48 protein-coding genes, 1 tRNA gene, 2 rRNA genes and 3 pseudogenes (2 of these 54 running past the window's edge) are annotated in these 57,671 nt (G+C 59.1%); 39 read left to right on the forward strand and 15 right to left on the reverse strand.

The window, feature by feature from the left end; translation table 11 throughout:
- The 4 genes from OU993_RS14020 to OU993_RS14035 form a co-directional block, all read left to right on the forward strand.
- Positions 1 to 1,023, forward strand: a 23S ribosomal RNA gene (locus tag OU993_RS14020) (it extends 1,864 nt beyond the left edge of the window).
- A gap of 271 nt (positions 1,024 to 1,294) precedes the next feature.
- Positions 1,295 to 1,409: ribosomal RNA gene (gene rrf / locus OU993_RS14025) — 5S ribosomal RNA — on the forward strand.
- A gap of 83 nt (positions 1,410 to 1,492) precedes the next feature.
- A tRNA-Met gene (locus tag OU993_RS14030) sits at positions 1,493 to 1,569 on the forward strand.
- Positions 1,570 to 1,942: 373 nt separating this feature from the next.
- On the forward strand, positions 1,943 to 2,515 hold the full coding sequence (locus tag OU993_RS14035; RefSeq protein ID WP_268158356.1) for a hypothetical protein: 573 nt from the start codon (positions 1,943 to 1,945) through the stop codon (positions 2,513 to 2,515).
- A 36-nt stretch (positions 2,516 to 2,551) separates the two neighbouring features.
- Here the strand turns inward: OU993_RS14035 and OU993_RS14040 are convergent.
- The 4 genes and pseudogenes from OU993_RS14040 to OU993_RS14055 all read right to left on the reverse strand — a co-directional run.
- A pseudogene (locus OU993_RS14040) lies at positions 2,552 to 3,364 on the reverse strand (recombinase family protein); the annotation flags it as partial.
- 216 nt (positions 3,365 to 3,580) lie between these two features.
- Entirely contained in the window at positions 3,581 to 3,919 is a 339-nt protein-coding gene (locus OU993_RS14045; protein WP_268158357.1) for a hypothetical protein, read from the reverse strand.
- A 407-nt stretch (positions 3,920 to 4,326) separates the two neighbouring features.
- On the reverse strand, positions 4,327 to 5,109 hold the full coding sequence (locus tag OU993_RS14050; protein WP_268158359.1) for a PAS domain-containing protein: 783 nt from the start codon (positions 5,107 to 5,109) through the stop codon (positions 4,327 to 4,329).
- Between the two features lie 13 nt (positions 5,110 to 5,122).
- Positions 5,123 to 5,491, reverse strand: a complete 369-nt coding sequence (locus OU993_RS14055) for a response regulator transcription factor (RefSeq protein ID WP_268158361.1) — start codon at positions 5,489 to 5,491, stop codon at positions 5,123 to 5,125.
- 73 nt (positions 5,492 to 5,564) lie between these two features.
- Between OU993_RS14055 and OU993_RS14060 the strand changes: the two are divergent.
- Positions 5,565 to 5,764 (forward strand): annotated as a pseudogene (locus tag OU993_RS14060) (IS3 family transposase); the annotation flags it as partial.
- Positions 5,765 to 5,848: 84 nt separating this feature from the next.
- On the opposite strand, the gene OU993_RS14065 reads toward OU993_RS14060, so the two are convergent.
- Genes OU993_RS14065 through istA form a run of 3 tightly spaced genes read right to left on the reverse strand, consistent with a single transcriptional unit; the run spans position 5,849 to position 8,308 of the window.
- Complete coding sequence (locus OU993_RS14065) at positions 5,849 to 6,046, reverse strand: hypothetical protein (protein WP_268155107.1); 198 nt, start codon at positions 6,044 to 6,046, stop codon at positions 5,849 to 5,851.
- The gene (istB, locus tag OU993_RS14070; protein ID WP_268154921.1) at positions 6,043 to 6,816 is read right to left on the reverse strand and encodes an IS21-like element helper ATPase IstB; all 774 of its coding nucleotides are present in this window, start codon (positions 6,814 to 6,816) and stop codon (positions 6,043 to 6,045) included. Before istB ends, OU993_RS14065 begins: the two co-directional genes overlap by 4 nt.
- Complete coding sequence (gene istA / locus OU993_RS14075) at positions 6,809 to 8,308, reverse strand: IS21 family transposase (protein WP_268154920.1); 1,500 nt, start codon at positions 8,306 to 8,308, stop codon at positions 6,809 to 6,811. Before istA ends, istB begins: the two co-directional genes overlap by 8 nt.
- Before the next feature lie 774 nt (positions 8,309 to 9,082).
- Here istA and OU993_RS14080 point away from each other — a divergent pair.
- Positions 9,083 to 9,628, forward strand: a pseudogene (locus OU993_RS14080) (IS3 family transposase); the annotation flags it as partial.
- 386 nt (positions 9,629 to 10,014) lie between these two features.
- Here the strand turns inward: OU993_RS14080 and OU993_RS14085 are convergent.
- Entirely contained in the window at positions 10,015 to 10,680 is a 666-nt protein-coding gene (locus OU993_RS14085) for a hypothetical protein (RefSeq protein WP_268158363.1), read from the reverse strand.
- Positions 10,681 to 10,834: 154 nt separating this feature from the next.
- Between OU993_RS14085 and OU993_RS14090 the strand changes: the two genes are divergently transcribed.
- Positions 10,835 to 13,114 (forward strand): glycosyltransferase, encoded by a 2,280-nt coding sequence (locus tag OU993_RS14090; RefSeq protein ID WP_268158364.1) that lies wholly within the window; start codon positions 10,835 to 10,837, stop codon positions 13,112 to 13,114.
- Positions 13,115 to 13,169: 55 nt separating this feature from the next.
- Entirely contained in the window at positions 13,170 to 14,102 is a 933-nt protein-coding gene (locus OU993_RS14095) for a UDP-glucuronic acid decarboxylase family protein (RefSeq protein ID WP_268158366.1), read from the forward strand.
- Between the two features lie 137 nt (positions 14,103 to 14,239).
- Here the strand turns inward: OU993_RS14095 and OU993_RS14100 are convergent, their stop codons facing one another.
- On the reverse strand, positions 14,240 to 15,331 hold the full coding sequence (locus OU993_RS14100) for an IS5 family transposase (RefSeq protein ID WP_268158368.1): 1,092 nt from the start codon (positions 15,329 to 15,331) through the stop codon (positions 14,240 to 14,242).
- Between the two features lie 278 nt (positions 15,332 to 15,609).
- Here OU993_RS14100 and OU993_RS14105 point away from each other — a divergent pair, with 278 nt between their 5' ends.
- From OU993_RS14105 to OU993_RS14115, 3 genes are all read left to right on the forward strand, one after another.
- Complete coding sequence (locus tag OU993_RS14105; protein ID WP_268158369.1) at positions 15,610 to 18,555, forward strand: ATP-binding protein; 2,946 nt, start codon at positions 15,610 to 15,612, stop codon at positions 18,553 to 18,555.
- A 376-nt stretch (positions 18,556 to 18,931) separates the two neighbouring features.
- On the forward strand, positions 18,932 to 19,432 hold the full coding sequence (locus OU993_RS14110; protein ID WP_268158370.1) for a cupin domain-containing protein: 501 nt from the start codon (positions 18,932 to 18,934) through the stop codon (positions 19,430 to 19,432).
- Between the two features lie 629 nt (positions 19,433 to 20,061).
- Positions 20,062 to 20,700 (forward strand): phosphatase PAP2 family protein, encoded by a 639-nt coding sequence (locus tag OU993_RS14115; RefSeq protein ID WP_268158372.1) that lies wholly within the window; start codon positions 20,062 to 20,064, stop codon positions 20,698 to 20,700.
- A gap of 127 nt (positions 20,701 to 20,827) precedes the next feature.
- On the opposite strand, the gene OU993_RS14120 is transcribed toward OU993_RS14115, so the two are convergent.
- Both OU993_RS14120 and OU993_RS14125 read right to left on the reverse strand, forming a co-directional pair.
- Positions 20,828 to 21,445, reverse strand: a complete 618-nt coding sequence (locus OU993_RS14120; RefSeq protein ID WP_268158374.1) for a YceI family protein — start codon at positions 21,443 to 21,445, stop codon at positions 20,828 to 20,830.
- 279 nt (positions 21,446 to 21,724) lie between these two features.
- Positions 21,725 to 22,936: an IS256 family transposase gene (locus OU993_RS14125; protein WP_268158375.1), complete on the reverse strand. Its 1,212-nt coding sequence runs from the start codon at positions 22,934 to 22,936 to the stop codon at positions 21,725 to 21,727.
- 278 nt (positions 22,937 to 23,214) lie between these two features.
- Between OU993_RS14125 and OU993_RS14130 the strand changes: the two genes are divergently transcribed.
- Positions 23,215 to 24,255: a glutamine synthetase beta-grasp domain-containing protein gene (locus OU993_RS14130; protein WP_268158376.1), complete on the forward strand. Its 1,041-nt coding sequence runs from the start codon at positions 23,215 to 23,217 to the stop codon at positions 24,253 to 24,255.
- Positions 24,256 to 24,703: 448 nt separating this feature from the next.
- Positions 24,704 to 25,474, forward strand: a complete 771-nt coding sequence (locus tag OU993_RS14135; protein ID WP_268158378.1) for a GNAT family N-acetyltransferase — start codon at positions 24,704 to 24,706, stop codon at positions 25,472 to 25,474.
- Positions 25,475 to 25,740: 266 nt separating this feature from the next.
- Here OU993_RS14135 and OU993_RS14140 read toward each other — a convergent pair whose 3' ends face one another.
- The 3 genes from OU993_RS14140 to OU993_RS14150 form a co-directional block, all read right to left on the reverse strand.
- Positions 25,741 to 26,127, reverse strand: coding sequence for a response regulator transcription factor (locus tag OU993_RS14140; protein WP_268158380.1), 387 nt, complete (start codon positions 26,125 to 26,127; stop codon positions 25,741 to 25,743).
- 66 nt (positions 26,128 to 26,193) lie between these two features.
- Positions 26,194 to 26,838, reverse strand: coding sequence for a response regulator transcription factor (locus tag OU993_RS14145; protein WP_268158382.1), 645 nt, complete (start codon positions 26,836 to 26,838; stop codon positions 26,194 to 26,196).
- A 300-nt stretch (positions 26,839 to 27,138) separates the two neighbouring features.
- Positions 27,139 to 27,693: a hypothetical protein gene (locus OU993_RS14150; RefSeq protein WP_268158383.1), complete on the reverse strand. Its 555-nt coding sequence runs from the start codon at positions 27,691 to 27,693 to the stop codon at positions 27,139 to 27,141.
- Between the two features lie 905 nt (positions 27,694 to 28,598).
- Between OU993_RS14150 and OU993_RS14155 the strand changes: the two genes are divergently transcribed.
- From OU993_RS14155 to OU993_RS14230, 16 genes are all read left to right on the forward strand, one after another.
- Entirely contained in the window at positions 28,599 to 29,132 is a 534-nt protein-coding gene (locus OU993_RS14155; protein ID WP_442792984.1) for an alpha/beta fold hydrolase, read from the forward strand.
- Between the two features lie 705 nt (positions 29,133 to 29,837).
- The gene (locus OU993_RS14160; RefSeq protein ID WP_268158385.1) at positions 29,838 to 30,230 is read left to right on the forward strand and encodes a 5-carboxymethyl-2-hydroxymuconate Delta-isomerase; all 393 of its coding nucleotides are present in this window, start codon (positions 29,838 to 29,840) and stop codon (positions 30,228 to 30,230) included.
- 61 nt (positions 30,231 to 30,291) lie between these two features.
- Entirely contained in the window at positions 30,292 to 31,806 is a 1,515-nt protein-coding gene (gene hpaE, locus OU993_RS14165; RefSeq protein ID WP_268158387.1) for a 5-carboxymethyl-2-hydroxymuconate semialdehyde dehydrogenase, read from the forward strand.
- Between the two features lie 23 nt (positions 31,807 to 31,829).
- Positions 31,830 to 32,810, forward strand: coding sequence for a 3,4-dihydroxyphenylacetate 2,3-dioxygenase (gene hpaD / locus OU993_RS14170; RefSeq protein ID WP_268158389.1), 981 nt, complete (start codon positions 31,830 to 31,832; stop codon positions 32,808 to 32,810).
- Between the two features lie 61 nt (positions 32,811 to 32,871).
- Positions 32,872 to 34,326 carry an NADP-dependent succinate-semialdehyde dehydrogenase gene (gene gabD / locus OU993_RS14175; RefSeq protein ID WP_268158390.1) on the forward strand — a complete coding sequence of 485 codons (1,455 nt, stop codon included), beginning with the start codon at positions 32,872 to 32,874 and terminating at the stop codon, positions 34,324 to 34,326.
- 9 nt (positions 34,327 to 34,335) lie between these two features.
- Positions 34,336 to 35,211 carry a fumarylacetoacetate hydrolase family protein gene (locus OU993_RS14180; RefSeq protein ID WP_268158391.1) on the forward strand — a complete coding sequence of 292 codons (876 nt, stop codon included), beginning with the start codon at positions 34,336 to 34,338 and terminating at the stop codon, positions 35,209 to 35,211.
- A 1-nt stretch (position 35,212) separates the two neighbouring features.
- The gene (gene hpaH / locus OU993_RS14185) at positions 35,213 to 36,016 is read left to right on the forward strand and encodes a 2-oxo-hept-4-ene-1,7-dioate hydratase (RefSeq protein ID WP_268158392.1); all 804 of its coding nucleotides are present in this window, start codon (positions 35,213 to 35,215) and stop codon (positions 36,014 to 36,016) included.
- A 14-nt stretch (positions 36,017 to 36,030) separates the two neighbouring features.
- Positions 36,031 to 36,837: a 4-hydroxy-2-oxoheptanedioate aldolase gene (gene hpaI / locus OU993_RS14190; RefSeq protein ID WP_268158394.1), complete on the forward strand. Its 807-nt coding sequence runs from the start codon at positions 36,031 to 36,033 to the stop codon at positions 36,835 to 36,837.
- Positions 36,838 to 36,928: 91 nt separating this feature from the next.
- On the forward strand, positions 36,929 to 37,885 hold the full coding sequence (locus OU993_RS14195) for a helix-turn-helix domain-containing protein (protein WP_268158396.1): 957 nt from the start codon (positions 36,929 to 36,931) through the stop codon (positions 37,883 to 37,885).
- 104 nt (positions 37,886 to 37,989) lie between these two features.
- Positions 37,990 to 39,396 (forward strand): aldehyde dehydrogenase family protein, encoded by a 1,407-nt coding sequence (locus OU993_RS14200; protein WP_268158398.1) that lies wholly within the window; start codon positions 37,990 to 37,992, stop codon positions 39,394 to 39,396.
- Positions 39,397 to 39,452: 56 nt separating this feature from the next.
- Positions 39,453 to 41,045: a GMC family oxidoreductase gene (locus tag OU993_RS14205; protein WP_268158400.1), complete on the forward strand. Its 1,593-nt coding sequence runs from the start codon at positions 39,453 to 39,455 to the stop codon at positions 41,043 to 41,045.
- A 67-nt stretch (positions 41,046 to 41,112) separates the two neighbouring features.
- Complete coding sequence (locus OU993_RS14210; protein ID WP_268158402.1) at positions 41,113 to 42,369, forward strand: ABC transporter substrate-binding protein; 1,257 nt, start codon at positions 41,113 to 41,115, stop codon at positions 42,367 to 42,369.
- Positions 42,370 to 42,382: 13 nt separating this feature from the next.
- Positions 42,383 to 43,258, forward strand: coding sequence for a branched-chain amino acid ABC transporter permease (locus OU993_RS14215; protein ID WP_268158404.1), 876 nt, complete (start codon positions 42,383 to 42,385; stop codon positions 43,256 to 43,258).
- 4 nt (positions 43,259 to 43,262) lie between these two features.
- Positions 43,263 to 44,285, forward strand: a complete 1,023-nt coding sequence (locus OU993_RS14220; RefSeq protein WP_268158406.1) for a branched-chain amino acid ABC transporter permease — start codon at positions 43,263 to 43,265, stop codon at positions 44,283 to 44,285.
- Positions 44,282 to 44,995, forward strand: coding sequence for an ABC transporter ATP-binding protein (locus tag OU993_RS14225; RefSeq protein WP_268158414.1), 714 nt, complete (start codon positions 44,282 to 44,284; stop codon positions 44,993 to 44,995). Before OU993_RS14220 ends, OU993_RS14225 begins: the two co-directional genes overlap by 4 nt.
- Entirely contained in the window at positions 44,995 to 45,702 is a 708-nt protein-coding gene (locus OU993_RS14230; protein WP_268158417.1) for an ABC transporter ATP-binding protein, read from the forward strand. Before OU993_RS14225 ends, OU993_RS14230 begins: the two co-directional genes overlap by 1 nt.
- Here the strand turns inward: OU993_RS14230 and OU993_RS14235 are convergent.
- A complete protein-coding gene (locus tag OU993_RS14235) occupies positions 45,690 to 46,610 on the reverse strand; it encodes a helix-turn-helix domain-containing protein (RefSeq protein WP_268158419.1) in 921 nt (306 codons plus the stop codon). The two genes, OU993_RS14230 and OU993_RS14235, sit on opposite strands and share 13 nt — an antisense overlap.
- Positions 46,611 to 46,703: 93 nt before the next feature.
- On the opposite strand from OU993_RS14235, the gene OU993_RS14240 reads away from it, so the two are divergent.
- The 10 genes from OU993_RS14240 to OU993_RS14285 form a co-directional block, all read left to right on the forward strand.
- Positions 46,704 to 48,266: a 4-hydroxyphenylacetate 3-hydroxylase N-terminal domain-containing protein gene (locus OU993_RS14240; protein ID WP_268158420.1), complete on the forward strand. Its 1,563-nt coding sequence runs from the start codon at positions 46,704 to 46,706 to the stop codon at positions 48,264 to 48,266.
- A 9-nt stretch (positions 48,267 to 48,275) separates the two neighbouring features.
- Positions 48,276 to 48,788 carry a flavin reductase gene (locus OU993_RS14245; RefSeq protein WP_268158422.1) on the forward strand — a complete coding sequence of 171 codons (513 nt, stop codon included), beginning with the start codon at positions 48,276 to 48,278 and terminating at the stop codon, positions 48,786 to 48,788.
- Positions 48,789 to 49,312: 524 nt separating this feature from the next.
- Complete coding sequence (locus OU993_RS14250; protein WP_268158423.1) at positions 49,313 to 50,590, forward strand: MHYT domain-containing protein; 1,278 nt, start codon at positions 49,313 to 49,315, stop codon at positions 50,588 to 50,590.
- A 176-nt stretch (positions 50,591 to 50,766) separates the two neighbouring features.
- Positions 50,767 to 51,633 (forward strand): FAD binding domain-containing protein, encoded by an 867-nt coding sequence (locus OU993_RS14255; RefSeq protein ID WP_268158424.1) that lies wholly within the window; start codon positions 50,767 to 50,769, stop codon positions 51,631 to 51,633.
- 11 nt (positions 51,634 to 51,644) lie between these two features.
- Positions 51,645 to 52,145 (forward strand): (2Fe-2S)-binding protein, encoded by a 501-nt coding sequence (locus tag OU993_RS14260; RefSeq protein WP_268158426.1) that lies wholly within the window; start codon positions 51,645 to 51,647, stop codon positions 52,143 to 52,145.
- A complete protein-coding gene (locus OU993_RS14265; RefSeq protein ID WP_268158428.1) occupies positions 52,142 to 54,571 on the forward strand; it encodes an aerobic carbon-monoxide dehydrogenase large subunit in 2,430 nt (809 codons plus the stop codon). The genes OU993_RS14260 and OU993_RS14265 overlap by 4 nt, the downstream gene beginning before the upstream one ends.
- A gap of 14 nt (positions 54,572 to 54,585) precedes the next feature.
- On the forward strand, positions 54,586 to 55,467 hold the full coding sequence (locus OU993_RS14270; protein ID WP_268158429.1) for an AAA family ATPase: 882 nt from the start codon (positions 54,586 to 54,588) through the stop codon (positions 55,465 to 55,467).
- A 1-nt stretch (position 55,468) separates the two neighbouring features.
- On the forward strand, positions 55,469 to 56,656 hold the full coding sequence (locus tag OU993_RS14275) for a vWA domain-containing protein (RefSeq protein ID WP_268158430.1): 1,188 nt from the start codon (positions 55,469 to 55,471) through the stop codon (positions 56,654 to 56,656).
- A 2-nt stretch (positions 56,657 to 56,658) separates the two neighbouring features.
- Entirely contained in the window at positions 56,659 to 57,477 is an 819-nt protein-coding gene (locus tag OU993_RS14280; RefSeq protein ID WP_268158432.1) for an XdhC family protein, read from the forward strand.
- Between the two features lie 13 nt (positions 57,478 to 57,490).
- Positions 57,491 to 57,671: the 5' end (the start) of an SRPBCC family protein gene (locus OU993_RS14285; protein ID WP_268158434.1), read on the forward strand. The gene runs 464 nt beyond the window's last position; only the first 181 of its 645 coding nucleotides appear in the window; its start codon is at positions 57,491 to 57,493; its stop codon lies off the right edge, out of view.

The raw sequence follows: 57,671 nt of genomic DNA on the forward strand, positions 1-57,671 counted from the left end.
GGAGAGGTGCAAGCTTTGAATCGAAGCCCCAGTAAACGGCGGCCGTAACTATAACGGTCCTAAGGTAGCGAAATTCCTTGTCGGGTAAGTTCCGACCTGCACGAATGGCGTAACGACTTCCCCGCTGTCTCCAGCAGAGACTCAGTGAAATTGAATTCCCCGTGAAGATGCGGGGTTCCTGCGGTCAGACGGAAAGACCCCGTGCACCTTTACTATAGCTTTACACTGGCATTCGTGTCGGCATGTGTAGGATAGGTGGTAGGCTTTGAAGCCGGGACGCCAGTCTCGGTGGAGCCATCCTTGAAATACCACCCTTATCGTCATGGATGTCTAACCGCGGTCCGTCATCCGGATCCGGGACAGTGTATGGTGGGTAGTTTGACTGGGGCGGTCGCCTCCGAAAGAGTAACGGAGGCGCGCGATGGTGGGCTCAGAGCGGTCGGAAATCGCTCGTCGAGTGCAATGGCATAAGCCCGCCTGACTGCGAGACTGACAAGTCGAGCAGAGACGAAAGTCGGTCATAGTGATCCGGTGGTCCCGCGTGGAAGGGCCATCGCTCAACGGATAAAAGGTACGCCGGGGATAACAGGCTGATGACCCCCAAGAGTCCATATCGACGGGGTTGTTTGGCACCTCGATGTCGGCTCATCGCATCCTGGGGCTGGAGCAGGTCCCAAGGGTTTGGCTGTTCGCCAATTAAAGCGGTACGTGAGCTGGGTTCAGAACGTCGTGAGACAGTTCGGTCCCTATCTGCCGTGGGTGTAGGAATATTGACAGGATCTGTCCCTAGTACGAGAGGACCGGGATGGACATATCTCTGGTGGACCTGTTGTCGCGCCAGCGGCATAGCAGGGTAGCTATATATGGAAGGGATAACCGCTGAAGGCATCTAAGCGGGAAACCCACCTGAAAACGAGTATTCCCTATCAGGGCCGTGGAAGACGACCACGTTGATAGGAGGCGTGTGGACGTGCAGCAATGCATGAAGCTTAGCCTTACTAATAGCCCGATCGACTTCATCGTTCCCATTGTAAATGCTCATCAACGCGGCTAACGCCGCGTCGATGATGCCTTCGTTCTGTCCTCACGCTGGCGGCTCTTCGAGCCTTCGCTGCGGACGGCGCGCCGGACAACCGGCGGCTCGGCTCTGCCGGCTGCTGGTGCCACGCGAAACGAACAAAAGACGTGTTCAAAAAAAAGACTATTGGCTACTGCCTACTGGCTAAGCCCTCAGTCACCAGCTTCTCAACAATCTCCGGCGCCAAACCGCGCCGGATACATTGCCCTTAGCTGACCTGGTGGTCATGGCGGGGCGGCTGCACCCGTTCCCATTCCGAACACGGCCGTGAAACGCCCCTGCGCCAATGGTACTTCGTCTCAAGACGCGGGAGAGTAGGTCGCTGCCAGGTCTGCTAAAGGCAATACAAAATCTTCTCACAACAAAACCTCCCGGACACAAAAAAGCCCGGACATGACAAAACACACCCAATAACGCGGGGTGGAGCAGCCCGGTAGCTCGTCAGGCTCATAACCTGAAGGCCGCAGGTTCAAATCCTGCCCCCGCAACCACCGACATTTGTAACGCCATCCATTCGACCTCCTTCTCCGCAAGGATCGAATGACAGCGGTTCAGGTAAGCGACCTTCTGGTCCAGCGTGTTCAGCTGTCCTGCATTCCGTTTGGCGACAAACTCGGCAGAGTGTTTTGCCTGTAACTCCTTAGATGCTTCCCGCCAGGCTTCCTGTGCAGCGATGATGGCCGCGAGATGCCCGTGAACGGTCAGATCGGCAGACTTGCCATCCTGTGACGGCGCGACGACCACCTTGACGAACAATCGCCTCATGAAATCGATCCATGGGCTGATGTCTTTGGCCTGGGGATTGGAGAGACCCGCCTTCAGCTCGGCGATAGCCGGCGTCAGGAGCAAGCGTGTCAAGCCTGTATGGATTGGCTGGGGTTGCTTCGCTTCGGGAACAGCGGCCAGTTGCTCGGAAAGTGCCAGGCGCTGCTTCTCCAGATCTTCGAGCATCTGATCCAGCACGGGCAGCGGCATCTGGCCTGCCAGCATGCGCTGCGCCAGTTGCTCCCCCAGCACTCTCTGCTTCGTGATGTTCGCATCGATCTCGGCCTTGAGGCGGGCCGGTTCGGTAGACGAAATCTTCTGTTTACGTTTGGCGGCTGCGGCAAGGCTGCTGTTGATACGCTCGACATTGTCGGCACCAAGGAGATTGTCGGGGATGGCCGCAAGGACGCGCTCTTCCAGTTCCTGTCGGCCGATGGTCTTGCTGTTGGTACAAACGATGTGACCCAGGTGAGGTATGGGCAGTTTCTTTTGGCGATTTGTGCAGCCGTAGCGATCCTTTGCCATGACCGCATAGGGACCGAAGCAATGGCCGCATTCGAGGATGCCGCTCAGCAGGTATCGTGGGCGGTGCGTCCGGTTCAAATTGTTGGTCGAGGTATGCGCGAATGTCTTCTCGACAATTTTTTGGCGGCGCTTGACGGCAGCCCATAGTTCGTCGGACACGATACGCAGTTCCGGGACGTCTTTGACGACCCATTGCTCCTCCTTATTGAAGCGCGCAACGCGCTTCTCAGTATCTGGGTTTTTGCGGTACTCGCGCCTGTTCCAGACGATGCGACCGATGTAGGCTTCGTTGTTCAGGATGCCGCTTCCTCGGCTGACATGGCCGCGGATGGCGGTATCGCGCCAAAGCATGCCGCGCGGGCCTGGAACAGGAGGCTGCCGGTTGTTGAGTTCGACGGCCAGTTCCTTGGGTGACCTGCCCTTCGCGTATTCCTGAAAAATCCAGCGGATGATCTCCGCTTCGGCCTCGTCGATTTCGCGTTTGCCTGGAATACGATCCCCCTTTTCGTCGTAGGACTGCAGGAGCTTGTAGCCGTAGGAAAGCCCGCCTGGGACCTTGCCTTTGCGGACAGCGGTCTTCATCCCTTCGCGCGTGCGGTATCGGATCTGCTCGATCAGTTCATGGCTTAGGACAGCGCGCAGACCCATTTCCATATCGGTTACGCGGACATTCGCGTGCGCCGTCCATAGCTCGACGCTGTGAAAGTTGAGCTTCTTGAGGATGGCGGCGCTGTGCTCGGTGTCGCGTGACAGGCGATCCACGGTGATGCACAGAACAACATCGATATCGCCCTGCGCGACCCGGCGCAGAAGTGCCTGGATACCAGGCCTCAGCTTGTAGCTCGTGCCGCTGATGGCACGATCTTCGTATGTCGAAACAAGTTCCCATCCGCGGTCGGCGATCATGGCCAAACCGACCTCGATCTGCGTCTCGATTGAGACTTCGTTTTGCAGGTCGGTCGAATAGCGTGCGTAAAAGACGACTTTTTTGGTCATGACATCCCCGGGGTTCTGCCGGGTACCTAGTGACAAGAGAGCAATGATACAAGCAAAGGGTTCCAGTCTTTCCGCTGGAGACTGGTTGGTATGCCGATTCAAGCGCAAACGTCGTTTGATGAAGTAACGGGGGGAGACGGGTAGTTGGGCTGAAAACGGCGTTGTGGGATGTCGATCCTATGGTGCGGGACCGGCATCCAGTGGTAGGCTGTCCGATCAGTATGGAGTTTGATCGCTGCCCAGTAGATGAGGCTTGCGCCGGAAATCCCAGCCACCGTCGACATATCTGTCGATAAGATCGCCCAGCGCCCGGTCTGAGGCGGCCGGATCAAATCCCTGCTCGACCAGCTTCTCCAAAATCGCTTCCTCGACCTTGTTCATCCGAGCCGTATTGCCTTCGCGCTCGGCAAGTCTCGCAGTGTTGACAATCAACCACTGCAGCGCGATCCGCGCGATGTCGTCGCGGCCGGGGCGGCGTAGCTTCTTCTGCTCATCACGATATTCCTGTTGCCGCGTTCTCTGCTCTCGAAGCCGTGCGGCTTTGGATTTAGGCATCACCGCCTCCCGCAAACGCCGTTCGCCCGAGAATCGGAAATATCGTGCGCGGAATCGATGTTTGCCGGATCTGAATCTTGGGAGGCACAGCCGGAATCGAACGTGTCGGAAATCGGTTGCGTTGGCGGCTCCATCCGAAATCATGGTCGACTGCGCCGACCCAGCCCAGAAAAACGGAAACGCGAGCCATCATGTCCATTCGATGCCTCTCAGGCAGTCGACATAGCAAAGATCGCGGAAATCGCGACGATGGACTTTCCGCATCCAGTTGCAGGCATCCTCCTCCGAACACCTGTCCTCTTCATAGGGGACAAAGAAGCTAGGTCGGTATCGTTCACGGTGAAGCGGTATCCAGAGCAGGCCCTTGAAGCGAACGGGCTCTTCGTCATCCATGATGTTCGTCTTTATCAAAGCAGACGTAGCATCTTTGGCAAGGTCGAGCCCATGCAGCGCGGTGTTGGCTGCAATCGGCATGACGAAGCGCGGCACTCGCGCTCCGTCCTCCACGAAGATCGTTTCCTGATACGGCAGCTCCAGGAGGTGTGTGTCTCCGCGCCGAACATCTCCACCGTCTTGTCATTGACATCCAGCACGATTGTATTGCGAAGTGCCAATTCAAGCCAAGCTTCATCCTTGTGGAAATGCTCTGCGAGGTCGGTGACGCCCGCTTGCATGAGTTCCCCAATCATGCGGCGGACACCGGAGAAGTCCAGCTCCCAGAATGAGGCGGCCATCGCTTGGAAAATGTTCTCGTAGCGGTGTGAAGCGATACGAACCTGTTCGGCAATCTCCTCTGTGCGGGTGAGGTCGCGGCTTCTTTCTACAACGAAGCACGGAATGTTTCCGTTGGCCTCGTCAAACTGCAACGAACAGTCGACCCCGATTTTCAATTCCGCGCCAGTCGCCGAACGTCTGTAAAGTTCTCCAGACCACTGTCCCGCGTCGAAAAGCAGGCGTTTGATCGTATCCAGGCCGTGGGGATGCCGCGTCAAAAGGAGTTCGTCGATATCACGGCCCTCCATTGCTGAGATTGAATACCCGTAAAGCGAAAGCGCCGCCTTGTTGAAAAACTGAATTGCGCGCTGCATGTCATAGATGATGACGGCGTCCGGCAAGGTGTCCAGCGCTGAAGCCAAGGTCCGGAGATGGGAAGAAGCCACCGCCGAAGTCATCATAGTCTTGGTGCGCATGACTGTTCCTCCGTCAACGCTCGGCGAAGACCCGATCGAGGCATTCGAGCAGCCGCTCGCTCTCAAAGGGCTTCGACAGAAGACAGATCGGTCCAGACGCAAGGGCGTCACTGATAATCGAACGCTCTTGCAATGCGGTCATCATGATGACGGGCAGCGAGCTTCGGCGCGCTGCCATGGTCCGCTTGAGCTCAAGGCCGTTCATTCCCGGCATGTGGATATCGGTGACCAGGCAATCGACCGTGTCCACCTCCGTCGATCTCAAGAAGGCTTCGGCGTTTTCGAAACCGACGGCAATATAGTCCGACGCCTGGAGCAGGCTGACCAATGCGTGCCGCAGAGACCTGTCGTCGTCGACAATGGCAATCGAGATGTCCGTCACGAAGCTTTCCTATCTACGTGCTCTGGCGTGCAGCATGCGCGATCCCGACACGCTTCGGAATCATACGATGGTTTACCCGTTTGCCGGAAGTCGGATGTTAGCCAAGGGCTTTTGAGGGGAGAAGGGTTGGAGACCGGGCGGCTACACGTCGCCACGCTGATGAAGAAGATGGGCATCGAGGCGATCTACCGCCGCCCGAACACCTCTAAACCAGCGCCAGGTCACAAAATCTATCCTTACCTCCTGCGAAAGCTGACGGTCACCCGGCCCAATGTTGGCGGCTGTCCAAAAGCGCGGATAAATGGTGCCGAGGATTGAGAACTTTGAAAGCGGCTGAAGAAGCCGCCTTCAGTGTTGCTAATCTTGATTATCGTCGGAAGCTTGTTGGTTTTGGACCATGTGCTGGATGTCAGGGGCGTAATGGTTCCAGATGGCGTCGCGCAGATCATCGAGGAGTTCGAAGACGGCCCATGCCTGCTCGGGGGTCCATTCGGCACTGATGAGGATTGGCAGGCCACGCTTGAGACCTGAAGAGTGGTGCGTCTTTTCGGTCATGATGCGGGCTCTGTTTCGCCGGATTGGTGACTGGCGCGTTGCTGACGCTGGGCTATGGAGCGCTCGTTGGCTTCCTTGAAGCGATAGGAATCTCCTTCGATCGCGACGACTTCGCAGTGGTGGACGAGACGATCGACCAGGCTGACGACGCACGCGGCGTTCGGAAAGACCTCCGACCATTGCGCAAAGGGTTTATTGGTGGTGACGATGGTCGAGCGTTTCTCGTATCGGCGGCTGATGAGCTCGAAGAGCAGATCGGCATGGCGGTTGGAATAGGATAGGTAGCCGATCTCGTCGATCAGCAGGACGTCATGGGAAGCATAGTACTGAAGCTTGCGGCGCAGCAGGGAATCGCTGTCGATGGCGGCGAGTTCGCCGAGCATTTCGCTGGCGGTGCGGAACAGGACCGAATGGCCCCGGATGAGTGCCTGGTAGGCGATGTTGAGGGCGAGCGTCGATTTGCCGACGCCGTTCGGACCGATGAAGACGATGTTGGTGGCATCCTTCATGAATGCCAGCGTCATCAGTTCCTCGACGGTGGCGCGGTCGATGCGGCGCGGCCACTTCCAGTCATAGTCGGCCATTTGCTTGAAGTGGCCGAGCCTGGCGGTGCGCATGCGTCGCAGCAGCGAGCGGTCGGAGCGCTCGTCTTCTTCCCACCGGATCACGGTCGGCACCCAGTCCTGTGTGGCGATCTCGTCCCAATGGGCCGTCAGGCCATAAAGGCGCAATTGTCTGGCGCGATTGAACAGGGTGTCGATCTTATTCATCGTCGTTTCCTTTCAATGTGAGTTGATCGTAACGGTCGAGCTTGTGGGGAATGACAGTCGTGTCCTTCTTGCGGACATGCTCGGGCAGCCTGGTTTCGACCGGGGGCGGAGCGCCCCGCGCAATCCGGCGGCGTTCGAGCACTGATCGAACCGCCTTGGAATGCGAGGCGCCGGCGCGCAAAGCGTCTTCGACGGCCGCCTGGAGTTCCTGGGCGCCGTAGAGGTCGAGCAACGTCAGCATGGCGTTGGTGATTGCGCCGATATTGGCGCCACGTTCTGCGGCATGCATCATCAGCTTCTGACAAGCCGGCACGGCCCGCGTCAGGCTATTGAGGCCGCGATGCTGGCGTGCCTCGCGCTTGACGGCGACGAGTGCCTTCAGGTGCTGAGGATCCTCGATCTGCTGGCCCCTATCGAAGCTGCGACGGTGGCTGGCGATCATCGTGGCGGCGTCGAATATCCTGACCTGGACGAGATCGGCGCGAACGGTGAGTGTTCGTTGGACATGCGTATGAGGGACCGAGTAATCGTTCAGATCGAAGCGCACGTAGGGTGTCTTGCCAACCTTCACGGCCACCTGCTCCTCGACGGGATAGGGATTGGCCGGCAAGGGCAGAAGCATGGGCTGTTCTTTTGAGAACGCCTCACGCACCGTCATTGCCCGGTCCTCCGGGCATGGCCTGTCGGCAGCCTGGGTCCGGCACCAGTGTTCGGCCTGGGCATTGAGATCGTCGAGGTCCTTGAAGGTGCGGGCGATGAAGAAGGCTTCCCGGATGTGGCGAATGGCGCGCTCGACACGGCCTTTCTCGTTGCCCCGTGCTACCGCGACAGGACGGGGTTCGAAGCGATAATGAGCCGCGAAGGCCAACAATGTCGGATGGAAGCGGATGGCATCGCCCTGCCGTTCAAGGACGGCGGACTTCAGATTGTCGTAGAGCAGCACTCTGGGAAGGCTGTTCCAGTCGTTGAATGCGCCGACATGGCCGCGCAGGAAGTTTTCCATGCGGGCATCAAGGAAGAAGCGCAGATAGATGTCGCGCGAGTAGGATAGCACCATGACGAAGGCCATCAGCGGGCGGCGGGCCCTGCCGATCTCGATGTGGCCAAAATGACCCCAGTCGACCTGGCCCTGCTCACCCGGCAGGGTGCGTAGTCGTAGATAAGCTTCCGCCGCCTTCCGTGGTCGGTGCAGCGCCACCATGTGCCGGAAGTGGTCGGGCGATCCCTTATAGCCGCGCTCCTGCACCATCCCGTAAAGGCGGCTGGACGTCAGGTCAGGATATTTGGTCAGCGTCTGCTGGATAAACGGCAGGTACAGGTCGATCTCGGCGGGGCGGATCACCGGCCTGTGTCGAGGCAAGCCCGCGTCCTTCAGGACCCTGAAGACGGTGGTGTGATGGCAATGCAATTGCTTGGCGATCGTGCCGCAGCGCCACTTCTCAACGTGGTACAGGCGCAGGATCATCGCTTCCTTCTCGGCAGATATGGTCATCGGTTCGATCTCCATGGTCGAATGGACGCACGTGTGTCCCCCGGCGACGCACGAAGCCGCGGCGAAAGAACAGCGGCACAGAGCTGCCGCAGCGCCGGCACCACGGCTCGATCGATGACACCACGCCAGCGGTGCCATCGCCCGGTGCAACGATGCCGCCGTTTGTGGACGCCTTCAGTCGTGAACCCTCTGGAACGACGGGTGGAGAGTGATGCGTCACGTTTTTGCGAGCCTGCCGATATCGGCGGGAGCGATCGGCATGGGCAAAGCGCCCCGGCCGGGTGCTCTGGTAGCGCCGTCCGGCTGCCCGCAGGCTGTCACGGCGCGCCGCATGGGCGCAGGCAGAACCGCAATAGCGCTGACCCCGATCGCAATGGCGGCAAAGCAGAACCTGCGCGCGACACCGCCCGCAGAGGAAGAAACGAGCAGTTTGCATCGCGGCGGCGCACCTTTCGAAGCGCCGTCGGGATTGATCGGAGAAGCTCGACGGAATGCGCCAATACCATTATAATGACGCTCACCGTGAACCAGTCGGCAGTCCTGCGTGATGACAGCCACGTCATCTCACAGATGCCTGAGGGATTGGACATCGAATTGGCCTGGTAGCTTTGGTCGATGTCTGTTTGCGGCGCTCCGCCAGTCTATCATTGACGGACGCAGCGCGGGATGTGCCTCAGTCGCCCTCCGGGCTCCTGACGCCACATCCCGCGCTCATCTCCCCCATCAAAACCTTTGCAATAATCTCAGGGCCCTGTCCGCCGCGTCCAGATTCGCCGTAATCCCGTCTCGGCACCAAATATGCGCGGTTCTCAACAGCCACCGACACCCAATCAGGTCTGGGCGATGGACCTGACCTACATCCCCATGGCGCGAGGATTTGTCTATCTCTGCGCCGTCGTCGACTGGTTCAGCCGGAAGGTCTTGTCGTGGCGGCTGTCGATCACGATGGAAGCGGACTTCTGCATCGAAGCGGTCGAGGAGGCGCTCGCCCGCTATGGCAAGCCGGAAATCTTCAACACGGATCAGGGCTCGCAGTTTACCTCGGTGGACTTCACGGCGGTGCTGAAGAAAGCTGAGATCGCCATCTCGATGGATGGCAAGGGCGCATGGCGCGACAACGTCTTCGTCGAGCGGCTCTGGCGGTCGATCAAATACGAGGAGGTCTACCTCCACGCCTACAAGGTCGTGTCTGAAGCCCGCCTCGGCATTGGCCGATATCTGACCTTTTACAACACTCGACGCCCACATTCATCCCTTGACCGGCAGACGCCGGATCAGGCCTACTTCAACGCGCTGGCACCCATGATGGTGGCGGCATAATCGAGGTGAAAATCCACTTAGCAATACGCCCGAAACTGTTCAGACAAACCGAGCCACCTCTATCGTTGAAGCGAACGCATCCAGCTTCGGTCGCCGGATCGGTTATTGCCGCTGATAGCCAGGCGGCGTGGAATACGACACCATCTTGGAAACGCTGTCGCGAGATATGTTGAAATGCTTTACAGCCTAACGCCGGCTCATCCCTTCCGAGACGGCCAGGCGAACCTTCAGATAAATTCCACGGTGTAGATCCCCAGCCCTCCTGCGCTCATTGCAGAAGGTAAATAAGTGGCCGACTTTTACGCCGCCCGAAGCGCGACAATCCCGCCGCTACCGTGGTCTAATTTTGCACCGCCGCTCTCAAAGGAATTCGACAAGCAACAACCTTACTTCCTTCCTCTAAGGACTGAGCGCGACCGAATTATCGGCGTTGTCGGCAAGGCGATAGTGCCTGATTTCATGTCATGCCGAATGACAAGATTCGGGCCAACTTTGCAATTGTCTCCGATGGTAACGCCGGCAAAAATGACTGCCCCTGTCGCAATGACACAGCCTTTTCCGATGCGCACATCACTTGAAATCATAGCATGCGGCAGTATTGCAGAAAACTCACCGATCTCGGCCCTAGCCCCTATACAATTGTAGGCGAATAGATGGACATGCCGTCCAATAATTGCATTCGTGACGAGAGAAAAAGGTCCAATGTAGCATCCTTCCGATAGGGATGAGTATCCAGATACAACGCAATTCGGGAAGACGAACCTTGGCCACCGGCAGTTGGCCAAGGCGGGCCGCTCTCGGATTCTCCGCGCGATGTCAGGATCAGTGATCGTCAGAAACGCGTCTGCTTCTGCACCGGCCACGCTATCAATTGTCTCGACCGCTTTTCCCAAAAGGCGTCCTTGTGGTTGATCGTCGACAACGTGGCTGATCGCTGCCCCCGCAGCTTCAAATATGCCCATGAGGTTGTTGGCATTTCTACCTGCGCCGACAAACATGACCTCAGAGATCATCGGGATGAGAGAGGAAAAACTTGATCCTGGCAACTGCATTGATGTTCCGTCGCGCCTAAATTAGTGAATTTGAATTCTTGTTTTATCGAGATCAACTCCTTGATATCTATTACCATCGCTTTCTTAAGCTTTTAATATCATTAAGAGAGAGGCAGTCGCGCCAGTTCGAGCTCATGGAGAAGCGGAGGTTTCGTTGATTATCGTTCTGACCTATGGGAAGGTCTTCACGACCTCACTTGTCGAATTAATGTCGGGAATGTTTCCTGGGGATGTCTTTGACAGCCATACGCTGCAGCCCTTTTTCCCAGAACTCTTACGGGAGTACGAGACCGTAGCACGGGTCGATCTGTCTGGCCTGAATAGGGCCACCACCAATCATGCGATATACAAGCGTATGGCAACTGCGGAACGACGAGGAGAGACCATTACCTTCATCAGCGGCGTGCGCGACCCGGTGGCCCGTAGCCTTTCCGTCGCTATGCAGCTCTACCAAGAGCTGTTCGCCGAAGCTTCCGATTTAGAAAATTCGGAAGAATGCGTAGCGCGTCGCATAGCGCACCAGATTTCAAGTTTGTGGCAGAGCGGTTCAGGCGAGTCCGATGCGCGACGGCGCCTGGCCGAAAAGACCATTCGTTCTCCTTTGACCTGGTTTCAGGAAGAGCTTGTCACCCCTTTCGGCTTTGATGTGTTTAGTCGGGAATTCAACAAAGAAGAGGGATATACGATCTACACGAACGGTCGGATGCGTCTTTTGCTGTTTCGGGTAGAAAACGGATCGGCGGGCGTTGAACGTGGTCTACGAGAGCTTTTTCCAGAACAGGACTTCCATCTGCCCCATGCCAATTCCGGAGACGAAAAGCGGACAGGTTTGATTTACCGAGAGTTGCGCAAATGCTTCAAGATGCCACGCGTAGCCTTGGAGGCGCTCTATGACCAACCTGCGATCAAACACTTTTACACTGAGGATGAGACCCGTTCGGCGATCGAGCGCTGGGTAGATGACGCCTCGTTCTCGGCTGTTTGTCAGGACTCCCAGGCAGAGCGAGCACCTATGATCACGACGCAGTTTATCTCTGCTGAAAACGACAAGGCAACCATCGTAATCCCGCTTTACAACAATGCAGCCTATATCGGCGCGCTACTCGACAGCATCATTACACAATGGCGACCTGATCTCGAATTGCTCGTCGTCGACGACGCCTCCATCGAAGCCAGCCTTGACATTGTCCTTCAAAAGCTCGCAGCGAATCCGCATATCCCTTCAACTATCCTCAGCCATGAGACGAATTGTGTTCATGCGACGCTTGGCGACATTACGAAGCACGCCAAGGGGAGAATCATCATTCAGGCTGACAGCGACGACATCATGCTGCCGGGTAGAATTGCGAAAACGCTGGAGGAATTCGACAAAAACCCTCTTTGCCGTCTTGTAACGAGCAATGCGCTGATGATTTCTGAATCGGGCCTGCCTCTCGGCTTGCTGGATAGCGACCCGCGCGCCTGCGTGGTTCGGCAGCCCGACGATACAGTCCGCAAATGGGGAGCGCCCTGGATCGGCGCAACATCAGCATTTCATCGCTCCGTCTTGGAAGCGTTTCCGTCGGTCGATACCGAACTTTTTCCCTATGGCTTTGACATGATTTCACCGCTGAGGGCAACACTGATTGGACACCATCACCACCTTGCTGAACCTCTGGTCGGCTGGCGACAACACCGCAGGAATTCACATCGCCTTGTCGGTACTTTCAGCGATCAGATTTCCCTTCAGGAGCGCCATCTTTCAATCGAATTGATGGCCCTTGCTCAGCGCATACGGGACGTTGAGTGGGCTCAGCAATCGCGCTATTGCATTGATCCTGAGTTATCCGATAGTGCGCTGTTGTTATCCCAGGGCCTTTTCTTCCAAACATTTGAACGGTGGTCCCGTCTGCGCAGCAGAATGCTTGCAGCCGCCACGCGGACCGTACCCAACCCCGATGAAGGAGCGGGCTACAGGCCTCCAATCGGGATACCGGCCATTGCAACGATGCGGCCCGAGCACAGGTATGTCATGGGTCTGCGGTCGCCGATCTCGAAGGCTTTGTCCATGTGGCCCGGCTTCTATCAACCCGAGGAAAAGCACATATGGACATCGCGGTTCGCCGCATTTGCACTCAGGATCCCTTATCCCAATGTCAAGGCCATTGCGCTCACCTTAGGAGGAACGCTGTTGTTCCCGCCACAGACGGTAGAAATATCCGTCAATTTCGGACAGCCAACGATCATTGATCTGCCTGCAAATGGAACGAACGTGTTTCAAATTCCACTGGAACGACAACCCCATGTTAAGTTGCCCTGGGGAAACGATATCGTCATCATTTCAATTTTTGTGCCGAAAGCAGACGCGCCCGTTAATATAAAACCAGATTACCTCGACGCCAGAACTTTGGGCGCGGGGATCTTTGCGCTAGAACTCCTTATGGGCGATAGCTAAGTTGGCGGATTCCATCGCGATGTTGTCAATTCGAACCCGGAGAGATGGTTCAGCAATGAAAGTTCTCGTTACAGGCGGGGCAGGTTTTATCGGATCTCATTTGTGCCGTCACTTGCTTCAAAAAGGATACAGCGTCACATGCTTAGATAATCTGAATACAGGATTTAAGCAAAACATTGATTTTTTTCATTCATATCCAGAATTTTCATTCATAGAAGCCGACGTTAGAGATGAAATTAATATAGATGTGGACGTTGTATTCAATCTTGCTTGTCCTGCCAGCCCGTCTGCATACCAAAAAGATCCCATTGGTACTTTGATGACCAACGTTGTCGGGACGTTCAATGTTTTGAATCTCGCAATGCGGTGTGGTGCAACCGTTATCCAGGCCTCTACGTCTGAGGTGTACGGTGATCCAGACGTCCACCCACAGTCGGAAAAATATTGGGGCAACGTCAATCCCATCGGCCTGAGATCCTGTTACGACGAAGGTAAACGGGCGGCCGAAACGCTTTGTTTTGACTTTATGAGAACAAAAAATCTATCTGTGAAAGTAGCGCGCATATTTAATACCTATGGCCCAGGAATGGATGTGGATGATGGCAGAGTGATATCGAATTTTATTGTTCAAGCGCTGCGTGGCGATCCAATCTTAGTTTTTGGCGACGGAACGCAAACTCGTTCATTCTGTTATGTTGATGATCTGGTTAAGGGTATAATTTTGCTTTCGGAAAGCGACACCGCCATCAGCGGTCCAATTAATATTGGGAATCCGACCGAAACTTCCATTATCGAACTTGCCCATATTGTAAAGAAACTGACGAAGTCATCCTCATCTATCGAGTATCGATATCTGCCTGAAGACGACCCGAAAAAGCGAAAGCCTGATATTTCGCAGGCCATCGATCTTCTCTTGTGGCAGCCTGAAATATCTTTGGATGACGGTATAGCGTCAGCAATTGATCACTTTAGAAAGATAATTAAATAGCAAATATACATAATTGGACACCTCGATTTCCCCCGTCTCTGGCACTGACGGGGAAGGCCTGAGGTCCGCCGTCGCGTTTGGCGGCGATTTTTGAACTGTTGATTGCGACATTGCCGCCCCGTGCGGGGCGACCGTCGTCATGCGACGGAACGCTTTCCTTCGTGGAAGACGTATCGGAGCATGTTGTAGGCGATGTTGGCCATGCCGATCTTCACCTTGGCCCTTCCAATCCCGATCGTCCTGATGAGGAGCTTCATCTTGTCCTTCTGCCTTGCAAAGACATGCTCGACAGTGGCCCTGATCTTGGATTGTCGCCCGTTGGCCCTCGACATCGTCTCCGGCATTGGCTTGCCCTTCGGCTTTCGCTGGTGGATATCCGACTTCAGGCCATTGTCCTTCAGCCATTCCTCGTTGGTCTTGGATCGGTAGGCGCTGTCAGCCCAGACCGTTGAGGCGGTGTTGTCCTTGGTCACGACGTTTCTGAGCTGAGCGCCGTCATGGGCGCTCGCACTGGTCACCGTCCATCCCCGGATGAAGCCATGTGCCCGGTCGATGCCCGCGTGATTTTTGTAACCGAACATCGGAATGGCGATGTCATGGGTCTTCGTTGGTGCTGATGTCGGCGTGTCCGTCGGCTGCTTCGCCTTGGAATACTTCACCGTCCAACGCGCATCCCGATCCTTCTGGGCAAGCTTGGCGGGCTTCTCCTTCCAGTCCTGCGGTATCTCACCGGCTTTGATCGCTTCCTTCTCTTCCTGGCTGTTGTGCTGCCTCGGAGCCTGGATGATTGTCGCATCGACGATCTGCCCACCCTTGGCCAGATACCCGGACCGCGAGAGATGTTTGTCGAAGCGGGCGAACAGATTGTCGATGGCACCGGCCCGCACCAGGCTTTCGCGGAATAGCCAGATCGTCTTGGCATCCGGCACCTTGTCGGAAAGGCGCAAGCCCAAAAACCGCATAAACGAAAGCCGGTCCTGGATGACGAACTCGGCCTGGTCGTCGGAGAGATTATAGAGTGCCTGGAGCACCAGGATCTTGAACATCAGCACCGCCGGAAACGGCGGACGTTCGCCCTTCGATCCATCTGCTCGCTTCAGCGCCTTCGCCAGCGGCTTCTCGAACACAGGCCACGGGATGATGCTGTTCAGCTGCTCGAGCGGATCGCCCACGGCGCTCAGCCGTTCATAACGCTCGTCCAGATCAAAGAAACCAGGCTGTCCACGCATCTTCCGCTCCCGCCAAATCACGCATGTCGGAGTGAATCACGATTTGCCGAAAATCGGGAGGTTTTTCGAGGTCTTCAACTTCTTCTGCAAACTCAAAGAGTTCAAGCGCATCGCTATGAGAGCCTGCAAACGGACCAGAACTTTCTGGTCATGATCTATCTCGCAGCGGCCGTCATCAACTCACGATGAATCCCCACAGACCCTAGATTGCCGAGACCCGACCGTGTATTTCGTGATCTGGCAGGCGAGCCACGCGTTGCGAGCAAAAGAGTTGCCAGATGAATATACGGCCAGACCTCACTGAAGTGTTCGATCTCTTCGATGACTGCGTAATCATTTGCGATCTTGAAGGACGCGTCACAGCTTGGAACCGGGCGGCCGCAGAGGTGTACGGCATCAAGCCTGACGTTGCCATCGGCATGTCCATGGATGAACTGTTCGAGCCGCAAGGCGGACGCGTCGAACCCGGTGCAGAGTGGAGCGGTCGCTTGAACCGAGTGGTCAGGGGGAGCGTGGGCACTGTTGACATAACCGTCACATCCAAAGTCTTGCGCGATGCAGAGGGTAAACCCTTTGCCACTGTGGAAATGTCGAGGCCCGTTCCGAGGACAACGGAACCCGATCAGTCCAGCGAGGCTGGGCGTCTGCTGGCTGCCGCAGGTCTGGCGGTGCTCAGGCTCGATGCCACCGAGGCCCTTGAGATGCTCGCCGGACTTCGTGACCAGGTCCACGATGTTCGGAAACACTTGCTTGAGAAGCCCGATCTGGTTCGCCAGATGATGCTTTCCACGACTGTCGAGAAAACGTCGGGTGGCGCAACAGATACCTCATCTCATGTGCTTTCCGAATTCAACCCTGGCACGCTGTGCTGCCTGTGGCCGGAGCAGAGCAGTCACCTGTTCATCGATGCCATCGTTGCGGTGCTGCTTGATCACGTTCCAGCGAATGTCTCGGGCAAGTTGCTGCGCCGGGACGGCTCGACGTTCGACGCGGAGATGACCGTTTTAAGAGGATCATCGGTGAGTACCGATGGACGCATGCTGCTTGCCATAAAAGATGTCTCCGCGGCGCGGGAGGCCTATGAGGCACTTGAAGCGAGCGAACTGCGATACAGGCACCTTTTCGAATATATGCCAATCGCACTTACACAGGTCGATGCCAGGGGGCTTGTCGACATGTTTGCAGAGCTTCGCCGCCAAGGGGTGGAGGATCTGTCGACCTACATTGATGAATATCCCGAGTTTCTGGATAGAGCGATGGAAGTCATGCTGATCGAGCAGGTTAACCAGACCAATATCGATCTTTTCGGTGCCAGATCCGGTGAGGAGATGCGTGGGCCGATCACCCATTACTTCCGGGATACCGGACGGCAGACACTCAGGAAATCGCTTGAAGCGCGCTACAGGGGCCAGGATTTCTTCCAGCAAGAGGCGCAGTTGCGACGGTTGGATGATAGCGTTGTCGATGTTTTGTATGCCGCGTCCCGACACAGTAGTCTGCCGAACAAGAGCCTCGTCGCATTCATGGATATCTCCGACCGAAAGCGAGCGGAGCAGGCCTTTAGACGGAGCGAAAGACGTTATCAGGATCTTTTTCAGGCCATGACGGTTTCCTTCTGGGAACTGGATCTGACGGCCATTCATGCTGAGTTCGAAACAGCCGATGTCAGTCGACGCACGAATCCCGCTGAGTTTTTGAATGCCGAGCCCGATCATGTGGAGAAGATCCTCGCGTCCATACGCATCGTGGACGTCAATGATCAGACGCTCTCGCTTTTCAAAGGAAGCCAGAAATCGGATCTTTTGAGAACGCTTGACTGTTTCTGGGCACCGGATCGAGCCAGGGATGGAGCCTGCGCTGTTCTATCGGTGCTCAACAATGCTGAGAGCATCACGATCGAAACTCGACTGCGGCGTCTGGACGGGGAGCAGTTCGATGCACAGTTCACTCTTTGGTTTTCGACCGATGACCGGTGCCGGGGGCTTGCCGCGGTCACCGACATCAGCGAGCGCGTGAACGCCTTCAAGGAACTTGAACAAAGCGAGCAACGCTTTCGCGACCTTTTCCAGCATCTGCCTGTCCCGGTTATGCAGGTCAATTCTACCGGCCTTCTGGACCTCATTGAGAAGCTGAGAGGGGAGGGGGTTGATGACCTGGAAGCCTATATGCTCGAAAACCCGGAGTTCATCTGGGCCGCGATGGAGGGCACGGTCATAGAGCAGGCCAACGACGCCGCACTGAAGGTGCTGGGCACGCCAGATTTCGGCGATTTGCGGGGGCCCATCACCCCGTTGTGGCGCAATCATCCGGAAGTGTATGCGCGCCTCCTGCGTGATCGATATTTCGAATTTACGACGTTCGAAGAGGAGGTGATGCTGACGACCTTCGATGGACGCACCCGAGAGGGAATACTGACGGTGACCTTCCCTCCTGCCTTGACCAGACATGGCGTCACAATCAACGTGTTCGTCGATACGACCGAGAAGAAGAACGCGGAGCGTCGGTTGCGGCAAATCGAGGCTGAATATGCGCATGCCGCGCGGATTTCCATGCTCGGCGAATTGACGGCGTCGATAGCGCATGAAGTCAATCAGCCTCTTGCAGCGATCACGACCTATGGCGAAGCAGGCCTGCGTTGGCTGAGCCGCCCAAATCCAGAACTTCCCGAAATTCGCGATGTCATGACACGCATTGTGGCGGATGCACAACGTGCCGCCGGCGTCATTGCCCGTGTTCGCAACATGGCTTCACATCGCAAACAAGACGAAGAAATTGTTTCCCTGACCGAATTGGTCGCGGACGCCCTGCAGTTCCTTGGCCATGAGTTCCGGCAGCACAACGTCAATCTCACGCATCTTCTTCCTGCCGCCTTGACGCAGGTAAGTGTCGATCGCATTCAGCTTCAGCAGGTTGTCGTCAACCTGGTCGTCAACGCGGTACAGGCGATTACGACATCAACGCCCAAAAGGCGCGAAGTCTTGGTCAAGACGGTCGATGAGGGGGAGCAGGTTCGATGTACAGTTGAAGATTCTGGACCCGGAATACCGCAGGAGGCGCTTTCTCGCGTCTTCCAGAGCTTCTTCACGACCAAAACCGGCGGCATGGGCATGGGTCTTCCCATTTCCCGTTCCATTGTTGAGGCTCATGGTGGACGCATCTATGCCGACAATGAAAGTTCTTGTGGCGGCGCCCGCGTTTCCTTCGTCCTGCCCAAGGCGCAATAAGGTGTTGACCGCGCACAGCCCTCAAGAATCTTATTTATTCAGGGGCTGAGACCCGCGGGTCACTTTTGGGCGGTTCGCCTTCGCGAACCATTAAACTTCCGTCCAGGCTCCGTCGTCCCGTCGCAGGGCAACGTGCCATCTCCGTGGCACAGGGCATCTGATTCTCCTTGTTCCATAGGCACGACGACGAACAGCGTGCACTGCTGGAGCTGATAGCGAAACACTTTACCCGTGCGTGCGGCAGGTGATCGTCCAGACGGGCATTGATTTCAATCGCAACGTAAATGCTGCATTGTGACGGTGAAATGCAATGCGGCGTCTTCACGATCAACGTTGGCTTGGCACTCTGCCACGCACAAAAGTGAAGGATGTTCGAATGGATAACATTGCCAATGAAACGCCGGAGACTTTCGGCGATATCGGTGAATGGTGGGAGGTGACTCCCGGCGAGAGGTTCACAATCCGCACCTCCGTCAAGGAGACCGCGGGCCTTTATACGATGATCGAAGTGACGGCCGAGTCACGCAACGGTGTGCCTGTTCATACACATGCCAACGAAGAGGAACATTTCGTTATCCTCGAGGGGCGCGTTCATCTCACCAATGGTGACCGGAGCATGACCCTTTCGGCGGGGGATTCGGCGACGGTCAAAAGGGGAACTCCGCATGCATGGTGCAATCTGTCCGACAGCCCTGTTCGGATGCTCATCATTTTCTCTCCTGGCGACATGGAAGAAGCGTTCAGGCTCATAGGCTCGATGGACGGAGGGGACCTGGCAAATATCGCTGAGTTGGCGAAAAATGGCGGGTCTACAATCGTCGGGCCTCCGCCTTTTGAGAACATCTACTCCGTGATGTCGCCTCGGCCCGCGAGATAACAGCTCAAGTTTTGTTGAATTGGGAGATCGGCCCGAAAATCGTGCGCCGACCGGGAAGCTTCGACGTTTCCATTCCCCACATCTGGCCCTTGGAAGTCGTCTTGCAAGGGCCAGTCGCTGTCATCGATCTGCATTCATTCGCCACGCAAGCGGTCCTCTTGCCCGGACGCTCATGCCTTGGTGGTCAGGCACGGATAAACAGTCGAGCATCTGGGGCGCGGCGTCATCAACCATTTGGATCAACCAACACGACAAATGGCCAGCAAAAGCTGCCGGATCCCTATGGGGCCTATATGGCTGCGTTCAAGGTTGCCGTGGTCTCACCGGTTCATTCTGCTGATCATGTCGTTTGCATGGACTGCATCGCCGACTGACCCGAAAGCGTTAAAGAGCTTCCAAGTAAGAACGTGATCCGCAGATGAGCGTCGACGCCCGGATGATTTCGCTCCGCTGGGCAGTTGCGATGCTTGCAATGCAAACTCTTGTGACGTGCATTGCAAGCGTAATGGTGTCTCCGACCATTGTAACACAACAGACATGTGAGGGGAGCATTGCCCGTGGGGCGTCTCGTAACCGGGGACTTCTCGGAATGAACGCTGCGTGCCTTTTCAATCCAATGGGGCGTTTCAATGAAGAATCGGCTGAGTTCCTTCATCGTTTCCACTGACCTCAAAGCCTGCGTTGCCAGTCTCCGACCAGCCCTCATCGCTGTCGTCCTGATGGCTGCATTTTTTGGTCAGGGCGACCGGATGGTCGCCACCGCCATGAAGATCCTTCCACCGTATTTTGCCGATGCAGCGGCGGTGACGTCCCTGATTGTGCAGCCGGTCTTCCTTTTGCCCGCCTGTTTGCTCTTGTCGGTCGCCGCCAGAATACGATCAGGCGGCCTTAAACTGTCGCGCCTCGGCCTGTTCGCCTTCAGCTCGGGTGGCGTCGCACTTATTGTCTCACTCGTGCTCAAGCATGCCATCGGTCGCGCCCGTCCGGATGTGAGTCTCAATCTGGACCCGTTTATCGTCCGCCCGTTTGCTTTCGACGATGCTTACGCGTCTTTTCCTTCGGCACAGTCTGCCTGTGCCGCCGCGGTCTTGATTGGTGCGGGGATGATTGTCCCGCGCTGGCAGCGTCCGCTCCATATCTGTGCCGTGATGTTATGCGGCGCACGGGTGCTGACCGGAGAACATTGGGTCAGCGATGCTGTCGCGGGATGGGCCATCGGCTGGCTCTCCGTCATGGCCCTTTCCCGCCTCGCTCCTTCCAGGGGCTGAATAGAATTGCGGGAAAGGTTTGCTTGTCTGTGTCACGTCATCGCATTTGGTCGCCCGAATACCTGACGGTCCGGCGTAGTCTCATCCGCGACAGCGCCATAAGCACGCCGATCTGCCGCAGCTTTGGTCACTCCGTACCTTCAAACACCACGGAAATACGCAGCTCCACTTCGTCGGAAACGAACGGCACGTAATGGGATACCCCAAAGTCGGAACGTTTGATTTGCGTGCGTGCGTCAAAGCCAACATTCAAAAGGGCCGACATCGGATTGACCGCGACCCCAACGAGCCGAGCCTGAAGTTTCACAGGCTTGGTGACGTCCCGGATGGTAAGCTGCCCGGATATGACGGCATCGGTTCCATTGACCTCGACCGAACTCGATTTGAATTTCGCGTTGGGGAACTTCTCGATATCGAAGAAATCCGAGGTCTTGAGATGGGCATCAAGTGGCGCGCTCGTCGAGACCAGTCCTGAAAGTGGGATGTCAATTTCAACTTCAGCTTTTTCGGGATGCGCTGGGTCGATCTTCAGCTTGCCGCTGAGGTTTCCGATGAGGCCGATGTATTGCGAAATACCGAAATGGCTTACGTCGTAGACAATGTGACTATGGTATGTGTCGACCGAATACGTGCCCGCCGGCACGCGAGCCGGGTCGGGCTTGCCCATGTCTTCCATCGAGAAGTCCTGGGCTTGTGCGGAGATTGCTATGCCCGCGATGATTGCCGAGATGATCAGTTTCTTCATGTGAGGACTTTCAATACCCGGCCTGGCTCAAACTGCCTGCTGTGGTCAGCTTTGTACCGGGAGAGTTGATGAACGCCGCGCCGTTTTGGACTGCAACGTACCTTCGCAGAGGCAACAATCTGGCTAAGCTGAGTGTTCTGCAAAACGGCTACAAGTTCTTCAGTTTCGGCTACGATTGAAAGATGTCCCGCGCGCTTCACTTGCTGGCGTTTAGACAACGTCAATGGATAGCGTCCGTCAATCTGGTGTAAATTCGGGCGTTGGACCGGGCCGTCATGATCAGGCGGCTTTTGGTGTCATCTGAAGGGGCTTTTCCTCCTCAATTCTTGGTGTGTTGAGCTCTGCCATGCCCTCGATCTGCATGTAGCGGTGCTGAAGCTGCCATTCGTCGTTGGCTTCGAGGAGCACGGCTCCGATGAGCCGGACAATGCTGTCCTCGTTGGGAAAGATGCCGACGACATCAGCGCGGCGCTTCACTTCCTTGTTCAAGCGCTCCAGAGGGTTCGTGCTGTGGAGCTTGGTGCGATGCTGGGACGGGAACGCCATGTAGGCAAGTACGTCAGTCTCTGCATCGTCCATGAAGGTTCCGAGCTTCGGCCATCTGGCGCGGAGCTGGTCAGCGACATGCCGCCAGGTCTGAACGGCCCCGTCATGGTCCGGCTGGAGGAAAGCTTGGCGGATCGCGGCGGCCACCATGGTGTGCTGTCCCTTGGGCACATAGGCGAGTGCATTGCGCATGGCGTGAACCCGACATCTCTGCCATGTCGCGCCGAGCACACGGGTGATGGCAGCCTTCAATCCTTCATGAGCATCGGAGATGACGAGCTTGACGCCGGTCAGCCCTCGGCGCACCAGATCACGCAGGAACGAGGTCCAGAACGGTTCGGCTTCGGAAGGGCCGATATGCAGGCCGACGATTTCCCGCTTGCCGTCCGTGTCGACAGCCACCGCGATTATTGCCGCGACAGAGACGATGCGTCCGCCTTCGCGCATCTTCAGATAGCTCGCATCCAGCCAAAGATACGGCCAGGCGCCGGAAAGTGGGCGTCTGAGGAAGGCGTTCACACGCTCATCGATATCCTTGCACAGCTTGGAAACGGAGGATTTGGAGATACCGGTCATCCCCATGGCCTGCACCAGCTCATCGACCTTGCGGGTCGATACACCATTGATCCAGGCTTCTTGAATGACGGCCACCAGGGCCTTCTCCACCGTCTTCCTCGGCTCCAGAAAGCCGGGAAAATAGCTGCCGGAGCGCATCTTCGGGATCTTCAGGTTCAAGGTGCCGAGCCGCGTGTCGAGCGTCCGGTCGCGATAGCCGTTGCGCCAGGTCTGGCGGCTTTCGCCACGCTCGTAGCGTCCGGCTCCGATCAGGCCGTCCACATCGGCCTCCATGATCATCTGCAGCACGCTTTCGGCAATCAATCGAAGAAAATCCGGATTGCCGCTCTTCGCGGCAAGCTCGGCAAGAGGTAATCTGTCGTCGGTCATCGGGTCTTCCTTTCGGTCAGGTTGAAGTCTCGCAACTCCACCTTCTCCGACGGGCCCGGTGCCCACCTGACGTCTCGCGGAAAACCAAAGCGAAATCTCCACCGCTTTCTCCACGAAAATCGCCCCCGAAATTACACCAGCTGCGCGGACGTTATCACGTCAATGGGGAAAGGCATGGGAACTCCAGGTTACGCCTGAAACACTATGGCCCGTTTCCGTAATCGCCTTGCAGCCTGTACAGGTCAAAAACGCCATGTCCGAAACAGGAGATATTCTTCATGACAAAGTACAAGCTCGAGTATATCTGGCTCGACGGCTACAAGCCGGTGCCGAACCTTCGCGGGAAGACCCAGATCAAGGAATTCGACGCGTTCCCGACGCTGGAACAGCTGCCGCTGTGGGGCTTCGATGGTTCGTCCACGATGCAGGCCGAAGGTCATAGCTCGGACTGCGTTCTGAAGCCGGTTGCCATCTATCCGGATCCGGCCCGCACCAATGGTGCGCTGGTCATGTGCGAAGTCATGATGCCGGATGGCGTCACACCGCATGCATCGAACAGCCGCGCGACGATCCTCGACGATGAAGGCGCATGGTTCGGTTTCGAACAGGAATACTTCTTCTACGAAAACGGCCGTCCGCTCGGCTTCCCGGAACAAGGCTACCCGGCTCCGCAGGGTCCGTATTACACGGGCGTTGGCTACAAGAACGTCGGTTCGGTTGCCCGCGAAATCGTTGAAGAGCACCTCGACCTCTGCCTCGCCGCCGGCATCAACCACGAAGGCATCAATGCCGAAGTGGCCAAGGGCCAGTGGGAATTCCAGGTGTTCGGCAAGGGCTCCAAGAAGGCCGCCGATCAGATCTGGATGGCCCGTTACCTGCTGCTCCGCCTCTGCGAAAAGTACGGCATCGACGTCGAATTCCACTGCAAGCCGCTCGGCGATACCGACTGGAACGGCTCGGGCATGCACTGCAACTTCTCCACCACCTACATGCGTGAAGTGGGCGGCAAGGAACATTTCGAAGCGCTCATGGCCGCGTTCGCGAAGAACTGGAAGGAGCACATCGACGTTTACGGTCCGGACAACCACCTGCGCCTGACCGGTAAGCACGAAACCGCTCCGTGGAACAAGTTCTCCTATGGCGTTGCCGACCGTGGCGCCTCGATCCGCGTTCCGCACTCCTTCGTCAACAACGGCTATCGCGGTTACCTCGAAGACCGCCGCCCGAACTCCCAGGGCGACCCCTACGCGATCGCTTCGCGCGTTCTGGCAACGATCGCCGAAGTGCCGACGAGCGATACCGCCAAGTCCGCGGCTTGACGTCAGATTGCGGATGGCGATGGCAGCGCCGGGGCCCTTGGCGCTGTTCTCTTGTGAGGATCACTTTTGCGACCCCTCCTGCCTTCGTGTTGAGTTTGGCTTCCGATAGGGTCAGGCGCGGGTCTCCCGAGATGATTGTAGGGGCGCCCGGGATCGATGGTTGTGGTGCCGATGTCTCCCTATTCGGCGGTCGCTAGAGTGAGTGGAACGGCATCGGGGCCAACCAGAACGTGACCCTGCCGTTGGGCGGATGACTTTCGAGAAGTCTGCCGTTCTGCATGGGCAAAAAGTTCAATATCCTGGTGAAACGCTGAGCACGAAGGACTGCGGTTATCACTTTGATTGCGGCTGGTTGCATATGAAACGCCGCTCTCTCTATCTGATACAAACGAGCAACATGAGCGACACCAAATGCCTCACCGTTCAGTGATGGGTTTGGGACAGTGAAATGAAGACATCCGGAAGACATTATGACGTGCCCGCCATGCTGGCCAATTGTCGCCAATACTGGGTGAATTATTCGCCAAATACTCAAGCTGATGGCGCCGTCACCGTCTATCGGACTGGAGTGCCTCATCCATTGCTTAATGGTGTCTTGCAGCTGAAGCAGGGTGCGAAGCATATAATTCCTGACGTCGTATCGCAGTTGGCAAAAATGCCGTCGGCTTGGTGGGTCGGTGCGGATAGTTATCCGGCTGCCACACAGGACGTGCTTGACGCCGGGGGGAAACTAATCGCCAAGGTGCCGGTCATGGCAATTCACCTTCGGGAACTCAGCTCCAAGGTGGAAATACCAGTCAACTGTACCTTGGAACTGCTGGACGAAACAGAGGACCTTCCTGCATGGGTTCAGTGCTACTGCGAGCCCATGGGGGTTTCAGAAAAGGATTTCGCGGCGATGCTGTTCGCGGAACGGAGCCGTCGTGACGCCCCTGGTCAATTGCTGCGTTTTGCCGCCCGTGCTGACGGCCAAATCGTAGGGACATCTGAGCTTTTCATTCACGAAGGGGTCGCTGGTGTCTATCTCGTCGCGACAAAGAAAAGCCATCGCCGCCTCGGCATCGGCACCGCATTGACCCATGCTGCCTGCATGGCTGGTCTCGAACGCGGCCTTGATGTTGCAACATTGCAAGCAAGCAGCAGTGGGTATCCTGTGTATAAAAAGCTCGGATTTGACGATGTCACGGCTTACGATATGCTGTCATTTTCGAAAGCCTGAACATCATTGCGCCTTGGGAGAAGACGGCCATGCCGCGCGACGGTGTGATCGCCACCGTCATCGATTGCCGGGCGGTTGTTCATTCCGCCAACGCCATGACGGTTGGGCCGGGACTTGCCGATGGCTGGATGCCGGTCCTGTTGTGTGCGGGCTGCCGCAGGCTGGTTTTTATTGGCTTGTTTCGAGGTGTTGGCCGATGCTGGCCCGCCGAAAGGGCAACATGGCTGAAAGCGCTTGTGATGCTTTGCAGCCTTCATTGACGTCGGTCAGTCTTCATCCGTTTCACCGACGGCGAGCCTCACAGCGGCTATAAGGCTCTGGCCGTGGAACGGCTTTTGCAGAAGCGCAGCACCGCCATGCTCCGCCACACGGGCAGGCAAAGAAGGGTCGGTTTGAGCGGAGACGAATATCACCGGTATGTGGGAGCTTCGCTTATTCAAACATTGCTTGAGTTCAAGGCCCGTAATCCCAGGCATGTTGATGTCGGAGATAATACAATCAACATCTTCTTCCGAATATTCATCGAGAAAAGTTCTGGCGGAGGCATAACCCGCTGCCGCAAAGCCGTGAGCCTTCATCAGCCATTCTGTTGCGGTTCTGAACGAGTCGTCATCATCGATGACCGCAATTCGCACTGTTCGGGTAACCGCCATTCCAACAGCCTTTTCGGCGCAAGCAATTCTCGCGTCCTTAATTTCATATTTCGGACATTTCGAGAATCATACGGTGGTGTTAGTCGCACGCTTTTCTGCCAGTTGGTTCAGTGCATCCGACATGCGAACGAGGTCGGGAAGGGTGCGTGCCCCCATCTTTTTCATCACTGAACCTCGGTGGATTTTGACGGTGACTTCGCTGATTCCAAGTTCGCCGGCCACCTGCTTGTTGAGCAAGCCTTTTGTCACCATCGACATGACCTGTTGCTCCCGCGCCGTCAACGACTGGTATCTGATCTCGACGTCCGCCAGCACTTCTTGAGTGGCGCGACGGTCCCGATCGATTTTTAGCGCAGAGGCGACCGCATCCAGCATATCCTGATCCCGGAAAGGCTTGGTCAGAAAATCGATGGCCCCCGCTTTCATGCCGCGGACAGACATCGGAATGTCACCGTGACCGGTCATCAGAATGACTGGTATGTTAATACCAGAACGACGAAGCTGCTCCTGGAAGTCGAGGCCGCTCGCTCCCTGCAAGCGGATATCGAGGACGAGACACGCATCGGCATCAGGGCGAGTGGCGGCTATGAATTCCTGCGTCGATGCAAACGCGCGTGTCGCAAAGCCAACTGATTTGAACAGGAACTCAAGCGAGAACCGCATAGATTCGTCATCATCAATTATATAAATGATCGATGTGGCCGTTTTCACGTTCTGCCCCGATTCACGCCAGAAGCTCAGTTTTGTGGCCTTAGGTCATGCCAAAAAATGCAAACTAGTGGAAGCATTTCTATCTAAGGCATTCATCTTTCCTGTTCGCACACATGATCTTGACGCATGGGCGACCTCATGTTCATCGTACGGTCCGTCAGCATCAGGTTTCATTTTTTCAAACGGACGCAGAGCCCGTTCTGCATCATTTCCGCCGGATGTCAGGGGTGGCCGACACAATGCTGAGCTTTATAGCGACGCGTCACGACGGGAAATGAAGGGCTCCTCTTCGCCTGGCCTTTATGTTTGGCCGGAGGAAAATGCGCCTTCACCGACATTATGGTTGGTGCGTGGTGGCCGCGCTTTTCCTTCACGCGGCCCCCGGCTGTTGCTGCGAGGTACCGGCACCCTCATCTGGTGGCTGCGTTGCATTAGTAAGATCTTTTCCTCTGTCTGAAACACAGCGGCTGCGAAAAAGCCGGACATTCCATGCCGTTCGCTGGTCCCAATGGGCTTGGGGCCGCGCAGATAAGGGATGGAGTTCAAATGATTAGAAGTTTCACACATTTTGTCACCCGGCCGGAATACCGGTCGCACGATGCCGGGCAGAAAATGGATCTCGTCACCCGGTTCATTCGTTGGCGAAAACGGCGGAATGATATGGAGGTTATGTTGCGTTTGCCCGACTATCTCCTGAAGGATATCGGGATCTCCAGAGCCGAGATCGAGAATGCCGCCAGGGGGCGGTTTGAAGGTAAGCACTAAATTCGGCGCACCTTTATCCGTCGGCGCGCCTGTCTCATGACGTGTCCCTTGGACTTGCTTCGGAGAAATGGCGAGGCATTTTGAGATCATCCGGCCATTCTGTCGAACCGTGAGACTAAAAGGTTCAAGCGCCGGATGTTGCCATCTGGTTAGACAATACCAGATGGCCGGGGGCTCTTAACCTCTGCGGCTCACGGAGTACGACGGCTCAGATTGTGGAATCTGATAATCCGACCCGCGGACCCACTGTCGATGACTTCATGGCACGCTGCATCGCTGGCAGTGGAAAACCGTCAGCTTACGGAGCGGATGAACAAGCCCGACGAAGAGTTGGTGCGTATGAAGTCTTGTCGTCCAATCCGAGTACCATGAAATGCGGCGAGGAGACGAGGTCTGTCCGCGGCTCATCCCAATTTCGTGAAGGACTGCCGGTCGCCGCTCTGGTGACGCGCGCTCGTGTTCTTGTCTTGCGTTGGGGGAGTGCCGTCCGCCGTCTTAAAGGCTTCCTTGCGCGCGCACGTTTTCCCTACAGGCATAGGATTCCGGCATCTCGGTGTGCCACGGTCATCCGTGCTTTGGAGCTCTCCCCAGCGCGACAGTCGGTTCCTATTCCAGCCTCGCTGTCCTTTTTCCATTTCACTGTCGCTCAATCAAGGCGGTCTTGGCGCGTCAAGCCTCAGGATTGTTCGTCAGCCTGCCGTCTCGTCCGAGACGGCTAATACCATGGGATGCCCCGGCGAGCCGGAAGGTCGATACCTATCGACTGCGGCAGCTGCAATCTTATGCCTACTGATTGACGACCTCATGTCCCCTCTCAAGCAGGCTCAGTCAGTGACCTCAGGCCGGGCAACGGTTTTTTCACCCCCGTTGCCCGGCACGGTGATCGATTTCGACCTCTGAACGCGACCTTGAGTCCCAAGGCAAAGAAGGAATAGGCCATGGATTTGACACAACTCACACTCTCTCTCGCCAGCGCCACGACCCTCGCTCTTGCGATGTTCACTCCTGCGATGGCAACCGCCGGACCGGTCAAGAACGTGGTCCTCGTGCATGGTGCTTTTGCAGACGGCGCCGGCTGGCGGGGGGTCTACGACGAACTCACGAAGCGGGGCTATCACGTCAAGATCGTTCAGAACCCGCTGACCTCGCTGGAAGACGATGTTGCGGCAACGAACCGCCTGCTCAACATGCAGAATGGCCCGACAATTCTCGTTGGACATTCCTGGGGCGGTACGGTGATCACGGAGGCTGGTGTGCATCCGAAAGTTGCCGGACTGGTCTATGTCTCGGCTCTTTCCCCCGACGCGGGCGAGACGACGGCACAGCAGTATGATGGTTTTGCTCCAACGCCGGAATTCGTGCTCGACATCGGCGATGACGGTTACGGCTTCGTCAAGCCGGAGAAGTTCAAGCAGGGCTTCGCCCATGATGTCAGCGATGAGCAGGCAGCCTGCCGTCCCAGGAGCGATCGTTCTCCTGAAGTGGAGGCGGCCGCAAAAACGTCTCCGCCTTCTCGTTCCCCAATTTAGAGCTTAGGATTTGCCTCATGTCTATGCAGTGGACGGTTTGTGCTGTGCTCGCGACGAGCTTGCTGTTCGGGTGTAGTGCCACCGTCAGTCAATCCACGACGCCGATGCCGGGTCAGAAGAAATTCGATTCGAAACCGAAGTGTGCCCGTACCGAGACGCAAGACAGGTTCGATTCGCGTTGCGACGTCCCGCTGCTCGGCTATTCAGGGTTCAGTGGCTTATGAAGCGCAGCAAGTAACATGTTGGCAAAGCAATACACGGCTCGAGCCTTGGCGTGAGTGAACCGTTAGCCCCTGGCCAATGCGGCTTCACGATGCCTGTCATCTTGTTGGCGAGAACGACAGCAGCAACCATCGAGGTCTTCCGCCCAGACTGTTTCCCGATCATTTGCCGGTGAAACGCCCTTGCGCACAGTCCCAGAAGACCAGCCTCATGTCTCCGACCATGGGCGGCCTACATGCATTGGTACGCCCACCTTGCACCGTCGCCCGGCCGTGGCTTGTCAATCCTGGAGTTTTGCCGGGGCAAAGGGCCGAGCCAGACCGCAATCTCCCGATTGTTTTGAAGGCCCGACGCAGGAGTAAAGACAAAGACCCGCTGGCGGCTGGCGATCGACGCCGGAAACGGTGCAAAATCGGTTCAGTTACCCGCTTGACAAGCAGGCGAATTAATTTAACATGTTAAATATAAACGGCGGGAGGAACCATGCCGCATTTCACCTTCGATTATTCGGCCAATCTTGAGGGAGTGGTCGACATGAGGGCGCTTGCGCGCCTCATTCACGAGACGATGATGCAGATCGGGCTGTTCGAACTCGGCGCCATCCGGGTGCGCGGTTTTCGTACCGACGCCTATGCCATCGCCGATCTTCTGGCGGAAAATGCCTTCATCGACATGTCGTTGCGCATCGGCAAGGGCCGTAGCGACGCTGACAAGAAGCGGGCTGGCGAGACGATCTTTGCCGCGGTTTCCGTCTTCCTTTCGGAACGCTTCGAGACGCCGCATTTCATGCTTTCGCTGGAGATCCGCGAGATCGACGCAGACTTGAGCTGGAAAAAGAACGCCATTCACCCAAGGCTTCGACAGAAGACCGGCTGACCCCTCCCGCACCGACGGACACAGCGTCACGGCACCTAAGCAATTCTCATGGAGATGACCCATGTCGACATTTCAAGACAATCTCGCCAAGGCTGAGGCCTACCTGAAAAAGTTCGAAGGCGGCGTCAAAAACCGCATCGGCGGCGAAGACCACGATGCGCTGGACGGCGCAAGCTTCGAGACGATTTCGCCGGTTGACCTGAAGGTGCTAGCCAAGGTGGCCCAAGGCAAGGCTGCCGACATCGACCTGGCTGCCAAGGCTGCCAAGGCCGCCTTTGCTGAATGGGCCGCCATGCCGGGTGAGGCCCGCAAGAAACTGCTGCACAAAATTGCCGATGCCATTGTCGCTCGCGCCGAGGAAATCGCCTTCGTCGAGTGCATGGATACCGGGCAGTCGCTGAAATTCATGGCCAAGGCAGCACTTCGCGGCGCTGAAAACTTCCGCTTCTTCGCAGACCGCGCGCCCGAGGCACGGGACGGCAAGTCGCTGCGCGCGCCGGGCCAGGTCAACATGACCACCCGCGTTCCGATTGGGCCGGTTGGCGTCATCACGCCCTGGAACACGCCCTTCATGCTGTCCACCTGGAAGATCGCACCGGCGCTGGCCGCCGGCTGCACCATCGTTCACAAGCCGGCGGAATTTTCACCTCTGACGGCGCGGCTTCTCGTTGAAATTGCCGAAGACGCCGGCCTGCCAAAGGGCGTCTGGAATCTCGTCAACGGCTTCGGCGAGGATGCCGGCAAGGCCCTGACCGAACATCCGCTGATCAAGGCCATCGGCTTTGTCGGTGAAAGCCGCACTGGCTCGATGATCATGAAGCAGGGTGCCGATACGCTGAAACGGGTGCATTTCGAGCTTGGCGGCAAGAATCCGGTCGTGGTGTTTGCCGATGCCGATCTGGAGCGCGCTGCCGACGCTGCCGTCTTCATGATCTACTCGCTGAACGGCGAGCGCTGCACATCCTCCTCCCGATTGCTGATCGAGGAGAAGATCTACGACCAGTTTACAGCGATGGTGGCGGAAAAGGCCAAACGTATCAAAGTCGGCCATCCGCTCGATCCGGAAACGGTCGTCGGCCCGCTGATCCATCCCGTGCATGAAAAGAAGGTTCTGAACTATATCGAGATCGGCCGTTCCGAAGGCGCCAGGGTGGCGGCGGGCGGTGAAAAATTCGCCGGTCCCGGTGGTGGTTGTTATGTTTTGCCGACACTGTTTACCGGCGCCAACAACCAGATGCGCATCGCCCAGGAAGAAATCTTCGGTCCGGTGCTGACCGCGATCCCCTTCAAGGACGAGGATGAGGCGCTGGCGCTCGCCAATGATGTCCAGTACGGCCTGACCGGTTATCTCTGGACCGCCGACGTGACCCGCGCCTTCCGCTTCACTGATCAGCTGGAAGCAGGAATGATCTGGGTGAACTCGGAAAATGTCCGCCATCTGCCGACCCCGTTTGGTGGCGTCAAGAATTCCGGGATCGGCCGTGACGGCGGCGACTGGTCCTTCGACTTCTACATGGAAACCAAGAACATCGCATTCGCGACCAAGCCGCACGCCATTCAGAAGCTGGGCGGCTGATCAGGACATCTGGAGGAAAAGACATGCCCGTTCCAACACCAATCCTTTATCCGCCCTTTAATATTATCCGTCTGAGCCATGTCGAGTTCGGCGTGAAGGATCTCGCCCGCTCGCGCGCCTTTTATGTCGACACGCTTGGTCTTCAGGTGACGGATGAAGACAAGGACGCCATCTATCTGCGGGCCATGGAAGAGCGCGGCCACCATTGCATCGTGCTGCGCAAGAGCCATGAATCGGTTGCCCGCGACCTTGGCTTCAAGGTATTCTCCGAGGAGGATCTCGACAAGGCGGAACATTTCTTCAAGGCCAAGGGCCTGCCGGTGGAATGGGTCGAGCGACCGTATCAGTCGCGCACCTTCCGTACCCGCGACCCACACGGCACGCCGCTGGAATTTTATTCCAAGATGGACCGCCTGCCGCCGATCCACCAGCAATATGCGCTCTATCGCGGCGTCAAGCCGCTGCGCATCGACCATTTCAACTTGTTCTCGTCGGATGTCGATGCATCGGTTGCCTTCTACAACGAGCTTGGTTTCCGTGTGACGGAATACACCGAAGACGAGGAGACCGGTAAGCTGTGGGCTGCCTGGATGCACCGCAAGGGCGGCGTGCATGATATCGCCTTCACCAATGGCACAGGGCCCCGTCTGCACCACACGGCTTTCTGGGTGCCGACGCCGCTCAACATCATCGACCTTCTCGACCTGATGTCCAGCACAGGCTGGGTGGCGAATATCGAGCGTGGACCGGGTCGCCACGGCATTTCCAACGCCTTCTTCCTCTACGTCCTCGATCCCGATGGCCACCGCATCGAGATCTATTGCTCGGACTACCAGACGGTCGATCCCGATCTGGAGCCGATCAAATGGGATCTGAAGGACCCGCAGCGCCAGACACTCTGGGGTGCGCCGGCTCCGCGCTCCTGGTTCGAGCATGGCAGCCTGTTCGAAGGTGTGGAACCGAAGGCATCCGAACTCAAGGCCCAGCCGATCATCGCGCCCTGACCTTTTCCCGCGGGCGGCATGTCCCATGCTGCCCGACCGATCCTCTTAGCAAGGCCAGTTCATGCAGCTCAAGGACCCGACACTCTTCCGCCAGGCCGCCCTTGTCGGGGGTGACTGGATCGAGGCCGACCCGGCCAAGTCCATCGCGGTGGACAATCCCGCAACCGGCGAGATCATCGGGCGCGTGCCCAATCTCGGCGCCGATGAAACCCGCGCCGCAATCGACGCGGCCAGAGTGGCGCAGGTGGAATGGGCTGGTCGTACTGCGAAGGAACGAAGTGTCATTCTGCGCCGCTGGTACGATCTGGTCATGGCCAGCCAGGATGATCTCGGACGGATCCTGACTCTTGAGCAGGGCAAGCCGCTGGCAGAGGCCAAGGGGGAAATCGCCTATGGAGCCTCCTTCATCGAATGGTTCGCCGAAGAGGCGAGGCGGCTTTACGGGGACATGATCCCGGGCCACCAGAAGGACAAGCGTATCCTGGTCATGAAGCAGCCGATCGGCGTGGTTGCTGCGATCACGCCGTGGAACTTTCCGAACGCGATGATCACCCGCAAGGCAGGCCCCGCCTTCGCTGCCGGTTGCGCGATGGTTCTCAAGCCGGCGTCGCAGACACCATTTTCGGCAATCGCGCTCGCCATCCTCGCGGAGCGGGCCGGTGTACCAAAGGGTCTGTTCAGCGTGCTCACCGGGTCTGCCCGCGTGATCGGTGCGGAACTGACGGCGAGCCCGGTCGTGCGTAAGCTCACCTTTACCGGCTCGACGGAAGTCGGGGCGGAGCTTTACCGGCAGTCGGCGCCGACCATCAAGAAACTCGGGCTGGAACTCGGTGGCAATGCGCCTTTCATCGTGTTCGACGATGCCGATCTGGACGCAGCAGTGGACGGTGCGCTGATTGCCAAGTTCCGCAACAATGGCCAGACCTGCGTCTGCGCCAACCGGATTTACGTGCAGGATGGCGTCTATGATGCCTTCGCTGAAAAGCTGGCCAGTGCGGTCGGTCGGTTGAAGACCGGAAACGGCTTCGACGAGGGGGTCACGCTCGGTCCGCTGATCGACGGCAATGCGCTTGCCAAGGTCGAGGAGCATGTCGCGGATGCCTGCGCGCAGGGCGGACGGGTGCTGGCCGGAGGCCGGCGTCACCAACTCGGTGGCCACTTCTACGAAGCAACCGTTATCGCGGACGTCACACAGACGATGATGGTGGCGAAGGAGGAAACCTTCGGGCCGCTCGCTCCCCTGTTCCGGTTCAAGGACGAAAACGATGTGATCGCTCAGGCAAACGACACCGAATTCGGGCTCGCCTCTTATTTCTACGCCAAGGATCTCGCACGCGTCTTCCGGGTGGCGGAGGCGCTGGAATACGGGATGGTCGGCGTCAATACCGGCCTGATCTCGACAGCCGAAGCTCCGTTTGGCGGTGTGAAACTGTCAGGCCTTGGACGCGAAGGCTCGCGTTACGGCATCGAGGAATTCACCGAAATCAAATATGTCTGCCTCGGCGGCATTCAGTAGGAGCATGCCATGACCTCCCATCCGCGTTTTCTCAGCTTCAGCACGGCAGATGGTCGCAAAGGCTACGGACTTGTCAAAGGTGAGGGCGTCTTTGATCTCTCGGCGCGTCTGGGTAGACGCTATCCGACCCTCCGCGAGGTGATCGAGGCGGATGTTCTCGTGCAACTGGCGCAGGATCACGCGGATGAGGCGCCGGATTTTGCTTTGTCCGAGATAACCTTCGAGATCCCCATTCCCGCGCCGGAAAAGATCATCTGCGTCGGGGTGAACTTTCCGGACCGCAATGAGGAATACAAGGACGGGCAGGCCGCCCCGTCCAATCCTTCTTTGTTCATCCGCTTTCCGCGCTCCTTTACTGGACACGGCCAGCCGCTGATCCGTCCGCCGGAAAGTCCCCAGCTCGATTACGAGGGCGAGATTGTCATCGTCATCGGAAAAGGTGGCCGAAGGATCGCGGAACAGGACGCTCTCAACCACATCGCGGCGCTCTCGCTGTGTAACGAGGGCACCATCCGCGACTGGGTGCGGCATGCGAAATTCAACGTGACCCAAGGCAAGAATTTCGACCGGACCGGCTCCATCGGCCCCTGGCTCATTCCCTTCACCGACGAAAGTCAGCTGGCCGACATCAAGCTCGAAACCCGGGTCAATGGCGAGGTTCGCCAGAGCGACCGCACCAGCCGGATGATCTTTTCCTTCCGCAAGATCATCAACTACATCTCGACCTTCACCACGCTCGTACCGGGCGACGTGATCGTCTGCGGCACGCCGACCGGTGCTGGTGCCCGTTTCGATCCGCCGATCTGGCTGAAGCCGGGCGACGTGGTCGAAGTCGAGGCCGAAGGTCTAGGCATCCTCAGCAACACCATTGAAGACGAGGCATGACATGTTGAGCCCCGAGCAGATCGAAGCCGCAGCGGCAAAGCTCGACGAGGCGGAGCGGACCCGCATCCAAACTGGCCTCTTGTCGCTCGTCCATCCCGACATCGGCATGGACGACGCCTATGCTATCCAAGGCGCCTGGGTGAAAAAGAAGGCTGCCGTCGGCCGCAAGGTGATCGGCTGGAAGATCGGCCTGACTTCCAAGGCCATGCAATACGCCCTCAACATCGATATCCCGGACTCTGGCGTCCTCTTCGACGATATGGTCTTCGAAGATGGCGCTATCGTTCCGAAAGATCGCTTCATCCAGCCACGCATCGAGGCTGAGATCGCTTTCATCATGAAAGCCCCGTTGAAGGGGCCGGGCGTAACGGTGTTCGACGTGCTGAACGCCACCGATTACGTGACGCCCGCGCTGGAGATCCTCGACACCCGTATTCTGCGGGTCGATCCGGAAACGAAAAAGACGCGGACGGTGTTCGACACGATTTCCGACAATGCCGCCAATGCTGGCATCGTTACCGGCGGGCGCGCAGTGCGCCCGGACCAGATCGATATGCGCTGGATGGGGGCGATCGTCAGCCGCAATGCCGAAGTCGAGGAAACGGGACTGGGCGCGGGTGTGCTCAATCAACCGGCCCGTGGGATTGCGTGGCTCGCCAATCGGTTGGCGCACTATGGGGATGGCATCGAGGCGGGGCAGGTCGTGCTCGCTGGCTCGTTCATCAGGCCCATCGAGGCCCGACATGGCGATACGATCGTCGGCGACTTCGGTCCTTACGGCTCGGTCAGCCTCTATTTCGAATAAGGAAGCAGAAAACAATGCCCGCACCGCGCAATTTCTTCAAGCAGGGGCTGAAAGAAGGCCGCCTGCAGATCGGCCTCTGGCAAGCGCTGGGCAGCCCGAACACGGTCGAGATCTGTGCCGGTGCCGGTTACGACTGGCTGCTTCTCGACGCCGAACACGGGCCGAGTGACGTTCCGCGGCTGGCCGAGCAATTGCGCGCGATGCGCGGTTCGTCCTCGCAGGCCATCATCCGCCCGCCGATCGGTGAGACCTGGATCGTCAAGCAGATGCTGGACATCGGCGCACAGACGCTGCTGATACCCATGGTACATGATGCGCAAACGGCTGCCGAAATGGTCAAGGCCGTGCGTTACCCGCCGCAGGGTGTGCGCGGTGTCGGCGCGGCGCTGGCGCGCGCCTCGGATTTCAACCGTATCGGTGATTACCTGCAGACGGCCAACGACGAGATTTGCCTGCTGGTGCAAGTGGAGAGCCGTGTCGCGATCGACAACCTCGATGCGATCTGTGCGGTCGATGGTGTCGACGGTGTGTTCATCGGACCTTCTGACCTTGCTGCCGATATGGGGTATCTCGGGCGGCCTGGCGCTTCTGAAGTCCAGGAGGTGGTGGAGCGATCCATCGCCCGCATCATCGCTTCCGGTAAGGCCGCCGGGATCCTGATCGGCGATCTCGGGCTCGCGAAACGTTATGCCGAACTCGGAGTCACGTTTGTCGGGATCGGCAATGATGTGGGGCTGCTCAGCAATGCCGCTTCCCGATTGCTCAAGGATTTCAACAATGCACAACCGACTCAGCCGACGGCGGACACAAAGGTCTACTGAGGGGTAAGAGCCACTGGCCCCGGCATTTGACAAAAGCCAGGTTTGTTAACATGCTCAGTAACTGGGTGACCGACTTTGGGAGGAGGCGGACATGCATTTGGGGAGCTTGGAACATTGCGTTCCGACGCATTGGGTGACGCGCGAGTTCGACGCCTGGACGTCGGACCTCAAATCCATCTGCGGCCGTTTCAATCCCACCCGGTACGACGGATCGAACGTGGTACGCGGTTGTGCCGCCCTGTCTCACGCCGCGGGTGTTGAACTGGCGCAGGTGGCGAACGATCTCGATTACATCCGCCGTGATCCCGATGACATCCGGGCCGATCAGGGCGACAACCTGTTCCTGCTGTTGCAGCTGGAAGGCTCCTGTGGGGTCGAACAGTCAGGCCGTCAGGAGCAGCTCCACCCGGGGGAATGCATTCTCGTCGATTCCACGAGGCCGTCCGTCTTTTACTTCGGCGGCTCATTTTCCAATCACCTGTCCGTGCACCTGCCCAGACAGATGCTGTTGTCGGATCGGGCCGTGCGGATTTCGGTGACGCGCAAGATCAGGGCGGATGACCCGATGTCGATCATGCTCGGCGCGCTCGTGGCCAAGATGATGAGCACATCAAGCGATGACAATCGGGCGCCGCATCTCAGGGAGCTGCTGTTCAACACGACGCGACAGGCCTTCGCGTCCGATCCGGGCGAAGAATTCTTCGTCCGTGGCGACAGCGGCACGGGACGGCTTGAGGTCGTCCAGGTGCTGATCGACGAGAACCTGACCGAGGAATATCTGACGCCGCAATGGCTTGCCAACCGCGTTGGCGTTTCGTTGCGGACCCTTCAGGAGGACCTAAGTTCGCAGGGCATGACGGTGACCGGCATGATCAAGCTCAAGCGCCTGCACCTTGCCCGGGCGAGGCTTGAAAGACTGCGGGGCGCGCATCATCCGGGCGCTATTGCGGACGTCGCCTATTCGGTCGGTTTCAATGACATTTCCTACTTCAATCGCAGCTTCCGCAAGCTGTTCGATTGCTCGCCCAAGGATGTGGTGATGGCTTGAGGCGGTTGCCGCGCTTTTGTCCAATTCATGCCGCGCCGTGATCCAAGAATTACCGACGAGCATTGGCTAGTCTCCTTCCATTGCAGTGCATGGGAGGATGTATCATGCAGGAATTTACGCTTGTCATCGGTGGCAAGGCGGTTGCGACCACGCGTCACAAAGAAGTCAGGAACCCCTCCTCGGGCGCGGTCGTGGGCATGTCGCCACTGGCCACCATCGACGATCTCAACACTGCCGTATCCGCCGCCAAATCTGCCTTCCCTGCCTGGGCCGGCCGGTCCTCCTCCGAGCGTGCAGCGCTCTGCGCGCGTGTGGCGGAGACGATCGAGGCGAATGCGGAGGAACTGGCACGGCTTCTCACGTTGGAGCAGGGCAAGCCGCTCAACGGGCTCGGTTCGCGCTTCGAGATCGGCGGTGCTGTTGCCTGGACACGCCACACGGCGTCCTTGGATCTGCCGATCGAGGTGGTCCAGGACGGTCCGGAGGGCCGGGTGGAATTGCATCGAAAGCCGATCGGCGTCGTTGCCGCCATCACGCCGTGGAACTGGCCGGTCATGATCGCCTGCTGGCATATCATCCCGGCTATCCGTACCGGCAATACCGTGGTGATCAAGCCGTCGCCGAACACGCCACTGACGACCATCCGTCTCGTGGAACTGATGAACGAGGTGTTGCCGGCCGGTGTCGTTAACGTCATTGCCGACAACAACGATCTCGGAGCAGCGCTGACCTCCCATCCAGATATCGCCAAGATCACCTTCACCGGGTCGACCGCCACGGGACGTCGCGTGATGGCATCCGCCGCCGACACGCTGAAGCGGTTGACGCTCGAGCTTGGCGGTAACGATGCGGGTATCGTCCTGCCCGATGCCGATCCGAAGGCGATCGCCGAAGGTCTGTTTTGGGGCGCGTTCATCAACAGCGGCCAGACCTGCGCCTGCCTGAAGCGCCTCTATGTGCATGACAGCATCTACGATGCGGTGTGCGATGCGCTCGCTGCCTATGCGTCCGCCATCAAGGTGGGTGACGGCCTGGCAGAGGAGGTTGTTCTCGGCCCGCTTCAGAATTCGGCTCAGTTCGACATCGTCTCGGCCTTCGTCGAAGATGCGGTTGCCAAGGGCGGTCGGGTGCTGACGGGTGGTGCGCCACAGGGCGGACCCGGTTACTTCTATCCCGTCACCCTTGTCGCCGATGTCGATCACGGTGCCAAGCTCGTCGACCTCGAGCAGTTCGGTCCGGCCCTGCCGATCATCCGCTACCACGACATCGAAGAGGCAATTGCCAAGGCCAACGACAATCCGAGCGGCCTCGGCGGCTCGGTCTGGTCGGGCGATGTCGCCAAGGCCAAGCAGATTGCGGCGCGGCTCGAATGCGGTTCGGTCTGGATCAACAAGCATGGTGCGATCCAGCCCAATGCGCCCTTCGGAGGTGTGAAACAGTCCGGGATCGGCGTCGAGTTCGGCGTCGACGGGCTGAAGGAATTCACCACCATCCAGACCGTTTTTTCCTGAACCGATCGGCACGTTTTTCAAGGCGCGGCTGTTGCGAGACCGTGCGGGAGACTCAAATGCGTGAGTTTGATTATATCGTCGTTGGTGGCGGATCCTCGGGTTCCGTGGTGGCCGCACGTCTTTCGGAAAATCCGGCCAACACGGTCCTGCTGATCGAGAGCGGACAGAAGGACACTGCAAAGTTCATTCATATCCCCGCCACCTTCTTCAAGGTGATCGAGAAGGGGAGGGACGTGCAATTCTACATGTCCGAACCGGATCCCGGCATCAAGGGCAAGCCGAATGTCGTGCCGCAGGGCAATGTTCTCGGTGGCGGTAGTTCGGTCAATGCGATGATCTATATCCGTGGCCAGCGCCAGGACTACGAGACCTGGGCGCAGATGGGATGCCGGTCCTGGTCCTATGAGAAAGTGCTTCCCGTCTTCCGCGATCTTGAGGGCAATCAGCGGCTTTCGGGAGAGTTTCACGGCGCGGACGGCCAGTTGAAAGTGTCGGACCGCCGCTATGGCCATCCCTTGTCCTGGGCCTTCATCCGTGCCGCCCAGGAGGCTGGGATCAAGTATAATGAAGACTTCAATGGTGCCGAGCAGGAAGGCGTCGGCTTTTACCAGACGACGACGAACAATGGTCGCCGCTGGAGCGCCGCACAGGCATTCCTGCGGGAAGCCGAAGGTCGCGACAATCTTGAGATCATGACCGGCATCAAGGTCGAAAAGATCCTGTTCGAAGGGCGCACCGCAACCGGCGTGCAGCTCTCGTCCGGCGAAAGGGTGAAGGCGCGTGGCGAGATCGTGCTGACGGCGGGCGCGATTGCCACGCCCAAGATCCTGCAATTGTCCGGCATTGGTGCTGCCGAGCACCTGCGCGCGCATGGGATCGAGGTTGTGGCAGATCTGCCGGGCGTCGGGGAGAACTACCAGGATCATCTGGAGGCGACGGTTCAGGCCGAAGTCAGCATTATGTCGCTGTTCGGCCAGGACAAGGGCCTCGCAGCCGTCAGCCACATGCTGCAATACATGCTGACGAAGACAGGTCTGCTGACCTCGACCGTCGTGGAATCCGGTGGCTTCGTCGACACCGCTGGTCTTGGCCAGCCTGACATACAATTCCATGTGCTCCCGAGCTTCAATGGCTTCGGAGAGCGGCTGGCCGAGCCGGGACATGGCATCTCGATTGGTCCGTGCTTCCTGCGGCCGCAGTCGCGCGGCACCGTCAAGCTTCGTTCGGCCAATCCCCGGGATCCCGCACTCTTCCACGCCAATTCCTTCGCAAATCCGGCCGATCTGGAGACCCTGGTCCGCGGTGTGGAGCTGGCAATCAAGATCACCGAGGCGCCGTCCCTGGCGAAGATCATCACGCGTCGCGTGCTGCCGAGACCCGGCATCGAGAAGGATCCGGAAGCCCTGCGCGATTACATCCGCGGTGTCTCAAAGACCGTCTTTCATCCCTCCGGTACGGCCAAGATGGGCGTCCGGGAAGATCGTATGGCCGTCGTCGACGAGGAGCTCAAGGTCTTCGGCGTCGACCGGCTTCGGGTTGCGGATGCTTCGATCATGCCGACGCTCGTCTCGGGCAACACCAATGCACCAACCATCATGATCGGGGAGCGCGCCAGCCGCTTCATCTTGGGTAGGGATCGGGCGGCCTGAGGAGATCGCGCGATCAAAACCGGCCTTTGGGCCACGACGCCGGGTTCCGGCAGATTGGGAGGAAATTATGAAATCGCATCTTTGGGGCGGATCTGCCGCCATTGCCGTCCTGCTCCTGCTCTCGGCGGGCTCCGCCGCCGCCGCGCCAAGCTGCGGCTTGAACAACGGCCGGGCGGCGACCGGTGAACCGATCAAGGTCGGGGCGATCGTCGGTCGGACGGGCCCCGACGATTTCTCGTCGGCCTCGCGTGCGGCGAAGGCCTATTTCGACTGCGTGAACGCCAATGGCGGGATCCATGGCCGCCCGATCGAATATCTCGTCGAGGACGACCAATGGAACCCGGAAGTTGCCGCGCAGGTCGCGACCAAGCTGGTCAAGGACGAAGATGTGGTTGCGCTCGTCGGCAACGCCTCCTTCGTCGAGATGGGCGTGAATGCCAAGCTCTACGAGGAAGAGGGCGTGATGGCCATGGCCTCCGGTTGTGCCGTGGCCGAATGCTTCGAATCGAAGAACATCGTTTCCACCAACGAGGGTCCGCTGCCGTCTTCCGTCGGCGCGGCACAATGGGCAGTCGCCAATCTCGGCTCGACCAATGTCGTGTGCATCGGTCTGACCATTCCGAGCGTCGGCCCGTATTCCTGCGGCTGGGTCGAGAAATACATGCAGTCGAAGAACCTGGCAGGCACAAGCGTACTGCTCGATCCCTCGGCGGCGGATATGAACTCGGCCTTTCTCGAAGCCGTGGCCTCTGGTGCAGATACGGTGCTCGTTAATCTGCCCGCAGGCATGGCTGCAGCGTTCCTCAAGGCGGCTCTCGAGTCCGGCCAGCGCGACAGCTACAAATGGATCTCCTCCACGCCGCTTTATGATCGTGATGTTCCAGCCATGCTCGGGACCGACTGGTCCGGCGTCATGTATGTCAACATCGAGCTGACACCGATCGACGGAAAAGGTCCGGATGCGAGCAACTGGCGCGCGGTTCTCGACGCGTTTGGCACTGCCGATGATCCGCGTGACACGTTCAGCCAGGCCGGATACCTCTCTGCCCGCTTCTTCGTCGCTGCCATCCTGCAACAGGACCCGGCAAAGCTCGACCGTGCCACGGTGACCGAGGCGATCCGCAACATCAAGAACTACACCTCCGACCTGCTGTGCGGCCCGTATTACGTCGGCCCAGGCGATCGCCACATGCCCAACCACGCCAACATGATGGTCCAGATGATCGAGGGTGGCTACAAGATCGTCGGTGAGTGCATGGACGTGGACAGTGCCTATCTCGATCCCTACCGCGCCAATGAAAAAGCGCTCGGCATCGTGAACTGAGGCGGTCGCGGTCATGCTGGGCACCTATGGAATGTTCCTCGTCTCGGGGCTCGCCGTCGGCGCCCTCTATGCGCTGGGTGGGGTGGGGCTTGTGATCCTCAACCGCGCCACCGGTGTACTCAACTTTGCTTATGGTGCCATTGGTGCCGTGGGCGCCATGACCGCCTGGCAGGTGCTGGAATGGCACCTGCCGGAGCCTCTTGCCTGGGCGGCCGCCATGGGGGTGAGCCTCGCTCTCTCGCTTGGCTTCGGCCTGCTGGTCGCTCCGCAACTCGCCCACCGGGAGCCGGTCATCAAGGCGGTGGCAACCCTCGGCTTTGCGCTGTGTCTGCTCGGCCTGATGAACCTCATCTGGATGGTGACGTCGCGCAAGCTCGGCCTGTTCTCAGACAGTCTCGGTTTTTCCATCATCGGGGTCCGTATCAATGGCACCCGGTTGATCGCGCTGGCCGGCGGGGTGACCGCCACGATCGCGATGGGGATCTATCTGTCGAGAACCTGCACGGGTCTGCTGATGCGGGCGCTCGCCGACAACCGTGAGGTGGCGGCCATTCTCGGTGTCCCTGTTCGCCGCGTCGAGGCCATCGCCTGGGGCATCTCGGGCGTGCTGGCCGGCTTCACGGGCCTCCTGTTCGGAGGGCTGGTGCGGCTCGATCCGGCAGTTCTTACCTTTCTCGTCATCCCGGTGATCGCCACGACCATCATCGGACGACTGAAATCCATTCCCGTCACTTTCGTGGCCGGGCTTCTGATCGGAGTGACCGAAAGCATGCTGACCCTGGTAAAGCCGCTCGCTCCATTCCGCGTGGCCGCTCCCTTCGTCATCGCGACGCTGGCTCTGATGTGGCTGCAGCGCGGTCGACGACTGACATTCGCGGGAGAGGATTGAGATGATGGCATCGGATCCTCCGGTGGTTTCCACGCCTGCGCTGGCCCTCTGGCGATCGCGTTCGATCGGCCTCCTGTTACTCGTTGCAGCTCTCGCGCTCCTGCCGCCGCTGCTTTTAGCATCGCTCTGGCTGAAGGTCCTGACGGGGGTGGCGATTTACACGCTGACGGCTGCGGCCATCGCGCTGCTCTATCGACGTCTCGGCCTGGTGTCGCTTGCCCACGTCGCGCTGATGGGGGCCGGCGGTTGGGTCGGGTTGAGGCTCGCCTATGGTCTCGGTACGCCGTTCGAGGTCAACATGCTGGCCGGCGGGATTGCCGCGGCAGGGCTCGGGATGGTCTTTGCCTATCCGGCACTGCGCATGCGCGGGCTCTATCTGGCCCTCGTCACATTGATGATCGCCGGCGCCTTTGCCATCATCGTGAATGTTCTGCAGTTTCCCAATGGCGGCGGTGGATGGTCCGGTTTTGCCGTTAAGTCTGCGGGATACATGCCGCGCCCGGCCATCGCTAGCAATGACGTGGGCTATTATGCCTATTGCGTCGTCGTGACGGCACTCGGCATGGCTCTCATTCACTGGCATGAGATCGGGAAAGCTGGTCGGGCCTGGGCGCTGATCCGCCGCTCCGAGGCGGCTGCGATGTCCAGCGGGGTCGATGTGCCTTTCTACAAGGTCTGGGCCTTTGCCTTATCGGGCTTCCTCGCCGGGATTGCCGGCGTGTTGCTTGCCGGCAATCTGCAGATGCTTGATGCGCGCAGTTTTCCCGCGGCCGAATCCGTGATGATCTTTGCCCTGACCATCGTCGGTGGCGCCTGGAACCCGGTCGGAGCGTTGATCGCTGCCGCGCTCTACCGCCTCGTTCCCGCGTTGCTGAATGACTTCGGCGTCAACGGCGATGCCGCCTACATCATTTTCGGTGCAGCCCTGATCCACGCACTTGCCACTGCTCCCAGAGGCATTGCCGGCCAGCTCGAGGATCTCGCGTCCCGACTGTTCGGCAGATCGAACGGAGGGAACACCAGATGATCGAGATCGACGCAGTGACCGTTTCCTTCGGCGGCGTGACGGCGCTGAACACGCTCACCGTGCAGCTCGATGCGCCGGTCGTCGGCATCATCGGGCCGAACGGCGCGGGTAAGACGACGTTTCTCAACGTGTTGTCCGGTTTCGTCAGGCCGAATTCAGGGCGAATCCATGCCTTTGGCCGGGAACTCACGGGAATGCAGCCCCATCAGAGGGCGCAATGGGGGCTGCGCCGATCCTTTCAGAAGGAACAGGCGGTCGACGAATTGACGGTGGAAGACAATGTCCGGGTGGTGCTCGATTCACTGCCTCTGTCGCGCGACGTGGTGGAGGATGCGTTGACCGGAGCCCTCGAATTCACGGGGATCAGCGCCCTCCGCCGCCGCTCCGTAGCCGGGCTCAATGCCTTCGAACGGCGCATGACGGAGCTGGCGCGTTGCGTCGCGGGTTCACCCAAACTCATTCTGCTGGACGAGCCGGGAGCCGGTTTCTCGCAGAGCGAGGTAGCGACGCTGCGGTCTGTAATCAACGGGATTGCTGAAACGATCGGCGCGCGGACTTTCCTGATTGATCACGATGTCGATCTGATCCAGGCCACCTGTCAGCGCACCATGGTTCTCGATTTCGGTTCGCTCGTCACCTATGGCGAGACAGCCTCGGTGTTGGCCGATCCGAAGGTGCGGGCGGTCTATCTTGGCATGGAGGAAACGTGATGCAGGCTCTGGAGATCGAAGGACTGACCGTCCGGCGGGGCGTCAAGTGCGTGGTGGACGGCGTGTCGATGAGCCTCAAACCGGGTACGGTCACGGCACTTCTAGGGCCGAATGGTGCGGGCAAGAGTTCGCTGGTGCTGGCCTTGGCCGGCGTCCTCCCGCTTGAAGCCGGATCCATCCTGATGGGGGGGCGGCGCATCTCCGGCCTGGGGACCGAGGCGGTTCGGGCTGCTGGTGTGGCGGCCGTTCCCGAGGGGCACCGGGTATTGCCGGGGCTTTCCGTCGACGACAATCTGCGCACCGCGGGGCATGCCCATTCTCGCGCCGAGCTGGAGCGTGCGCTTGATGAGATCTATTCGATTTTCGGGGAATTGGCGGAGAGGAAGAGCCAGCGTGCCGGCTCCATGTCTGGTGGACAGCAGCAGATGCTGGCACTCGGGCAGGCGCTGATCTGCCGGCCGAAATTCGTGCTCGCCGACGAAATGTCCCTCGGGCTAGCGCCGCTGATCGTCAAGCGGCTGATGGGCGTGGTGGAACGGCTTGCTCGCGAAGGCACCGGCATACTGCTGATCGAGCAGTTCACCGCCGTGGCCCTGTCGCTCGCCGATCACGCCATCGTCATGTCGCGCGGGCGGTTCGCCTATTCCGGCGAACCCCAGCGCCTGATTTCGGAGCCAGACATCCTGCATAAGGCCTATCTGGCCTGAATGCGAATATCCGCGGGGTCGGCCTCTCCGTCTGGTCGAGAAGACTTGATACGGTTCTGTCGCCACGCGGCCGGGGAGACGCCCGTTCGCTTGCGGAAAAAGCGGGAAAAATAGGCGGGGTCGTCGAAGCCGATTTCACGGGCGATATCTTCCACCGAGCGGATGGTGAACATCAGCAGTCGCTTGGCTTCGAGAAGGCGTCGCTCCATCAGCATCTCCTTGATGGATTGCCCGAAAGTCTCTTTTGCTGCCTTGTCGAGCAAGTGCGGCGTCGTGGAGAGCAGGGTCACGTAGCGGGTGACGGTCCAGTCCTCGCGGTAATGCTGATCGATCGCACGGCGCAGGTTGTTGGCCAGCCGTTTCGAAGGCGAGGCTTCGGTGACGTCGCCGCCACCGCCAAGCCGGGCGATCTGGGACAGCATGACGCCGATCAGGCCCGCAAGCAGCCGGGGACTGGTCGTGGTCGTGCCGAGATACTCGTCGACGACCATGTCTGAAAGATGGTCAAGCCGGATCCAGGCCGGATCTCCCGGGCTGCCTTCGAGGAGGCAGGGGGTATCAAGCGGCAGATCGACGCTCGATGCCAGTGAACGAAGCTGGTCGTCGGAAATGGAAATGACCACCGCATCCGAATGCTCTTCGACATCGAAGCCATGGACGACGCTCGATGGCACGAAGCTGACGGTCGGAGCCGAAAAATTCCAAGTCCGATCTTCGATCCTATAGGTCCCTCCACCTTTGAACCAGTAGGTGATTTGTCCCATCTGTGGATGCTTGTGCGGCGAAACATGGCCGAAATGCACGCTTCTGCGCTCCATGACCGTTTCCACGTGGAAAAATCCGACATCCAGCGCGCGGGTCGGTTCGCCATAAACGAAGTAGGTCGGCACGTCTTGTCTGTCCGTCATGCCGGAAAAAGTACCAGCGAATTGTACCCTTTGTCCATGGTCCGGAACCGGCAGCGGATTTAACTTTTGTTAGAACTAAAGGGAGGATCGCAGATGCGTGCAGAGGACTATCGGAAAGACAAAAGGCGTCCGTTCACTGGCGCCGAATACCTGGAGAGCCTGAGGGATGGTCGTGAGGTCTATATCAACGGCGAGCGTGTCGCTGACGTCACGACCCACCCCTCGATGCGCAATTCGGCGCGCTCCATTGCGCGTATGTATGACGCCTTGCATGAGGAAAAGACCAAGGCGCGTCTGACCTCTCCGACCGACACCGGTTCGGGTGGCTACACGCACAAATATTTCCGCGTCGCCAGGTCTTCAGAAGAACTGGTCGCGCAGCAGGGTGCGATCGCCGACTGGGCGCGCATGTCCTATGGCTGGATGGGGCGCACCGCCGATTATAAGGCTGCCTTGATGAACACGCTCGGCGCCAATGCCGACTGGTACGGTCCGTTCAAGGACAATGCGCTTTCATGGCACAAGCGCGCCCAGGAATCCGTGCTGTTCATGAACCACGCGATCGTCAATCCACCGATTGACCGCCACAAGCCGGCGGATGCGGTGAAGGACGTCTTCGTCCACATCACCAAGGAGACGGATGCCGGCATCTATGTCTCGGGTGCCAAGGTCGTCGCCACATCCTCGGCCCTGACCCATTACAACTTTCTTGCCCAAAGCTCGGCGACCGTGACGGAGGATCCGTCGCTTTCCGTCATGTTCATCGTTCCGATGAATGCGCCCGGCATAAAGATGTTCTGCCGCGTCTCCTATGAGCAGACCGCAAGCGCGGCCGCGCAGCCCTTCGATTATCCGCTGTCATCACGTTTCGACGAAAACGATGCGATCCTCGTGCTCGACAACGTCTTCGTGCCCTGGGAAGACGTACTTGTGCTGCGCGATGCGGCAAAGATCCTGTCCTTCCACCCGGCCTCCGGCTTCATGCACGGTTATTGCTTCCAGGGCTGCACCCGTCTCGCGGTGAAGCTGGATTTCCTGGCCGGGCTTCTCGCCAAGGCGCTGCGCGCCACAGGCGGCGATGCCTTCCGGGGCAATCAGGCAATGCTGGGCGAGGTCATCGCGATCCGCCACCAGTTCTGGACCTTCTCCAATGCCATGGCGCACAACCCGATCCCGTGGGCGAATGGTGCGGTCCTGCCGAACCTCGAGGCGGCACTCTGCTATCGTACCTTCATGTCGGAGGCCTATCCGAAGGTCATCGACATCGTGCGCCGGACCGTGGCTTCCGGCCTGATCTACCTGCCGTCGTCGGCCAAGGACTTCCAGAACCCCGATATTGACCGTTATCTCGCAAAATATGTCCGCGGCTCGAACGACATGGGCCATATCGAGCGCATCAAGATCATGAAACTTCTGTGGGATGCGACGGGAACCGAATTTGGGGGGCGCCATGCGCTCTACGAGCTGAATTATGCCGGCGCTCCTGAAGAAGTTCGCCTGCAGGTGCTCAAAGGTGCCGAACGCGGCGGGCGTCTCAAGGAAATGGAGGCTCTCGTCGACCAGTGCATGGCCGACTATGACGAGAACGGCTGGACCGGTGACACCTGGATGCCGCCGCAGGACGACCTGCGCGCCCTGCGCGACGCGGCCGAATAGGGGGCGACCATGACAGCTTCCGTTTCGAAGACCGAATTTCGCAACGCCATGGCCAGGGTCTGTGCCCCGGTCAACGTGATCACCACCAATGGACCCGCCGGGCGCGGCGGGTTCACCGCCACTGCGATGTGCTCGGTGACAGACGAGCCGCCAACGCTTCTCGTCTGCATGAATTCACGGTCTTCACAGACCGGTCTGTTTGTCGAGAACCGCCAGTTCTGCGTCAACGTGCTGACCCAGGAACACCGCGACCTCGCCGGTCTCTTCGCTGGCCAACAGAGCGACATGGAGGCTCGTTATGCCGCCGCCGACTGGACCAACCTTCCTTCCGGCAATCAGGCATTGGCAGACGCCATCGTCTCGTTCGACTGCCGCCTGATCGAGGCGCGTCTGGTCGGAACACACAACATCTTCATCGGCGAAGTCATCGACATACGGTGCCGGCGTGATGGGCACGCGCTCATCTATTTCGATCGGAACTATGTCCATGTTCCGACGCAAACCGGGAGCTATGGCGGTTAATCCAACCGCTTCCACAAAACACAGTCCGTAGATCTCGAGCCATCGCGATCTACGGCCACGCACCCATGTCTCCATCGCGCATTGATACATGTCTCTGTGCCATCAGGCCCGGATCTGAGCGAGCGCGATTTCCCCTTAACGCGGAGCTTTGGCTGCGACGGCGTCGTTTTGTCATCATGGCCGCAGTTCCCGGCCTGCTGCCCGGCCCCAAAAGCGGAAGGCACCTATCCCGACGTTACGATCGCCATCTGCGCATGCTTTTCTACCAAGCAGTGCCGGTCCTTTTACACTCAGGAAGATCCATCCCTAAATCTGGCATAATCGGGCCAGCTTGAACGGCTCAGAACATCCGTCTCAATGCGCACGGCCGACATCTAACTCGACAAGTTGTCCGGCCCGTGGATAGAGTGACGCCAGGCCGCTGGGAGGTGAGCCAAACGCAGTTCAGCCAATGTCGCCCTATGCACCGCTCGTGTCATCACACGCGTGGTGGCTCTGATTGTCCGAAGGTTGCAGAGACAGCTATGACGGAACTCACCTCATCGTTCAGCTACAACCCGATTCTTGTCGTCCTTTCTGTGGTTGTGGCAATTCAGGCCGGTTACGTGGGCATCAGCCTCGCGCTTCTCATCCCGGGCGCCTTTGCCAATCGGCGCCGCCTGCTGATTGCAGGTTCGGCCATCACGCTCGCGGTCGGCATCTGGAGCATGCATTTCATCGGCATGTTGGCCATCACGACGTCCGTCGCAATCGACTATGCCGTCGTGCCCACGCTTCTCTCATTCCTCATCTGCAGTCTCGTCACCGGTGTTGCGATCTACCTGGCGAGCCTGCGATCGCAGCGCCTGATGGTGATTGCCGCAGCGCTCATGGGCATCGGCATCACCACGATGCATTATGTCGGCATGGCTGCCGTACATTCGGTCTTTCATCTCACGCACGATCCCGCCTATGTGCTGGCCAGTATCGCGATCGCCATCGCAGCGTCCGGTCTCGCACTCTGGCTCGCCTTTTCCGCCGATCGGCGGCCGCCGTTGTTTCTGTGTGCCGTGGTGCTTGGCTGCGCGGTCTCGGGTATGCACTATATGGCCATGGCCGGAACCACACTGCATCTGGCCACCGCACAGCTTGCAAACACGACATCCTTGATGTCCGGCGACATATTGGCCGCGATTGTGAGCGTGGTTGCCTGCAGCATCTCGGCCGTCTTCATGCTGGCGCTCATCCCTTCGGAGGCGAGGGAGGCGCACGGCGAACACCTCTGGCGCGCGGCGCACGGCGTGCCGAACGATCCTCTTCCGGAAGGACCACACGCTGACGCACCCCCGCCGGACTTGCTGCAGCCGGCCGAGCCGCGCCTCTTGCCGGGCGCGAGCGGACCCGCAGAGCCCACATCAACGGCTGCATTGCTCGCCCCCATTCTGTCCGCAGGCGATCTCCTGCTGCCCATCGAAAAGAATGGCAAGCGCTTTCATATTGCAGCGGATGACATCGTGTCGGTGCATTCCAACGCGCATTACACCTACATCTTCAATGGTCGCGACGACCTCTTCTGTCCGTTGTCCATCTCCGACATCGCAGCGCGCCTGCCCGAGGCGATGTTTTCTCGGATCCATCGCGGCTACATCGTCAATCTCGTCTTCGTTGTCCGCATCAAGAAGGCAGGGGATTCGGGCGTGGTTGAACTCGATTCACCCATCAGGCGCACCGTGCCCGTCAGCCGGTCGAGGCTGGCGGGCTTTCGAACAGAGCTTGCTGCCTTCAAAGCCTCTCAAAGCACTGCCTCGACCGGCCACTGTTAGGTCAGTTTCCCTTCCGCATTTCGTGCGAGCCCTACCGCATTTCGTGCAAATCGGCGCGTTTTAGTGCGCTTGCCGTTGTCTGGCGGCGGCAATCAACGCCTGTTGTCGAGACGCGGCGAGATCCTCGGAGGATTGGTCTCTCGTCGGGCGAGACGAAGCTTTGGGAGGAGCGGCGGATGATACCAGGAACGTTCGACTACCATCGGCCAACGACGGTCGAAAGCGCTGTCGCGCTGCTGATGAAGCTTGGCGAGGACGCAAGGCCGCTTGCCGGCGGACACAGTCTGATTCCTTTGATGAAGACACGGCTGGCCTCGCCCGAGCATCTGGTGGACCTTTCGGCAATCGAGGGACTGCGCCGTGTGGAGGTAGAGGGCAACGATGTCGTCATCGGTGCGATGACGACGCAGCATTCGGTCATCACCAGCACTGTGCTGGCGGAGCTTGTCCCCATCCTGCGCGAAACAGCGCTTGTTATCGCCGACCCCCAGATTCGCTACAAAGGCACCATCGGCGGTAATTGCGCCAATGGTGATCCCGGCAACGACATGCCGGCGCTGATGCAGTGTCTCGGGGCCAGCTATCAGTTGACCGGCGCGGACGGCAACCGCCTGGTTCCGGCGCGTGACTTCTATCTCGGCGCTTACGAGACCGCTCTGGAACCCGGCGAGATCCTCACCGAGATCCGCATTCCGGTCCCGCCAGCCGGTCACGGTTACGGCTACGAGAAACTCAAGCGCAAGGTCGGAGATTACGCGACGGCGGCGGCGGCGGTGGTCATCACCATGGTTTCCGGCACCTGCACCAGCGCATCGATTGGCCTGACCAATGTGTCGGAAACGCCGCTCTGGGCCGCCGAGGCCGCAGGGATCCTGGTTGGCAGCACGCTTGATGCTGCAACCGTCGATGCGGCAGTGGCTGCGGCCGAGGCCATCACCAATCCGGCCTCCGACATGCGCGGACCTTCTGAGTACCGCACGAAGATGGCGGGCGTCATGCTGCGCCGCGCGCTTGAGCGGGCCCGCACCCGCGCCATAGCATGAGGGGGAAGACAATGACGAAATCGCACATCAAGGTGACCATCAACGGCAAGCCGGTCGAGGCTCTCGTCGAACCGCGCACGCTGCTCATCCATTTTCTGCGCGAGCAGCAGAACCTGACCGGCGCCCATATCGGCTGCGATACCGGCCATTGCGGTGCCTGCACCGTTGATATGGACGACATGTCGGTGAAAAGCTGCATGACCTTCGCGATCCAGGCCGATGGCGCACGCATCACCACAATCGAAGGGGTCGCCAATCCGGACGGAACACTGAGCGCCCTGCAGGAGGGTTTTCGCATGATGCACGGGCTGCAATGCGGATACTGCACGCCGGGCATGATCCTGCGCGCTCATCGCCTGCTGCAGGAAAACCCCAATCCGACCGAAGATGAAATCCGCACCGGCATTGCCGGCAATCTCTGTCGTTGCACCGGCTATGTGAACATCGTCAGGGCCATCCAGTATGCGGCGGCCAAGATCAATGGAACACCGTTTCAGGAGGCCGCGGAATGAACGAGCAAGTCAAGATCGATATCGATCGCGCCGAGCGGACCGAAAAGCTGCAGGGCATGGGCTGCAAGCGCAAGCGCGTCGAAGACGTGCGTTTCACGCAAGGCAAGGGCTCCTATGTCGATGATCTGAAGCTTCCGGGCATGCTGTTCGGCGATTTCGTCCGTTCGCCCCACGCGCATGCGCGCATCGTCAGCATTGACACGTCGCGGGCGAAAGCGCTGCCGGGCGTGGTCGCCGTGCTGACGGCGGCGGATCTGAAGCCGCTCGGCCTGCACTACATGCCGACGCTGGCCGGCGACGTGCAGGCGGTTCTGGCCGATGAAAAGGTCCTGTTCCAGAACCAGGAGGTGGCCTTCGTTATTGCCGAGGATCGCTACATCGCCTCGGACGCGACCGAACTCGTGGAGGTCGTCTACGAAGCGCTGCCCTGCATCGTTGATCCGTTCAAGGCGATGCTGCCGGATGCACCGATCCTGCGTGAAGACATCAAGGACAAGATGGTCGGCGCCCATGGGCCGCGCAAACATCCCAACCACATTTTCGAATGGCAGATCGGCGACAAGCAGGCGACTGACGATGTTTTCGCCCGGGCCGATGTGACGATCAAGGAAATGCTGGTCGACCATCGCACCCATCCGTCGCCGCTGGAGACTTGCCAGTCGGTCGCCTCCTTCGACAAGGTCAAGGGCGAACTGACGCTGTGGGGCACGTTCCAGGCACCGCATGTCATCCGCACGGTCGTCTCGCTGATTTCGGGCCTGCCGGAGCACAAGATCCATGTGATTGCCCCGGATATCGGCGGCGGTTTCGGCAACAAGGTCGGCGCCTATGCGGGTTATGTGTGCTCGGTCGTCGGATCGATCGTGCTGGGCGTGCCGGTCAAATGGGTGGAAGACCGCATGGAGAACCTTTCCACCACCTCCTTTGCCCGCGACTATCACATGACCACCGAACTCGCCGCCACTAAGGACGGCAAGATCCTCGGCATGCGCGTGCATGTGCTAGCCGATCACGGCGCCTTCGATGCCTGCGCCGACCCGTCGAAATGGCCGGCCGGATTCATGAACATCTGCACGGGCTCCTACGATATCCCTGTCGCGCATCTGGTGGTGGACGGTGTCTATACCAACAAGGCGTCCGGCGGCGTTGCCTATCGCTGTTCGTTCCGGGTCACGGAGGCGGTGTTTGCCATCGAGCGTGCCATCGAAGTGCTGGCCCAGAAACTCGGCATGGATGCAGCCGAGCTTCGGATGAAGAATTTCATCCGGGCCGAGCAGTTTCCGTATCACTCGGCGCTCGGCTGGGAATATGACAGCGGCGATTATCACATGGCCATGCAGAAGGCGATGGATGCCATCGGCTACAAGGCTCTGCGTGCCGAGCAGGCGGAAAAGCGCGAGGCTTTCAAGCGCGGTGAGACGCGTGAACTGATGGGCATCGGCATTTCCTTCTTTACGGAAATCGTCGGGGCGGGACCCGCCAAGAATTGCGACATTCTCGGCATCGCGATGTTCGATTCCGCCGAGATCCGCATCCACCCGACGGGCTCCGTGATTGCCCGGATGGGCACCAAAAGCCAAGGCCAGGGGCATGAGACGACCTATGCCCAGATCATTGCCACCGAGCTTGGCATTCCCGCCGACGACATCATGATCGAGGAGGGCAATACCGATACGGCACCCTATGGTCTCGGCACCTACGGGTCGCGCTCCACCCCGGTTGCTGGCGCCGCGACCGCCGTGGCTGCCCGCAAGATCAAGGCCAAGGCACAGATGATCGCCGCCCATATGCTCGAAGTGCATGAGGGCGATCTGGAGTGGGACATCGACCGTTTCCGCGTCAAGGGTCTGCCGGAGAAGTTCAAGACGATGAAGGAGATCGCCTGGTCGGCCTATAATGCGCCGCCGCCGAACCTCGAGCCCGGTCTGGAGGCGGTGAACTATTATGAGCCGCCGAACATGACCTATCCCTTCGGCGCCTATTTCTGCGTCATGGATATCGATGTCGATACGGGTGTCGCCAAGACGCGGCGCTTCTATGCGCTCGATGATTGCGGCACGCGCATCAATCCGATGATCATCGAGGGGCAGGTGCATGGCGGGCTGACGGAGGCGTTTGCCTGCGCCATGGGCCAGGAGATCCGCTACGACGACATGGGCAATGTCATGGGAGCATCCTTCATGGACTTCTTCCTGCCGACCGCCGTCGAGACGCCGAAGTGGGAAACGGACTTCACGGTGACACCTTCGCCGCACCATCCGATTGGCGCCAAGGGTGTGGGTGAAAGCCCGCATGTCGGTGGTGTGCCGTGCTTCTCCAATGCGGTCAACGACGCCTACGCCTTCCTCGGTGCCGGCCACATCCAGATGCCGCACGATGCCTGGCGGTTGTGGCAGGTCGGCGAACGTCTTGGGCTTCACGGATAAGGCTGGATCAGTCGATGGCCGTCAGACGCCCCCAGGAGAAGATTGCCGCAGAGATGGTCGCGGTCGGGTATGTGCCCGATCGTGACCTGTCGACCGCGCTCTGGCTGATGGAAAGCCTGTCGCGGCCGCTGCTTCTGGAAGGCGAGGCGGGTGTCGGCAAGACGGAGGTCGCCCGCGCCCTGGCGCTCGCACAGGATGCCAGGCTGATCCGGTTGCAGTGTTATGAAGGGCTGGACCAGAATTCGGCTCTTTATGAATGGAATTACCAGCGTCAGCTGCTGGCGATCAAGGCGCGTGAAGGCCTTGATGCCGACGCGGTGGAAGAGGCGATCTTTTCGGAAAAATATCTGCTGGAGCGGCCCCTTCTGGCCGCCATCCGGCAGGCAAAGCCACCGGTTCTCCTGATCGACGAGGTCGACCGGGCGGACGAGGAGTTCGAGGCCTTCCTGCTGGAGCTTCTGTCGGATTTCCAGGTGTCGATACCGGAACTCGGGACGGTGACGGCAACCGCTATTCCGCGGGTCATTCTGACCAGCAACGGCACCCGCGAATTGTCCGACGCGCTGAGGCGGCGGTGCCTCTATCACTATGTCGATTTTCCCGATGTCGATCGCGAGGCGCGGATCATCCTGTCGCGACTGCCGGGCGTCGATACGGCACTCGCGCTGCAGATCGCCGCCATGGTGGGGCTGATCCGCAAGGAGGAGTTGCGCAAGACGCCGGGCGTGGCCGAAACGCTCGATTGGGCCGCAACGCTGGCCGGCCTCGACATTCGGCACCTGCAGGACGAGCCCGAAGCGGTTTATGAGACGCTGATGTGCCTGATCAAGACGGCCGAGGACAAGGCCCGTATGTCGCGTGAGGTGACCGAACGCCTGCTCGGAAAGGTGGCCTGAGATGAGCGCGATGCCAAAGGCCGAGCAAGACCTGGGCGACATGATGCGGGCAAGACTCTCCGGCTTTGTCCGGACGCTGCGCGACAATGGTTTTGTCCTCGGTCTTTCGGAAGTTCGCGATGCGCTGGCAGTGCTGGCCAGTCCCGTTGCCGCGGGCCCCTCGCGGTTTCGCCCGGCGCTCCGATCACTCTTCTGCAGCCGACATTCCGACTGGGTGCAATTCGACGAGATTTTCGATGCGTTCTGGCTGAGGCGCGGCATGAAATCTGCCACGCGCATGTCCGGTGCGCCGCAAAAGACACCGGACGGCGTGCAGGCTGCCGCGACCGGTGCGCGTGGCCTGGCCAGCCAGCAGCAGGCCGATCATGTGCAGCGCGGCGAGGGCACGGAGACCGTCGAGACGGGACAAACCCGGCGTGAAGGGGCATCCCGCGCCGACTTCCTTGGCAAGACCGATTTCCGGCACCTGACCGATCCGGATGATCTCGCCGAGGCGCATCGCCTCGCTGAGCGCCTGGCGGTTTCGATGCGCGCGAGGATGACGCGGCGCATGCGGGCGAGGGCGCGTGGCCAGAGGCTCGATCTCCGGCGCACGATCCACAAGAGCATTGCGAATGGCGGCACGCCGATGCAGCTGGTATTTCGCAAGCGTCGCGAAAAGCCGCTGCGGCTGGTGGTGCTTCTCGACGGATCCGGCTCGATGAGCCTCTATTCCGCAGTCTTCCTGCGCTTCATGCATGGGGTGCTCGACGCATTTCGGGAGGCGGAAGCCTTCCTCTTTCACACGCGGCTTGTGCACATCTCGCCGGCGCTGCGCGAGCGTGATCCCGAGCGTGCCGTCCAGCGCATGGCGCTGATGGGGCAGGGCACCGGCGGCGGTACGCGGATAGGGGAAAGTCTTGCCACCTTCAACAGATGGCATGCGAAACGCTGCATCCATTCACGCACCTGCGTCATGATCGTGTCGGACGGTTACGACACGGGGCCAGCCGAACGGCTGGGCGAGGAAATGCAGGCCCTCAGAAGGCGGTGCCGGCGGATTGCCTGGCTGAACCCGATGATCGGCTGGCGCGATTACGCCCCGGAAGCAGCCGGCATGAAGGCAGCGCTTCCCTTCATCGATCTCTTTGCGCCGGCGCACAACCTTGAAAGCCTTGAGGCGCTCGAACCCTATCTGGCGAGGATATGAGCATGCAGGATAGCGTCGATATTCTCGATCTGGTCAGTCAGACCAAGGCGCGGGGCGAGCCCTTTGCCGTGGCCACCGTGGTGCGCACCATTTCCGTCACGGCCGCCAAGGCGGGCGCCAAGGCCGTCGTGCTGGCGGATGGAAGCATATCCGCCGGCTGGATCGGCGGTGGGTGTGCCCGTGGCGCGGTCCTGAAGGCGGCCGCTGACGCGATCCGCGACGGGCAACCCCGATTGATCAGCATCCAGCCCAAGGATCTGCTCGATGTGCAGCAGGTGAAACCTGGCGAGATACGGGACGGCGTTTTCTACGCCCGCAACATGTGCCCGAGCCAGGGCACGATGGATGTGTTTGTCGAACCCGTCCTTCCACGCCCGCATCTGGCCGTTCTGGGCGCCTCTCCGGTCGCTGTCGCCCTCGTCGATATTGCTCGGCGTATGGGGTTCTTCGTGACAGTCTGTGCGCCGCAGGCCGACCATGCGGCGTTTGGCATCTCGGACCGGATGGTGGATGGGTTTGACCTGCCGCCGGACGGTGCGCGGCATGGTTTCATCGTGATTGCGACCCAAGGACGCGGCGATGGGGCAGCGCTCAAGGCCGTTCTCGGTATTCCGAGCCGCTACACCGCCTTCGTCGGCTCGCGCAGGAAATTTGCGGCGCTGAGACACGATCTGGAAACCGAGGGGCTCGATGTGAGGTCGATGGATGACATGCGCTCGCCGGCCGGTCTCGACCTCGGCTCCATTACACCGGATGAAATCGCCTTCTCGATCGTTGCGGAAATGATCGAGATCAGGCGGCGCGGCCAACGAAACGCCTGATGGGAGAACAGTCATGGACATGAACGGATCACAACGCATCGAGGCGTCGCGCGAAGCCGTGTACGCGGGCCTGAACGACGTGGACATCTTGCGCCAGTGCATACCCGGCTGTGAATCCATCGAGAAGACATCCGAGACCGAGATGGTCGCCAAGGTGACGCTACGCATTGGTCCGGTCAAGGCGAGCTTTTCCG

The sequence above is a fragment of the Rhizobium sp. SL86 genome, assembly GCF_026672545.1.
GTDB lineage: Bacteria > Pseudomonadota > Alphaproteobacteria > Rhizobiales > Rhizobiaceae > Neorhizobium.

Coding starts and splice junctions, on each gene's coding strand:
- OU993_RS14115 (WP_268158372.1), top strand. CDS start 20,062: ATGAAGAATCGGCTGAGTTCCTTCATCGTTTCCACTGACCTCAAAGCC.
- istA (WP_268154920.1), bottom strand. CDS start 8,308: ATGACCATATCTGCCGAGAAGGAAGCGATGATCCTGCGCCTGTACCAC.
- OU993_RS14065 (WP_268155107.1), bottom strand. CDS start 6,046: ATGACCGAAAAGACGCACCACTCTTCAGGTCTCAAGCGTGGCCTGCCA.
- istB (WP_268154921.1), bottom strand. CDS start 6,816: ATGAATAAGATCGACACCCTGTTCAATCGCGCCAGACAATTGCGCCTT.
- OU993_RS14230 (WP_268158417.1), top strand. CDS start 44,995: ATGCAGGCTCTGGAGATCGAAGGACTGACCGTCCGGCGGGGCGTCAAG.
- OU993_RS14245 (WP_268158422.1), top strand. CDS start 48,276: ATGACAGCTTCCGTTTCGAAGACCGAATTTCGCAACGCCATGGCCAGG.
- OU993_RS14210 (WP_268158402.1), top strand. CDS start 41,113: ATGAAATCGCATCTTTGGGGCGGATCTGCCGCCATTGCCGTCCTGCTC.
- OU993_RS14250 (WP_268158423.1), top strand. CDS start 49,313: ATGACGGAACTCACCTCATCGTTCAGCTACAACCCGATTCTTGTCGTC.
- OU993_RS14235 (WP_268158419.1), bottom strand. CDS start 46,610: ATGACGGACAGACAAGACGTGCCGACCTACTTCGTTTATGGCGAACCG.
- OU993_RS14205 (WP_268158400.1), top strand. CDS start 39,453: ATGCGTGAGTTTGATTATATCGTCGTTGGTGGCGGATCCTCGGGTTCC.
- OU993_RS14220 (WP_268158406.1), top strand. CDS start 43,263: ATGGCATCGGATCCTCCGGTGGTTTCCACGCCTGCGCTGGCCCTCTGG.
- OU993_RS14265 (WP_268158428.1), top strand. CDS start 52,142: ATGAACGAGCAAGTCAAGATCGATATCGATCGCGCCGAGCGGACCGAA.
- OU993_RS14240 (WP_268158420.1), top strand. CDS start 46,704: ATGCGTGCAGAGGACTATCGGAAAGACAAAAGGCGTCCGTTCACTGGC.
- OU993_RS14135 (WP_268158378.1), top strand. CDS start 24,704: ATGAAGACATCCGGAAGACATTATGACGTGCCCGCCATGCTGGCCAAT.
- OU993_RS14100 (WP_268158368.1), bottom strand. CDS start 15,331: ATGCGTGGACAGCCTGGTTTCTTTGATCTGGACGAGCGTTATGAACGG.
- OU993_RS14105 (WP_268158369.1), top strand. CDS start 15,610: ATGAATATACGGCCAGACCTCACTGAAGTGTTCGATCTCTTCGATGAC.
- OU993_RS14050 (WP_268158359.1), bottom strand. CDS start 5,109: ATGCGCACCAAGACTATGATGACTTCGGCGGTGGCTTCTTCCCATCTC.
- OU993_RS14200 (WP_268158398.1), top strand. CDS start 37,990: ATGCAGGAATTTACGCTTGTCATCGGTGGCAAGGCGGTTGCGACCACG.
- OU993_RS14255 (WP_268158424.1), top strand. CDS start 50,767: ATGATACCAGGAACGTTCGACTACCATCGGCCAACGACGGTCGAAAGC.
- OU993_RS14045 (WP_268158357.1), bottom strand. CDS start 3,919: ATGCCTAAATCCAAAGCCGCACGGCTTCGAGAGCAGAGAACGCGGCAA.
- OU993_RS14225 (WP_268158414.1), top strand. CDS start 44,282: ATGATCGAGATCGACGCAGTGACCGTTTCCTTCGGCGGCGTGACGGCG.
- OU993_RS14215 (WP_268158404.1), top strand. CDS start 42,383: ATGCTGGGCACCTATGGAATGTTCCTCGTCTCGGGGCTCGCCGTCGGC.
- hpaE (WP_268158387.1), top strand. CDS start 30,292: ATGTCGACATTTCAAGACAATCTCGCCAAGGCTGAGGCCTACCTGAAA.
- OU993_RS14140 (WP_268158380.1), bottom strand. CDS start 26,127: ATGGCGGTTACCCGAACAGTGCGAATTGCGGTCATCGATGATGACGAC.
- OU993_RS14270 (WP_268158429.1), top strand. CDS start 54,586: ATGGCCGTCAGACGCCCCCAGGAGAAGATTGCCGCAGAGATGGTCGCG.
- OU993_RS14150 (WP_268158383.1), bottom strand. CDS start 27,693: ATGATCTCAAAATGCCTCGCCATTTCTCCGAAGCAAGTCCAAGGGACA.
- OU993_RS14160 (WP_268158385.1), top strand. CDS start 29,838: ATGCCGCATTTCACCTTCGATTATTCGGCCAATCTTGAGGGAGTGGTC.
- OU993_RS14125 (WP_268158375.1), bottom strand. CDS start 22,936: ATGACCGACGACAGATTACCTCTTGCCGAGCTTGCCGCGAAGAGCGGC.
- OU993_RS14275 (WP_268158430.1), top strand. CDS start 55,469: ATGAGCGCGATGCCAAAGGCCGAGCAAGACCTGGGCGACATGATGCGG.
- OU993_RS14120 (WP_268158374.1), bottom strand. CDS start 21,445: ATGAAGAAACTGATCATCTCGGCAATCATCGCGGGCATAGCAATCTCC.
- hpaD (WP_268158389.1), top strand. CDS start 31,830: ATGCCCGTTCCAACACCAATCCTTTATCCGCCCTTTAATATTATCCGT.
- OU993_RS14180 (WP_268158391.1), top strand. CDS start 34,336: ATGACCTCCCATCCGCGTTTTCTCAGCTTCAGCACGGCAGATGGTCGC.
- OU993_RS14280 (WP_268158432.1), top strand. CDS start 56,659: ATGCAGGATAGCGTCGATATTCTCGATCTGGTCAGTCAGACCAAGGCG.
- OU993_RS14155 (WP_442792984.1), top strand. CDS start 28,599: ATGTTCACTCCTGCGATGGCAACCGCCGGACCGGTCAAGAACGTGGTC.
- OU993_RS14085 (WP_268158363.1), bottom strand. CDS start 10,680: ATGCAGTTGCCAGGATCAAGTTTTTCCTCTCTCATCCCGATGATCTCT.
- OU993_RS14035 (WP_268158356.1), top strand. CDS start 1,943: ATGGATTGGCTGGGGTTGCTTCGCTTCGGGAACAGCGGCCAGTTGCTC.
- OU993_RS14095 (WP_268158366.1), top strand. CDS start 13,170: ATGAAAGTTCTCGTTACAGGCGGGGCAGGTTTTATCGGATCTCATTTG.
- gabD (WP_268158390.1), top strand. CDS start 32,872: ATGCAGCTCAAGGACCCGACACTCTTCCGCCAGGCCGCCCTTGTCGGG.
- OU993_RS14195 (WP_268158396.1), top strand. CDS start 36,929: ATGCATTTGGGGAGCTTGGAACATTGCGTTCCGACGCATTGGGTGACG.
- OU993_RS14110 (WP_268158370.1), top strand. CDS start 18,932: ATGGATAACATTGCCAATGAAACGCCGGAGACTTTCGGCGATATCGGT.
- hpaH (WP_268158392.1), top strand. CDS start 35,213: ATGTTGAGCCCCGAGCAGATCGAAGCCGCAGCGGCAAAGCTCGACGAG.
- hpaI (WP_268158394.1), top strand. CDS start 36,031: ATGCCCGCACCGCGCAATTTCTTCAAGCAGGGGCTGAAAGAAGGCCGC.
- OU993_RS14260 (WP_268158426.1), top strand. CDS start 51,645: ATGACGAAATCGCACATCAAGGTGACCATCAACGGCAAGCCGGTCGAG.
- OU993_RS14130 (WP_268158376.1), top strand. CDS start 23,215: ATGACAAAGTACAAGCTCGAGTATATCTGGCTCGACGGCTACAAGCCG.